This is a genomic window from Achromobacter sp. 413638 (assembly GCF_043119405.1).
GTDB lineage: Bacteria > Pseudomonadota > Gammaproteobacteria > Burkholderiales > Burkholderiaceae_B > Achromobacter.
In genome coordinates this window covers 1-42,166 of sequence record NZ_JBICCO010000058.1, presented here as the reverse complement: position 1 = coordinate 42,166, position 42,166 = coordinate 1, and the positions used below count along the sequence as shown (strand labels likewise).

35 protein-coding genes and 1 other RNA gene are annotated in these 42,166 nt (G+C 66.5%); 7 read left to right on the top strand and 29 right to left on the bottom strand.

What is annotated here, in order from left to right:
- Positions 1 to 84: 84 nt before the first annotated feature.
- From ACEU5R_RS21320 to pagP, 3 genes are all read left to right on the top strand, one after another.
- Positions 85 to 495 (top strand): acyl-CoA thioesterase, encoded by a 411-nt coding sequence (locus ACEU5R_RS21320; RefSeq protein WP_103272510.1) that lies wholly within the window; start codon positions 85 to 87, stop codon positions 493 to 495.
- A 10-nt stretch (positions 496 to 505) separates the two neighbouring features.
- A complete protein-coding gene (gene mgtE, locus ACEU5R_RS21315; RefSeq protein ID WP_103272509.1) occupies positions 506 to 1,978 on the top strand; it encodes a magnesium transporter in 1,473 nt (490 codons plus the stop codon).
- 135 nt (positions 1,979 to 2,113) lie between these two features.
- Positions 2,114 to 2,668, top strand: a complete 555-nt coding sequence (pagP, locus tag ACEU5R_RS21310) for a lipid IV(A) palmitoyltransferase PagP (RefSeq protein WP_103272508.1) — start codon at positions 2,114 to 2,116, stop codon at positions 2,666 to 2,668.
- Between the two features lie 19 nt (positions 2,669 to 2,687).
- Here pagP and ACEU5R_RS21305 read toward each other — a convergent pair whose 3' ends face one another.
- The 4 genes from ACEU5R_RS21305 to ACEU5R_RS21290 all read right to left on the bottom strand — a co-directional run bounded on the left by ACEU5R_RS21305 (position 2,688) and on the right by ACEU5R_RS21290 (position 6,266).
- Positions 2,688 to 3,320 (bottom strand): gamma-glutamylcyclotransferase, encoded by a 633-nt coding sequence (locus tag ACEU5R_RS21305; RefSeq protein WP_103272507.1) that lies wholly within the window; start codon positions 3,318 to 3,320, stop codon positions 2,688 to 2,690.
- A gap of 194 nt (positions 3,321 to 3,514) precedes the next feature.
- Positions 3,515 to 3,973, bottom strand: a complete 459-nt coding sequence (locus ACEU5R_RS21300) for an Lrp/AsnC family transcriptional regulator (protein WP_103272506.1) — start codon at positions 3,971 to 3,973, stop codon at positions 3,515 to 3,517.
- A gap of 38 nt (positions 3,974 to 4,011) precedes the next feature.
- Positions 4,012 to 5,271 carry a D-amino acid dehydrogenase gene (locus ACEU5R_RS21295; protein WP_103272505.1) on the bottom strand — a complete coding sequence of 420 codons (1,260 nt, stop codon included), beginning with the start codon at positions 5,269 to 5,271 and terminating at the stop codon, positions 4,012 to 4,014.
- Positions 5,272 to 5,483: 212 nt separating this feature from the next.
- Positions 5,484 to 6,266 (bottom strand): SDR family oxidoreductase, encoded by a 783-nt coding sequence (locus tag ACEU5R_RS21290; RefSeq protein ID WP_103276317.1) that lies wholly within the window; start codon positions 6,264 to 6,266, stop codon positions 5,484 to 5,486.
- A 212-nt stretch (positions 6,267 to 6,478) separates the two neighbouring features.
- Between ACEU5R_RS21290 and ACEU5R_RS21285 the strand changes: the two genes are divergently transcribed.
- On the top strand, positions 6,479 to 7,027 hold the full coding sequence (locus ACEU5R_RS21285) for a cysteine dioxygenase (protein WP_392411520.1): 549 nt from the start codon (positions 6,479 to 6,481) through the stop codon (positions 7,025 to 7,027).
- 106 nt (positions 7,028 to 7,133) lie between these two features.
- Here the strand turns inward: ACEU5R_RS21285 and ACEU5R_RS21280 are convergent, their stop codons facing one another.
- From ACEU5R_RS21280 to ACEU5R_RS21255, 6 genes are all read right to left on the bottom strand, one after another.
- The gene (locus ACEU5R_RS21280) at positions 7,134 to 8,828 is read right to left on the bottom strand and encodes a thiamine pyrophosphate-binding protein (protein WP_392411519.1); all 1,695 of its coding nucleotides are present in this window, start codon (positions 8,826 to 8,828) and stop codon (positions 7,134 to 7,136) included.
- Between the two features lie 54 nt (positions 8,829 to 8,882).
- Entirely contained in the window at positions 8,883 to 9,872 is a 990-nt protein-coding gene (locus ACEU5R_RS21275; RefSeq protein WP_103272502.1) for a tripartite tricarboxylate transporter substrate binding protein, read from the bottom strand.
- Positions 9,869 to 10,609 carry a GntR family transcriptional regulator gene (locus tag ACEU5R_RS21270; RefSeq protein ID WP_103276316.1) on the bottom strand — a complete coding sequence of 247 codons (741 nt, stop codon included), beginning with the start codon at positions 10,607 to 10,609 and terminating at the stop codon, positions 9,869 to 9,871. Before ACEU5R_RS21270 ends, ACEU5R_RS21275 begins: the two co-directional genes overlap by 4 nt.
- A gap of 218 nt (positions 10,610 to 10,827) precedes the next feature.
- Positions 10,828 to 11,550: a VOC family protein gene (locus ACEU5R_RS21265; RefSeq protein ID WP_392411518.1), complete on the bottom strand. Its 723-nt coding sequence runs from the start codon at positions 11,548 to 11,550 to the stop codon at positions 10,828 to 10,830.
- 15 nt (positions 11,551 to 11,565) lie between these two features.
- A complete protein-coding gene (gene secA / locus ACEU5R_RS21260) occupies positions 11,566 to 14,301 on the bottom strand; it encodes a preprotein translocase subunit SecA (protein WP_103272500.1) in 2,736 nt (911 codons plus the stop codon).
- Positions 14,302 to 14,476: 175 nt separating this feature from the next.
- A complete protein-coding gene (locus tag ACEU5R_RS21255; RefSeq protein WP_103272499.1) occupies positions 14,477 to 15,463 on the bottom strand; it encodes a M23 family metallopeptidase in 987 nt (328 codons plus the stop codon).
- Positions 15,464 to 15,590: 127 nt separating this feature from the next.
- On the opposite strand from ACEU5R_RS21255, the gene ACEU5R_RS21250 reads away from it, so the two are divergent.
- Positions 15,591 to 15,995 carry a flagellar hook-length control protein FliK gene (locus ACEU5R_RS21250; protein ID WP_103272498.1) on the top strand — a complete coding sequence of 135 codons (405 nt, stop codon included), beginning with the start codon at positions 15,591 to 15,593 and terminating at the stop codon, positions 15,993 to 15,995.
- 352 nt (positions 15,996 to 16,347) lie between these two features.
- On the opposite strand, the gene lpxC is transcribed toward ACEU5R_RS21250, so the two are convergent.
- The 16 genes from lpxC to rnpB all read right to left on the bottom strand — a co-directional run bounded on the left by lpxC (position 16,348) and on the right by rnpB (position 35,531).
- The gene (gene lpxC / locus ACEU5R_RS21245; RefSeq protein WP_103272497.1) at positions 16,348 to 17,271 is read right to left on the bottom strand and encodes a UDP-3-O-acyl-N-acetylglucosamine deacetylase; all 924 of its coding nucleotides are present in this window, start codon (positions 17,269 to 17,271) and stop codon (positions 16,348 to 16,350) included.
- A 301-nt stretch (positions 17,272 to 17,572) separates the two neighbouring features.
- Positions 17,573 to 18,757: a cell division protein FtsZ gene (ftsZ, locus tag ACEU5R_RS21240; protein WP_392411517.1), complete on the bottom strand. Its 1,185-nt coding sequence runs from the start codon at positions 18,755 to 18,757 to the stop codon at positions 17,573 to 17,575.
- A 185-nt stretch (positions 18,758 to 18,942) separates the two neighbouring features.
- Positions 18,943 to 20,169: a cell division protein FtsA gene (ftsA, locus tag ACEU5R_RS21235; protein WP_102775405.1), complete on the bottom strand. Its 1,227-nt coding sequence runs from the start codon at positions 20,167 to 20,169 to the stop codon at positions 18,943 to 18,945.
- Positions 20,170 to 20,173: 4 nt separating this feature from the next.
- A complete protein-coding gene (locus ACEU5R_RS21230) occupies positions 20,174 to 20,998 on the bottom strand; it encodes a cell division protein FtsQ/DivIB (protein ID WP_103272495.1) in 825 nt (274 codons plus the stop codon).
- 12 nt (positions 20,999 to 21,010) lie between these two features.
- On the bottom strand, positions 21,011 to 21,961 hold the full coding sequence (locus ACEU5R_RS21225; RefSeq protein WP_103272494.1) for a D-alanine--D-alanine ligase: 951 nt from the start codon (positions 21,959 to 21,961) through the stop codon (positions 21,011 to 21,013).
- A complete protein-coding gene (gene murC, locus ACEU5R_RS21220) occupies positions 21,958 to 23,364 on the bottom strand; it encodes a UDP-N-acetylmuramate--L-alanine ligase (protein WP_103272493.1) in 1,407 nt (468 codons plus the stop codon). Before murC ends, ACEU5R_RS21225 begins: the two co-directional genes overlap by 4 nt.
- Positions 23,361 to 24,437: an undecaprenyldiphospho-muramoylpentapeptide beta-N-acetylglucosaminyltransferase gene (gene murG, locus ACEU5R_RS21215; protein WP_392411516.1), complete on the bottom strand. Its 1,077-nt coding sequence runs from the start codon at positions 24,435 to 24,437 to the stop codon at positions 23,361 to 23,363. Before murG ends, murC begins: the two co-directional genes overlap by 4 nt.
- Positions 24,434 to 25,627 (bottom strand): putative lipid II flippase FtsW, encoded by a 1,194-nt coding sequence (gene ftsW / locus ACEU5R_RS21210; protein ID WP_103272491.1) that lies wholly within the window; start codon positions 25,625 to 25,627, stop codon positions 24,434 to 24,436. Before ftsW ends, murG begins: the two co-directional genes overlap by 4 nt.
- Positions 25,624 to 27,156 carry a UDP-N-acetylmuramoyl-L-alanine--D-glutamate ligase gene (murD, locus tag ACEU5R_RS21205; RefSeq protein WP_392411515.1) on the bottom strand — a complete coding sequence of 511 codons (1,533 nt, stop codon included), beginning with the start codon at positions 27,154 to 27,156 and terminating at the stop codon, positions 25,624 to 25,626. The genes ftsW and murD overlap by 4 nt, the downstream gene beginning before the upstream one ends.
- Complete coding sequence (mraY, locus tag ACEU5R_RS21200) at positions 27,153 to 28,322, bottom strand: phospho-N-acetylmuramoyl-pentapeptide-transferase (protein ID WP_103272489.1); 1,170 nt, start codon at positions 28,320 to 28,322, stop codon at positions 27,153 to 27,155. The genes murD and mraY overlap by 4 nt, the downstream gene beginning before the upstream one ends.
- On the bottom strand, positions 28,312 to 31,167 hold the full coding sequence (gene murF, locus ACEU5R_RS21195; RefSeq protein WP_392411514.1) for a bifunctional UDP-N-acetylmuramoyl-L-alanyl-D-glutamate--2,6-diaminopimelate ligase MurE/UDP-N-acetylmuramoyl-tripeptide--D-alanyl-D-alanine ligase MurF: 2,856 nt from the start codon (positions 31,165 to 31,167) through the stop codon (positions 28,312 to 28,314). The genes mraY and murF overlap by 11 nt, the downstream gene beginning before the upstream one ends.
- Complete coding sequence (locus tag ACEU5R_RS21190) at positions 31,164 to 32,891, bottom strand: penicillin-binding protein 2 (RefSeq protein ID WP_103272487.1); 1,728 nt, start codon at positions 32,889 to 32,891, stop codon at positions 31,164 to 31,166. The genes murF and ACEU5R_RS21190 overlap by 4 nt, the downstream gene beginning before the upstream one ends.
- A complete protein-coding gene (gene ftsL / locus ACEU5R_RS21185; protein WP_103272486.1) occupies positions 32,888 to 33,172 on the bottom strand; it encodes a cell division protein FtsL in 285 nt (94 codons plus the stop codon). The genes ACEU5R_RS21190 and ftsL overlap by 4 nt, the downstream gene beginning before the upstream one ends.
- Positions 33,172 to 34,266: a 16S rRNA (cytosine(1402)-N(4))-methyltransferase RsmH gene (gene rsmH / locus ACEU5R_RS21180; RefSeq protein ID WP_103272485.1), complete on the bottom strand. Its 1,095-nt coding sequence runs from the start codon at positions 34,264 to 34,266 to the stop codon at positions 33,172 to 33,174. The genes ftsL and rsmH overlap by 1 nt, the downstream gene beginning before the upstream one ends.
- A gap of 7 nt (positions 34,267 to 34,273) precedes the next feature.
- Positions 34,274 to 34,702 carry a division/cell wall cluster transcriptional repressor MraZ gene (gene mraZ / locus ACEU5R_RS21175; protein ID WP_043542651.1) on the bottom strand — a complete coding sequence of 143 codons (429 nt, stop codon included), beginning with the start codon at positions 34,700 to 34,702 and terminating at the stop codon, positions 34,274 to 34,276.
- A gap of 424 nt (positions 34,703 to 35,126) precedes the next feature.
- An RNA gene (rnpB, locus tag ACEU5R_RS21170) (RNase P RNA component class A) lies at positions 35,127 to 35,531 on the bottom strand.
- Positions 35,532 to 35,643: 112 nt separating this feature from the next.
- Between rnpB and ACEU5R_RS21165 the strand changes: the two genes are divergently transcribed.
- Positions 35,644 to 37,473: an ATP-binding cassette domain-containing protein gene (locus tag ACEU5R_RS21165; RefSeq protein ID WP_103272484.1), complete on the top strand. Its 1,830-nt coding sequence runs from the start codon at positions 35,644 to 35,646 to the stop codon at positions 37,471 to 37,473.
- A 93-nt stretch (positions 37,474 to 37,566) separates the two neighbouring features.
- Here ACEU5R_RS21165 and pyrC read toward each other — a convergent pair whose 3' ends face one another.
- Together pyrC and ACEU5R_RS21155 are read right to left on the bottom strand one after the other, a co-directional pair.
- Entirely contained in the window at positions 37,567 to 38,631 is a 1,065-nt protein-coding gene (gene pyrC, locus ACEU5R_RS21160; protein WP_392411513.1) for a dihydroorotase, read from the bottom strand.
- A gap of 14 nt (positions 38,632 to 38,645) precedes the next feature.
- Positions 38,646 to 39,839, bottom strand: a complete 1,194-nt coding sequence (locus ACEU5R_RS21155) for a M20 aminoacylase family protein (RefSeq protein WP_103272482.1) — start codon at positions 39,837 to 39,839, stop codon at positions 38,646 to 38,648.
- A gap of 148 nt (positions 39,840 to 39,987) precedes the next feature.
- Between ACEU5R_RS21155 and ACEU5R_RS21150 the strand changes: the two genes are divergently transcribed.
- Positions 39,988 to 40,266 carry an SWIB/MDM2 domain-containing protein gene (locus ACEU5R_RS21150; RefSeq protein ID WP_006217453.1) on the top strand — a complete coding sequence of 93 codons (279 nt, stop codon included), beginning with the start codon at positions 39,988 to 39,990 and terminating at the stop codon, positions 40,264 to 40,266.
- Between the two features lie 528 nt (positions 40,267 to 40,794).
- Here the strand turns inward: ACEU5R_RS21150 and ACEU5R_RS21145 are convergent.
- Positions 40,795 to 41,160 carry a hypothetical protein gene (locus ACEU5R_RS21145; RefSeq protein WP_199770974.1) on the bottom strand — a complete coding sequence of 122 codons (366 nt, stop codon included), beginning with the start codon at positions 41,158 to 41,160 and terminating at the stop codon, positions 40,795 to 40,797.
- Positions 41,161 to 42,166: the final 1,006 nt, after the last annotated feature.

Here is a 42,166-nt window from a genome sequence, read left to right as displayed (position 1 = left end):
CCCCCCCCCCCCCCCCCGCCCCCCCCCCCGCGGTCTTGTTTTTCCTGCATAATCGGCTGGTTTCCAGGCATTGGAGCCAGCCGCATGTCCTCCAGCACCCCCACCCCCTTCACCACCCTGCCCGCCAATCGCGACGCCGTGCTGCGCGTCATGCCGATGCCGGCGGACGCCAATATCCACGGGGACGTGTTCGGCGGCTGGATCATGTCGCAAGTGGACATCGCCGGTTCGATCCCGGCGGCGCGCCGCGCCGCGGGCCGCGTGGCCACGGTGGCGGTCAACGCCTTCCAGTTCAAGGAGCCCGTGTTCGTGGGCGACCTGCTCAGCTTCTACGCCGCCATCGTCAAGACCGGCAACACCTCGATCACGGTGTCCGTCGAAGTCTATGCCGAGCGCCAGCGGCTGGACGCCGAAGTCGTCAAGGTCACCGAGGCCGTCCTGACCTACGTCGCCACCGACGAAGCCCGCCGCAGCCGCCCCCTACCCAAACTTTGAGCCGTAACGCATGACGCCATCCGCCGCCGCGCACAAGCTGCCCGCGACGCCCCGCCGCCTCGACCCGGAAGACGCCCAGCACGCCCTGGCCGAAGTGCAGGAACGCCTGCGTCGCCAGCAACTGGTCGCCGACCTGGTGCATCGCCAGGAAGAAGGCGACGCCAAGGCCAACCTGGTCGAGGACCTGGTTCACCGGCAGCACGAAGCCGAGCTCAAGACGCTGCTGGACGGCCTGCATCCGGCCGACATCGCCTTCATCCTCGAATCGCTGCCCAAGGACGAACGGCAGACGATCTGGAAGCTGGTCAGCCCCGAACACGACGCCGACGTGCTGCTCGAGGTCGAGGACTGGGTCCGCGAATCGCTGATCGAGGCGATGGACCGCCAGGACCTGGTGGCGGCGACCGGCAACATGGACGCCGACGAGCTGGCCGACCTGGCGCCGGACCTGCCGCCCGACGTGGTGGCGGAAGTCCAGAAGGGCCTGACCGAGGAAGAACGGGCGCAGCTGCTGGAAGCCATGGGCTATCCGGAGGACAGCGTGGGCGCCATCATGGACTTCGAGATGGTCCGGGTGCGCGAGGACGTGACGCTGGAGGTCGTGCTGCGCTACCTGCGCCGCCTGCACGAACTGCCCGACCATACCGACCAGATCTTCGTGGTCGATCGCCAGGACAAGCTGCAGGGCATCCTGCCGCTGTCGCGCCTGCTGGTCAGCGAACCGGAAACCGAGGTGCGGGCGGTCATGAATTCCGACTTCCTGACGCTCAATCCGCTGGATTCGGACGCCGACGCGGCCGGCGCCTTCGAACGCTATGACCTGGTTTCGGCTCCCGTGATGGACGACCAGGGCCGTCTGATCGGCCGCGTCACCATCGCCGACGTGGTGGATGTGATGCGCGAAGACTCGCAGGAGCAGGCGCTGTCGCGCGCCGGTCTGCAGGAAGAGGACATCTTCGCCCCCGTGTCCACCGCGTTGCGCAACCGCGCGCCCTGGCTGCTGTTCAATCTCTGTACCGCCGCCACGGCTTCGTTCGTGGCGTCGCAGTTCGAGGGCACGGTCAGCCAGATCGTGATCCTGGCCTTCCTGATGTCCATCGTCGCCGGCATCGGCGGCAACTCGGGCAACCAGACCATGACCCTGATCATCCGGGCGCTGGCGATGGGCCGGATCACCGGACGCAACCTCTGGCAGCTGGTCAAGCGCGAGCTGTTCGTCACGCTGATGGTAGGACTGTGCGGCAGTCTGGTGGCGGCGCTGTTCGCCTGGGCGATTTCGCATTCCTTCGCCATCGCCTTCGTGATGATGGCCGCAATGATCTGCAACATGCTGGTCGGCGCCTCGGTCGGCGTGCTGGTGCCCATGGTGCGCGCGCGTTTCGGCAAGGATCCCGCCATGGGCTCGTCAGTGCTGCTGACCTTCGCCACCGACTCGCTGGGCTTCTTTATTTTCCTGGGGCTGGCCACGCTTTTCCTGCTGTAGCGCCAGCCCAACAGACTTGGCTGAAAACAGCTGCACTGCACACTTATTGACCAATCTTGACAGAAAACCGACAGGGAAAACCCTAGATCATCAAGTACAGTAATAGGCTTGTCATTTTCTTCGCCTATCCCTGCAATGATCGCCAGACTCCGGATTGCCTTGCTTGGCTTGGCGCTCTCGGTTTTCACCGTCAGCGCCCAGGCTTGTGACAACCTGCCCTCCTGGGCGCAATCGGCCTGTGCCCGGCTAGACCAGATCTGGTCCGAAGGCAACAACGACCTCTATATCAGCGGCTATTCCTGGCACAACCGCTCCATGTACAGCGCGGAGAAGATCCGCAGCTTCAACGAGCGCGCCTGGGGCGGTGGCTACGGCCGCAGCATCTACGACGAGGACGGAGACTGGCAGGGCCTGTATGGCATGGCCTTCCTGGACTCACACAGCAAGGTCCAGCCGATCGCCGGCTACGGCTTCCTGAAGATCGGCCGGGTCAGCGAGAATTTCCGCCTGGGCGCCGGCTACACCGTGTTCCTGACCTCGCGCCAGGACATCATGCATTACATCCCCTTCCCCGGCGTGTTGCCGCTGGTCTCGGCCGGCTACAAGGACGCCATGCTCTACGCCACCTACATTCCCGGCGGCAAGGGCAACGGCAACGTGCTGTTCATGTTCGGCCGCTGGTCCTTCTGACGGCCAGAGACAGGGGGTTTCAGCAGGGCTGGCCCAGGCGTCTCACCAGCTCGCCCAGGCGCATATCGTCGATGCCGTGCGCGCGCAATGCGCGCTCGGTTTCGATCACATAGTCCAGGCACGGGCCGGAATGGCCCACCGCGTTGCGCACCGACGCCAGCAGGCGGTCGTCGCTGACGTCGGCCGCGTATTCCTGGCAGGCGCGGTTGAGCAGGAACACCAGCCCGCGCACGGGCGCTTCCTTGGTATGGCAGGTCAGCCAGCGCGGGCAATAGGCGCCCGTCACCATCTCGCGGCGCCAGAGCATCTCGAAGACCGTCCGCACGTCGCTGGCGGCGATCTGGAAGGCCACCCCACGGCAACAGCCGCCTCGATCCAGACCGAACACCAGGCCGGGATTGTCCGGCGAGCCGCGATGATCGTGCGACCACAGGCAAAGGGACCGGTGATAGCCGCGCACCGTCGCCAGCCGCCGCTCGCGCCAGGCAAAGCCGGGATGCCAGATCAGGGAACCGTAGGCAAAGACCCAGAGATCCTCGCTGCCGTTCCAATCGGTCAGGAGATCGTCCACCGACGCCGCGCGCCGGGCCGGGGATTGCTGCGACTGAGCCAGACCGGCGCAATCGCCGGCGGCGGGTACTGCCAAAGCCATGAGGACCCTTTGATATCCCGATTCATTCCCATCCGGGGAATGGGCGATATCCTACGCCGGGCCGTGCGCAAAAGCATTGCGAGATAAGGCTTAAGCAACGCACCGAAAGAAATTTGTGTTTCGCGGACGGGGTCCTGAGAGAAAAAAAATTGCGCGAACGGATTTCAGCCCCTTTCCGGGCGCGAAACCGGCCGTCAGACCGCGTCCAGCGGCAGCTCGGTCGTGCTCTTGATGACTTCCATCGAGAAGCTGGCGCTCACGTCCAGCAGGTCCACCGCGTCGATGAGGCGGCGATAGAAGCGGTCGTAGGCAGCCATGTCCTCGACCACGACCTTGAGCAGGTAATCGATATCGCCCGCCATGCGGTGGAACTCGACCACATTGGGCAGCGCCATCACCGCGTTGATCAGGCTCTGCGTCCACTTGGCGTTGTGCTGGCTGGTCTTGATGGACACGAACACGGTCAGGTTCAGGCCCAGCGCCTTCGGGTCCAGCAGGATCGTGTTGCGCGCGATGACGCCATCGTCCTTGAGCTTCTGGATGCGCCGCCAGCACGGCGTGACGGACAGGTTCACCTGCTCGGCGATCTCGGCCACGGAACAGGTCGCGTCCTTTTGCAGCAGCGCGAGAATCTTGATGTCTGTCTGGTCCATGCCCTTTCCTCGACTTTCCAACGCACCGGCGGACCGGGTCATGACGCGTAGCGCTCCGCCGTCAGGCCTTCCATGTCCACCTCCGGCGGCCGGCCGGCCACGATGTCGGCCACAATCTTGCCCGTTCCGCATGCCTGCGTCCAGCCATTGGAGCCGTGGCCGCAGTCCAGGAACAGGTTGTCGTAGCGCGTCCGGCCCAGGATGGCCGGGCCGTCCGGTGTCATCGGCCGCAACCCGGCCCAGGGCTGGGCCCGGTCCAGCGCGATGCCCTGTGGAAACCACTCGCGCACCACGGACGTCAGGAACGCCACCCGCCCCGCGTCCACCTCCAAGCCATAACCCTTCAATTCGGCCATGCCCGCGGCCCGGATCCGCGAGCCCAGCCGCGAGATCATCACCTTGTTGTGCTCATCCATGATGGCGGCCTGCGGCGCGCGACCCGCATCGGTCACGTCGGCGGTAATGGAATAGCCCTTGAGCGGATAGATGGGCAGCGTCATCCCCAGCGGTCGCAGCAGGAAGGGGCTTTGACCGCCCAGCGCCACCACATAGGCATCGGCCGTCAGCGTGCCCTGATCCGTCTCGACGCCGGCAATGCGCCCGCCCTGCCCGGCCAGGCGCCGGATCTGGACCCCATAGCGGAAGTCCACGCCCTGACCTTGCAGGTAGGCGCTCATCCCGGTGGCGAACTTGTAGCTGTCGCCGGAGCCGTCCGCCGGCAGGAACAGCGCGCCCGCGATGGACGCGCGCGTGTGCGCCAGCGCCGGCTCGACGCTGGCCGCGTCGGCCCCCTCGAGGAAACGCCACGGCACTTCGAATTCATCCAGCGCGCGGGTGATGCCGGGAACCGCCTTCAGGCCGGCCTCGTCGCGGAACAGTTGCAGCGTGCCATCCTGATGGAAATCGAAATCGATGGGCAGTCCCGCGCCGGCGATCTCTTTCAGGCAGGCAAAGCTGTAATGCGCCACCCGCTGCATGCGCAGCTTGTTGACGCGAAATCGCTCGGCATTGCACTGCCCCATCCAGCGCGCCAGCCAGGCCAGCTTGCGCGGCTCGGGCGACAGCGAGAAACGGATGGCGGAATTGCGCTGCAGGGACATCTTCAGCACCTTGCCGATCATGCCCGGTGCGGCCCAGGGCCCGGCGAAGCTGGGGCACAGCCCGCCCGCGTTGCCGAAGCTGGTCTCGCGCGCGGCGGCCGGCTGGCGGTCCGCCACGACGACCTCATGCCCGTCCCGCCACAGATAGTAGGCCGCCGCCACACCCGCGACGCCAGCGCCCAACACCAGCACTTTCATGAATGTCCTTTCCTTGTCCTCAATGTCGCACCATCATCCTCGGCACGGTGTCCGCCCCGATCCTGCCAAGAAAACGGCAATGCTGGCGCCACCGGGCACTGCGCCCCCCCGGCACGGCCGCCCCCAATCGGGGCCGCGCGGATCCGGCTCCGCCGGTCCGCCACCGGCGCCCCCTGGGGGGAAGCGCGCAGCGCTTCGGGGGGGACCTAGACCTAATACACTCCGGGATAGCCACCGCCGTCGAGCAGGATGTTCTGCGCGGTCAGATAGCCGGCCTGGGCGGAACAAACATAGGCGCACAAAGCGCCCAGCTCTTCGGGCTCGCCATAGCGGCCCGCCGGATTGGAACGCCCGCGCTCGTCCCAGACCTGCTCGAAGCTCTTGCCCGGGAACTGGTCCATCATGCCCCGGATGTGGCGGGCCTGCGCGTCGGTGGCGAAAACGCCCGGCAGCAGGTTGTTGATGGTGACGTTGTGCCGCACGGTCTGGCGCGCGACGCCGCCGACGAAACCGATCAAGCCGGAGCGCGCGCCATTGGACAGACCCAGCTCGGCGTGCGGCGCCTTGACGCTGCGCGACACGATGTTGACGATGCGCCCGAAGCGGCGCTCGACCATGCCGTCGACCACGCGCCGGATCATGTCGATGGGACCGAGCATCATGGCGTCCAGGGCGGCGACCCAGTCCTCGTGCGACCAGTCGCGGAAGTCTCCGGGCAGCGGCCCATCGGCGTTGTTGATCAGGATGTCCGGATGCGGGCAGGCGGCGATGGCCGCGTCGCGTCCGGCCGGCTGCGTCAGGTCGGCCGAGACCCAGCCCACGCCAATGCCGGTTTCGCGCGCGATCTCGGCGGCGGCCTGTTCCAGCCGCTCGGGATTGCGCGCCGCGATCGTCACGGACACGCCCTCGCGCGCCAGTTGCTGCGCGCAGGCGCGCCCCATGCCACGGCTGCCGCCGAACACCAGCGCCGTCCTGCCCTTGATTCCCAGATCCATGCTTTCCCCTTGCCGGTCCATGCCGCATCGCCTGTCTGGCGGGCTTGCTGCATGGCCGGCTGTCTGCGGCCGAAGCCAATCAGTATAGGAGCGCGCCCCCGCGGACGGCGTGGAATTTTTTTCTAATCTTCGCCGCCTCATCCGCCGATTTGGCAAAGGCATTCCAGCCCGAATCCCTAAGATGAAGGTCTGTCCACACCGCGACCGATCCCATGTCCGACGTCCAAACTGCCTGCCCCGATCTGCGCACGCTGTGCGAGTCGGTTCAAACCGCGCAGATGAACGCGGCCCGCGCGCTGCTGCGCGACCTGGCCTCCAGCGTCGCCAGCGCCAATGGCATCCTGCAGGGCCTGCCCGACGCGCTGCGCGCCGGCCGTGCCGAATCCTACATGCGGCACATCGCCTACGCGGATCCGCACGGCGCCTTCACCATCGCCTACCTGGTCTGGCGCCAGGGGCAGTTCAGCCCCGTGCATGGCCACAAGACCTGGTGCACCTACCAGGTTTTGCAGGGCGAGCTGTCCGAAACCCACTACCGCTGGGACGCGGATGCATCCGCCGCCATTGCTTGCGGCGGAGCCACGCGCCGGCCGGGCGACATCGTCACGGCCACGCAGGGCCTGCACCAGATCCACAGGCTGGGCAACGCCAGTCCCGAAGTCGCCATCTCGCTGCACATCTACGGCGTCGATCAGGCCGATATCTGCAGCGGCGTGAATCATCTGATCGACAAGGTGCTGGACGCGTCGCCCAGGCGCTGATTCCGCCGAACGCCTTCCTGGCACGCAGGCGGTCTTGCCGCCTGGCCCATGCCCGCAAGGCGCCACGCCCGGGCAGGACGTTTCCGCCCAGCCCGATGTCCGCGCATCACCCCATCCACTGACTGACCGGCGCCGCCGCATCCTGCAGCGGCTGTGCCAGCACGTCGATCAAGGCCGGGCCATCATGCGCCAGCGCGGCCTTGATCGCCGCGTCCAGCTTGGCCGGATCTTCCACCCGCCATGCCTTCACGCCATAGGCTTCGGCAATGCGGGCGTGGTCGGTGCGATCGAAATCCACGCTGTAGTAGCGCTTGTCGTAGCCGGCCTTCTGGCTGGCCTTGATCCAGCCATAGACCGAATTCGAGAACACCACCATCAGCAGCGGCGCCTTGTGTCGCACGATGGTTTCCAGTTCACCGACCGTGAAGCCAAAGCTGCCGTCGCCCATGACCGCGACGCACTTGGACTGCGGCCGCCCCACCCACGCGCCCATGGCGGCCGACATGGAAAAGCCCAGCGCCCCGTGCGCGCGGTTGGTGATGAAGTGACGGCCGGGACGCGACACGTCGTAGTACGCCGAGAAATACGGGCACGGCGTGCCAGGATCGGCGCAGACCACCGCGTCGTCCGGCAGCAGGCGGTTCAGCGACTGCACCACGCGCTCGGGACGGATCGGCGTATCCAGGCTGGCGGCCAGCGTCTCCAGCTGTTCGCGCCGCGCCTGCTTCGCCCGGCCGGCCAGCACCGAGCCGTCGACCGCGTCGGCGGGTCGATGCGCCAGGCGTTCACGCACCTCGACGGCCAGGGCCTCCAGCGCCAGCCGGGCATCACCCACCATGCCGACTTCGGTGCGGTAGTTGGCGCCGATCACCGAGGGATCCACGTCGATGTGCAGGATCGGCACGTCACGACTCGGAAAGCGCCAGTGCTCGGTGGACGTGGAGCCCGCGCGGCAACCCACGAACAGCACGGCGTCGGCGGCGGCCACCACATCGCGCGTGGCCATGACGCCGCCGTTGGAACCGACCACGCCGGCGTTGAGCGGATGCGTGTCGGCCAGGCTGCCCTGCCCGCTGACCGTCAGGCAGACGGCCGCCTTCAGCATCTCCGCCAGATCCTGCAAGGCGGCGCTGGCGCCGGCTATGACCACGCCGCCGCCGCAGATGATGACGGGCGAACGCGCGCCGGCCAGCCGCTGCGCGGCCCGCGCCACGTCGGCGGGGTCCGGCGCGCAACGCATGGCCGGATAGCTGCCGTGCTCGGGCTGCGCCCAGATGTCGGCCGCATCCACCTGCTGCTTCATCACGTCATAGGGAAAGCAAAGGTGGGCCGCGCCCGGCTTGCCGGTGGTCATGTGGCGGAAGGCCGCGCGCACCATGCCCGGGATCTGGTCGGCGCGGTCGATCGTGCGGTTCCATTTGGTCAACGGACGGTACAGCGCCTCCTGGTCCAGCTCGGTCAGCGGATACTTGCCGCGCGAGCCGACCGCCACGTCCGACGTGATGCCCAGCACGGGCACCGACGACTCGTTGGCCTCCACCAGGCCGGGCAGCAGATAGGTCGCGCCGCCGCCGCTGGGGCCTTCGCATACGCCCACCTTGCCGGTCACCCGGGCGTAGGCGTCGGCCATGTAGCCGGCGCTGCGTTCGTCGCGCGTGAGGATGTGGCGCATGCCGTGGTCGAGCCGGTACAAGGCGTCATAGAACGGCAGGCTGGTATCGCCGCACAGGCCAAAAATATGCTGGACGCCGTTGTGCTGCAGCATGCGCACCATCGCTTCCGCGCCGGTCAGGGTATTCATGTCGTCTCCGTGCTTGCTTGACGCTGGGGGGCGGCCCGCCGGGCCGCCGGCGCGTCAGTTTTCGAGGTTGATGTTGCTGGTCTTGATGAAGGCGTTCCAACGTTCGTACTCGGCCTTCACATAGGCATCCAGCGCAGGGCCGTCGGAGGCCACGATCTCGAAGCCCGCCTCGCCCAATTTCCTGCGGACGTCCGGGTCGGCCAGCACGGCCTTGAAATCGCGGGTCAGCTTCTTGATCGTGGCATCGGGCGTGCCCTTGGGCGCGAACATGCCGCTCCATGAGTAGGCGACAAATCCGGGAAAACCGGACTCCGCCACGGTAGGGACGCTGGGCAGGTCGGCCAGCCTTTTTTCGCCGGCGACCGCCAGCGGCTTGATCTTGCCCGCCTGAATCTGGCCACGCAGCGCGGCGAAGCTGAGCCAGGTCATGTTGGCCTGACCGCCCACCACGGCCTGGATCGCTGGTCCGCCGCCGCCATAAGGCACGTGCAACAGTTCCACCTTGGACAGGCGCTTGAGCTCTTCGGGGGCCAGGTGATTGAGCGACCCCACGCCGGTCGACGCGTAGTTGTAGCGATTGGCCGGCTGCCTGGCTGCGGCGGCCAGGAAGTCCTTCAGGTTGTCGCCGGGCACGGACGGATTGGCGCCCAGCACCAGCGGGAAGCGCACGGTCTGTGTGATGGCGACGAAGTCCTTGAAGGTGTCATAGGGCAGCTTGGGTTTCACGGCGGGATTGATGCCGTGATTGTCGAAGCTCACCAGCAGCGTGTTGCCATCGGGTTCGGCCCGGGCCACGAAGGCCGTGGCGATCTGACTGGCGGCGCCCGGTCGATTTTCGACCACGACCGCACGCCCGCCCAGTTCCTGCGACAGGCGCGGCTGCAGGATGCGCGCCAGGATATCGGTGCTGCCGCCCGGCGGATACGGCACCACCAGGATCAACGGCCGCTCTTCGGCCGCCGCGTCGGCCGCCATCCCCAGGCCGCCTATCGCCGCCACCGCGCAGGCCATGGCCAGCGCGCGTCTGTACAACGTATGGATCATCGGTGTTCCCCTGTTGTGGTGTCGGCCTGCGCTGCCTGCGCGGGGTCGGCCTGGTCCCGCATGTAGATGTTGGAAAAACCCGTGCGTATCACGTCGGTGATCTGGTCCAGGCGGCGGCCGATGTGCGCCCCCATCATCGCGGGCAAGGCCTCGATGTCGCGGCGTTCCAGCGCCTGCACGATGCGCATGTGCTCGGCCTGCGTGTGCGCGCGGCGCCCTTGCTGCATGTCGATCCAGCGTACGAAATGGATGCGGGCATTCACGCTTTCCAGCGCGCGCACGAATTCCTCGTTGCGCGAGTAACGCGCCAGCATCAGGTGGAAGGCCTCGTCCAGCTCCAGCAGGCGCGTGGCCTCGCTGTCTTCCGGCACGTCGCGCGAACGCTCGACGAAGGCCCGCAGTTCGGCCAGCTCCGCATCGCTGGCGCGTTCGCAGGCCGCGCGCACGATGCCGGACTCCAGCACGGCGCGGTACTCATACAGCGAATGGATCTGCTTGGCGTCCAGCAGCCGGGCGATGAAGCCCCGGTTGACCGCCCGGGTCAGGAAGCCTTCCACCATCAACTGGTTGAGCACCTCGCGCAAGGGCGTGCGGCTGACGTTCAGGCGCCGGGCCAGTTCAACCTCGTTGATGCGCTCGCCGGGCTTGAAGTCGAAACGCACCGCCATCGCCTTGACGGTGTTGTAAAGCTCTGCCTGGCCTTCGGAGGTGCGGGACGCGAGGCGGGTCTGCGTCATGGTCGGGTCTCCGGCGCCGCGCGCCTTGGGATCAAAGTGCATACTAAAGTGCATACACTTTGACCGACAACCCGGGTTTGCCCGGACGGTAGCGCACAGGAATGCGGCCGGATCACCCGGCGTGCGGTGGCCAGAACGATCCGACGGCCGAAGGCTGGCCGATCAGAGAGAAAACATGCGGGAAGGAAATGCAGTTGGACGCCAACGGCGCCCGGGGATCAGAGCCCGGTATCCAACGCGTAATGCGCGCCGTCCCGGTTCTCCAGGGTCAAGGCCGACAGAGTCGGCTGCGCGGCTTGCGGGTCCTCGCTGACATGGATCCGCAGATTGGCCAGCGGCACGTCCCAGCCGCCGTCCTTGCCAGCTTGCGCGGTCACGCCGGCGACCAGCGCCAGGCGTTGCGCGGCGGCATGGGCGTCGGCCGCGCGGGCATCGATGCGCAGCAGGCTGCGCGCGCCATTGGGGTGGGACATCAACGCCGGCGACCAGACGCATTCGGGCGTCAGGTGACGACAGAAATACATGCGGATGCCGGGCAAGGGCTGCTCGGCGAAGCGCACGGTATGGAAGCGCGCGGTGACTTCACGTCCGTCCAACAGAGCGGGACGGCTGAGTTCCTGCACCGGATTGACGGCAAAGCCGGCGGCGCGCAGCCGCTCGTAGGTGGCTTCGGCGTCGTGTGTGCGGAAGACCAGGGCTTCCAGCCCAAACGGCGAACCGGCGATTTCCTTGCGCGCCGGCGGCGCGCCGGGCGGCCAGCCCAGCAACTCGATGTACGTGCCCTCGAGCACGATCAGGCGGTTGCACGACCCCAGGTTGTGCACCGCCTTGTCGCTCAGGTGAAAGCCCTGGCGCTCGAAATGCGGCGCCAGCGCATCCAGCCGGTCGCGCACCATGACCACGGCGTGGTCGAATTCGGTGCGGCCGACTGCATGCAGCATGGTCTCAGGCTCCGCTCAGACCAGCTTGCCGTGGCACTGCTTGTACTTCTTGCCGCTGCCGCAGGGGCAGGGATCGTTGCGGCCGACCTTCGGCAGCACGTTGCGCACCGGCTGGGCGCCGCTGTCGTCGGCGGAACTGGCCAGCGCCTCGTCGTAGTCGGAGTGGTGGTACTGCACGTTCTGCACGTGCGGCTGCGCCGCTTCGGCCTCGGCCTGCTCAACCTGCTCCTGCGACTGCACCCGCACCGTCATCAGCACCCGCACCACATCGTCGCGGATGCGGTCCAGCATGCCGGAGAACAGCTCGAAGGCTTCGCGCTTGTATTCCTGCTTGGGGTTCTTCTGTGCGTAGCCGCGCAGATGGATGCCCTGGCGCAGGTAATCCAGCGAGGACAGGTGCTCGCGCCAGTGCGTGTCGATGGCCTGCAGCATGATCGAGCGCTCGAACTGCGACCACGATTCCGTGCCCACCTGCTCGACCTTAGCCGTGTAGTTCTGGCGCGCGGCGGCGACCACGCGTTCGCGCAGGTCCTCGTCGGTGATGTTCGGCTCTTTCTCGAGCATCTCGGTCAGCGGCAGCTGGATCTGCCAGTCGGCTTCCAGCGCCTTCTGCAGGGCCGGCACGTCCCACTGCTCTTCCACCGATTCCGGCGGCACGAAGGTGTTGAACATCTCCGTGACGGCGGCGTCGCGCAGGTTCTCGACCATCGCGCCCACGCTGGCGGCTTCGAGCACTTCGTTGCGCTGCGAGTACAGCACCTTGCGCTGGTCGTTGGCGACGTCGTCGTACTCGAGCAGCTGCTTGCGGATGTCGAAGTTGCGGCCTTCGACCTTGCGCTGCGCGGTCTCGATGGAACGCGTCACCATGCCGGCCTCGATGGGCTCGCCCTCGGGCAGCTTCAGGCGTTCCATGATGGCGCGCACGCGATCGCCGGCGAAGATGCGCATCAGCGGATCTTCCAGCGACAGGTAGAAACGCGAAGAACCCGGGTCGCCCTGGCGACCGGCGCGGCCGCGCAGCTGGTTGTCGATGCGGCGCGACTCATGGCGCTCGGTGCCGATGATGCGCAGGCCGCCGGCAGCCTTGACCTGCTCGTTCAGCGGCTTCCACTCGGAACGCACCTTCTCGATGCGCAGCGTCTTCTCGGTTTCCGTCAGCGACTCGTCGGCGCGGATCAGGTCGATCTGCTTGTCCGCGCTGCCGCCCAGCACGATGTCGGTGCCGCGGCCCGCCATGTTGGTGGCGATGGTGATGTGGCCCGGCTTGCCGGCCTCGGCGACGATCTCGGCTTCGCGCGCGTGCTGCTTGGCGTTGAGCACTTCGTGCTTGAGCTTGGCCTTCTGCAGCAGGCCGGCCAGCAGCTCGGAATTCTCGATGCTGGTCGTACCCACCAGCACGGGCTGGCCGCGCTCGTGGCAGTCGCGGATGTCGTTGAGGATGGCGTTGTACTTTTCCTCGTTGGTCTTGAAGACCTGATCGTTCTGGTCCTTGCGGACCATGGGCTTGTTGGTCGGGATGATGACCGTTTCGAGCCCGTAGATTTCCTGGAATTCGTACGCTTCCGTGTCGGCCGTGCCGGTCATGCCGGACAGCTTCTCGTACATGCGGAAGTAGTTCTGGAAGGTGATCGAGGCCAGCGTCTGGTTCTCGTGCTGGATCTTCACGCCTTCCTTGGCTTCGACGGCCTGGTGCAGGCCGTCCGACCAGCGGCGGCCGACCATCAGGCGGCCGGTGAATTCGTCGACGATGACCACTTCGCCGTCCTGGACCACGTACTGCTGGTCGCGGAAGAACAGCGTGTTGGCGCGCAGCGCCACCATCAGGTGATGCATCAGCGCGATATGGCGCGGATCGTACAGCGACTCGCCCTCGGGCAGGATGCCCAGGCGCGCCAGGATGCCCTCGGCATTGACGTGGCCGGCTTCCGACAGGTAGACCTGCTGGCTCTTTTCATCGACCCAGTAGTCGCCTTCGGGTTCCGGCTCCTGCGGCTTGGGCTCGGTGGCCATGCGCTTGAGCAGCGGCGGCACCGCGTTCATGCGGATGTAGAGCTCGGTGTGGTCTTCGGCCTGGCCGGAGATGATCAGCGGCGTGCGCGCCTCGTCGATCAGGATGGAGTCCACTTCGTCGACGATCGCGTAGGCCAGCGCGCGCTGGCGGCGGTCCTCGACGCGGTACTCCATGTTGTCGCGCAGATAGTCGAAGCCGAATTCGTTATTGGTGCCGTAGGTGATATCGGCGGCGTAGGCGGCCTTCTTTTCCTCGTTCGGCTGCTGCGGCACGACCACGCCCGTGGACATGCCCAGGAAGCGGTACAGGCGTCCCATCCAGTCAGCGTCGCGGCGGGCCAGGTAGTCGTTGACCGTGACCACGTGCACGCCCTTGCCGGCGATCGCGTTCAGGTAGACCGGCAGCGTGGCCATCAGCGTCTTGCCTTCGCCCGTGCGCATTTCGGCGATCTTGCCGCTGTGCAGGACGATGCCGCCCAGCATCTGCACGTCGAAATGACGCATGCCGAACACCCGCTTGCCGGCTTCGCGCACCACGGCGAAGGCTTCGGGCAGCAGGTCGTCCAGCGACGTGCCCTGGGCATGGCGGGAACGGAATTCGTCGGTCTTGGCCGCCAGTTCCGCGTCGGAAAGCGCGGCGATCTTGGACTCCAGTCCATTGATCTGGGTTACCAGCTTGCGATACTGCTTAAGCAGCCGATCGTTGCGGCTACCTATGAGTTTTTTGAGCAGAGAAACCATGCGTGTGTCGGCCGCACAGGCCACGCCGCGGCCATGCAGGCCTGGGCAGCGTCACCCGTGACTTTATGTTATTGGTTGAGCGGGGGTCCGCCGGGAAACGAACCAGTTTAACGCACCTGCGGCGTAATAGCCTGGAACTATGATCAGGCCATCACGCTTGCAGCCAGCGGCGGGATCAGCGCGTGGCGCTGTCCGTGCCGGCCGCGCGGGCCATGGCCGGCGGAGCGTTCTGCTGCGGCCCCAGGAACAGGCGCGGATCCAGCGGCTGGCCGGCCAGCCGCACCTCGAAGTGCAGGTGCGGACCGGTGGAACGTCCGGTGCTGCCGACGCGGGCGATCTGCTGGCCGCGATCGACCAGCTGCCCCTGCTTGACCAGCAGCGACGAGGCGTGCGCGTAGCGGGTGATCAGGCCGTCGCCATGGTCGATCTCGACCATGTTGCCGTAGCCCGGATGGAACTTGGACTCCAGCACCACGCCACCCGACGCGGCAAGAATGGGCGTGCCCGGCGGCGCGGAGAAGTCCAGCCCTTCGTGCAGCGCCGAGCGGCCCGTGACCGGGTTGCGGCGCCAACCGTAGGACGAACTCAAATAAGGATAGTCGGTGATGGGCATGGCGGTCGGCATGCGCGCCTGGTCCGCCGAACGCTGCGTCAACGCGGCGTCCAGCAGCTTCAGGTTGTCGGACTGCTGCGCCAGCCTGACCTGGATGTCGTCCAGCTGCCGGCCCAGTTCCTCGGCCGAGGCGGCCGTGGGCGGCGTCTGGTCGGTGAACAGCTCGTCCATGACGCCCGAGGCTTCGGGCTGGGTCGACACGCTCGGCTGCGCCGAGGCAAGCTGCTTGGCCAGCTCGGGATCGGTATAGGCCACGCCCGCCACCTTGGCCACGCGCTGGCCCAATCCGTCGATGCTGACCAGCTTGGCCTGGAGCGTGCCGATCTTCGCCGCCAGCAGATTCATGTTGCCGCGCAGGAAATCGGCATCGCGCCCGGTGTCCTCGGCCAGCGGCCAGCCCACGGCGCGCACGGCCGGCATGTCGGAAGTGAAGTATCGTTGGATGGCGGCGCCGAAAATGGCCGCCGTGACCAGCGCGCCCCCAAGAAACAAGGCCAGGTGCGCCCCGCCGAGGGTGAAATGCCCGTCCCGCCCGTCGCGGGCGTGCATAATCACGATTTTCAAGGTTGTGCTTCCTAATTCTAGAGACGGCATGAATAGACCCACTTCATTCCGCCAACGTTCCAATTCCAGCCGGCGAGGGGAAAATACCGCCCTGGGATGGCTGGGTCATGACATGCGGGGCGCCGGCGTCCTGGCGACTGCCCGCAAGCACTTGCAAATTCAGTACGCGGTGGCGGCGCTGTTGCCGGCCCCGCTGGGCTCCGTCTGCCAGGTAGGCAAGCTGGAAAACCAGCGCCTGCTGCTGGTTGTGCCCGGTCCCGCCCATGCCGCGAAGCTGCGTCAATTGGCTCCGCGCATCGCGCAAAGCCTGGCGGACCAAGGCTGGAACCTTAACGAAATTGCCGTGAAGGTACAAGCCGGCCTGCCCAAGCCCGGCGCCCGTCAACCGAAGCCGCCGAAAGAAGCGCAACCCCTGGGCGATACCGCCCTGGGCGCGTTCGAGACCTTGCACCACAATTTGCGGCCCGGCCCGCTGGCCGATGCCGTGGCGAAGCTGCTGAAGCACCACAAAGAGTAGCCGAAACCCGCGGGCTTTGCCCGCCCCGTCCCCGCACCATGGAACCCGGCGGTCCTGATAATCGGGGACAGCCTTCTCGCGTTGATGCCGGGCAAACGATGCAGGGACCCGTCGCGCCAGCGCCGCGCAAGTCTGCGCGTCACTCGCCCAGGCGCGCGGCGCCTTTCATAAGTGCGTCCAGCCACGGAAAGGTTCCCGGTTGGGATGCACGCAATGCAGCGGCTGGCCAGACCTCAGGGAATGATCAGCGCCGGCCAGGCCATGCGAGTAGGGGCGGCTCGAATGCGGACGGCCTAAATGACAAGGCCGTCCCTGGGACGGCCCGCATCGGATTGGTCCGAGAAAACCAGCCTCAGGCCAGCTTCCACTCGTGACGGAAGGCCTGCGGCGCCTCCGCCTGGGATTCGTAGGTGATCAATTCCCACGCGTCCTGCTGCGCCAGCAACGCGCGCGCCAGCTGGTTGTTCAGTCCGTGTCCGGACTTGCAAGCCACGTAGCGGGCCACCAGCGGCTTGCCCAGCAGATACAGGTCGCCGATGGCGTCCAGGATCTTGTGCTTCACGAATTCGTCGTCGTAACGCAGCCCGTCGCTGTTGAGCACGCGGTACTCGTCCATGACGATGGCATTGTCCAGGCTGCCGCCGCGGGCCAGGCCCATCGAGCGCAGCGCCTCGACTTCGTTGACGAAGCCGAAGGTGCGTGCGCGAGCGATCTCGCGCACGTAGGAATGGGTGGCGAAGTCGATCTCGGCGAAATTGGCCGTGGAGTCGATCGCGGGATGGCGAAAATCGATCGAGAACGCCAGCGCGAAGCCGTCATGCGGTTCGAGGCGGGCCCATTTCTCGTTGCGGCCTTCACCCTCGCGGACTTCGACGGGCTTGAGCACGCGGATGAATTGCTTGGGCGCGTTCTGTTCGACGATGCCGGCCGAGCGCAGCAGGTAGACGAACGTGGCCGCGCTGCCGTCCATGATGGGGACTTCTTCGGCGGTCAGGTCGACATGCAGGTTGTCGATGCCCAGGCCGGCCAGCGCCGACATGAGATGCTCCACCGTGGAAACGCGGACATTGCCTTGTTGCAGCACCGACGCCATGCGAGTGTCGCCCACGCCGGCGGCTTGCGCGGGCAGGTCCACGACCTCGGGCAGGTCGACGCGGTGAAATACGATCCCGGTGTTGGGTTGTGCCGGGCGCAGGGTGAGCTCTACCCGCCGTCCGGAGTGGACGCCGACGCCTGTCGTGCGGACGAGATTCTGAATGCTGCGCTGTCGGAACATGACAATAAGGGATATTTAAGCCAGGAAGCTAGCAAGATGACACGCATATTGCCGGCATAACCGACGTATTGTAACTCTGTCCGATCCTCGACGCCAACAGCGGCGTCCGAATCGACCGGTAAAACCGTCCCTTTTTGATGCCGCGCAAAGGAAACGCGGACCGCTCCGCCTCCGGCCCACCCGCGGGGACAGGCGGGCCGGAGATGAGGGAGTGCGGATGAGCTGCCAGGCCGCTCTTCAGACTGATGCCGCGGCGCCAGGCGCCGGGTTCAGTCTATGGAGCATCCAGGCGGCTCCAGGTTCAATCCGCTTGCTTGCGCAGGAAGGCCGGGATGTCGAAGTGATCCATGCCCGAGCTTTCCAGCGCACGCACCTGGGCCGACGCCTGGCTGCGCGGGTTGCGCATGACAGACGGCATGTCCAGGTTGCGGTAATCGCCCTGGCCGGCGACCGGCATCCCGCCCAGGGGCAGGTTGTCGGTGCCGGTGCGCAGCGCCTCGGCGGTGGTCTGCACCAGTTGCGGACGAGCCTGCGCACGGCCCAGGCCGGTCGCAACCACGGTCACGCGCAGGTTCTCGCCCATCGACTCGTCATAGGCCGTGCCGAAGATCACGGTCGCGTCTTCCGAAGCGTAGCTCCGGATCGTTTCCATGATTTCGCGCGTTTCGCGCATCTTCAGCGTGCGGCTGGCGGTGATGTTGACCAGCACGCCGCGAGCGCCGTTCAGGTCCACGCCTTCCAGCAGCGGGCAGGCGATGGCCTGCTCGGCGGCGACGCGGGCGCGGTCAGCGCCCGATGCCGAAGCCGTGCCCATCATGGCCTGGCCCTGCTCGCCCATGATCGTCTTGACGTCTTCGAAGTCGACGTTCACGTTGCCTTCGACGTTGATGATCTCGGCGATGCCCGCGCAAGCGTTGTGCAGGATGTCGTCGGCCGAGCGGAAGCAGTCTTCCTGGGTGGCGTCCTCGTCCATCAGCTCATACAGGTTCTCGTTGAGCACCACGATAAGCGAATGCACGTGCTTGGCCAGCTCGGAGATGCCATCCTCGGCCATCTTCATGCGCTTGTTGCCTTCGAAGGAGAAAGGCTTCGTGACCACCCCAACGGTCAGGATGCCCAGCTCCTTCGCCACTTCGGCCACGACCGGGCCCGCGCCCGTGCCGGTGCCGCCGCCCATGCCGGCGGTGATGAAGACCATGTGCGCGCCGTTCAGGGCGGCACGGATCTCCTCGCGCGCGGTTTCGGCCGAAGCGCGGCCCTGCTCCGGCTTGGCGCCGGCGCCCAGGCCGGTGCGGCCCAGGCGAATCTGCACCGGGGCGTTGGTCGCCGCCAGCGCTTGCGCATCGGTGTTGGCGCAGATGAAATCCACGCCGTTCACGCCGTTGCGAATCATGTGCGACACGGCATTGCCGCCCGCACCGCCCACACCAACGACCTTGATTACGGTCCCTTTGGTGTTGTTCTCAAGCATCTCAAAGTTCATCATGATGACTCCCTCACAAGTCCGTATTTGCAAATCACAAAAATTCCCCAACAACCTATTTTTTGTGAATCGCCTCAAAGCCGAAGCCGATCTCAGGATCCGCAACGGGTTTGAAGCGCCTCCCCTTCTGGCCCGCCCCGCCCGACTGCTGCGGCGCGCGCCAAGGAACAGGCCCCTGCCCTGCCCCCTCAATTCATGAACCACTCCTTCATGCGCGCCAGCAGGCTCTTGAAGTTGCCGGTCTGCGCGGCAACCTTGCGGCCGCGCACGCGCTGCATGCGCGCCTCTTGCAGCAGCCCCATCACAGTCGAGAAGCGCGGATTGCGCATCACGTCGGCCAGGCTGCCTTCGTATTCGGGCACCGCCACGCGCACCGGCTTCAGGAACACATCCTCGGCCAGTTCGACCATGCCGGGCAGCTGCGCGGAACCGCCGGTCAGCACCACGCCGGACGCCAGCAGGTCTTCGTAGCCGGAATCGCGCACCACCTGCTGCACCAGCGTGAACAGCTCTTCGACGCGCGGCTCGATCACGGCGCCCAGCGCCTGACGCTTAACCTGGCGCGGACCGCGATCGCCCAGGCCCGGCACTTCCACGGACTCGTCCGGGCTCGCCAGCACCTGCTTGGCCACGCCGTAGCGCAGCTTGATTTCCTCGGCATCGGGCGTGGGCGTGCGCAGCATGGCCGCGATGTCGTTGGTGATCTGGTCGCCAGCGATCGGCAGCACGGCGGTGTGGCGGATCGCGCCGCCGGTGAAGATCGCCACGTCGGTGGTGCCGCCACCGATGTCGACCAGCACCACGCCCAGTTCCTTTTCGTCGGCAGTCAGCACGGCCAGGCTGGAAGCCAGCGGCTGCAGGATCAGGTCCTGCACTTCCAGCCCGCAACGGCGCACGCACTTGACGATGTTCTGCGCGGCGCTGACGGCGCCGGTCACGATGTGCACGCGCACTTCCAGGCGCAAGCCGCTCATGCCGATGGGCTCGCGGATGTCTTCCTGGCCGTCGACGATGAACTCCTGCGTCAGCACATGCAGCACCTGCTGGTCGGTCGGGATGTTCACCGCCTTGGCGGTCTCGATGACGCGGGCGACGTCGGTGGCGGTGACTTCCTTGTCCTTGACGGCGACCATGCCGCTGGAATTGAAGCTGCGGATATGGCTGCCGGCGATGCCGGTATAGACGTCGCGGATCTTGCAATCGGCCATCAGCTCGGCTTCTTCAAGCGCGCGCTGGATGGAGTTCACGGTGGTCTCGATATTGACGACCACGCCCTTGCGCATGCCGCGCGATTCATGCTGGCCTAGGCCCAGCACTTCGAACCGCCCTTCAGGCAGGATTTCAGCCACCACAGCCACCACCTTGCTGGTGCCGATATCGAGGGCGACGATAAGGTCCTTGATGTCACGGGTCATGGCGTTAGCGTTTCTTGGGAGGTTTCGGTATGGATTTGGACTTGGTTTCCGACGGCGGCAACGGGGCCAGCGCCAGTGCGAAACCATTGGGATAGCGCAGGTCGGCCTGGGTGATGGTGCGCCCTTCCAGGCGTCCGGCCACGGCGGGCCACGCCTGCACAAAACGTTGAATGCGCGCCGCGAACGGCAACGCGCCCGGCAGGCCGTGCGGATCCGGCGCGTCGGCGCCCGGATCCCGGCCCAGGTCCAGCAACATGCCGTTGGACAGCACGACGCGCCAGGCGTAGCGGGGACTCAGTTCGAGTTGCTTGACGTGCATGTCCAGCGGCGCGAACCAGCGCGCCAGCTCGGCATAGCGCTGCACCACCAGCGACTCGGTGCCTTCGGGTCCGGAGAACTGCGGCAACACGGTTTCGTCGTCCACCTCGCCCGTATTGGCCGTGAACGCCTCGCCCCAGGTGTTGATCATCTGGTTCTCGTTCCACAGCGCCAGCGGCTGCTGTTCCTCGATGCGCACGCGCAGCACGTTCGGCCAGATGCGCCGCACGGTGGCATGCCGCACCCAGGGCACCGACTCGAAGACCGAGCGGGCGTCGTCCAGGTCCACGGTGAAGAAGTTGCCCTTGAAGCGACCCGCGATCGCCGCGCGCACCGCGCCCGGCGAGACATAGTGCAGCTCGCTGTCCGGCATCGGCTCCAGTTCGATGGCTGACAGCGTGAAGTACGGACGCTGCGCCACCCACGCCACGCCCGCCAGGAGCATGGCGCCGACCGCCAGCACGGCAAGCGTGTTGGCGATCAGGTTGGTAGTTCGGGCGTCGTTCCACACGGAAAATCCAGGTCAGGCGTTACGGGCGGGGCTGCGCATCTTGCACGCAGCGCCAGCGAGAATCGACACGCAGAGATCGGCATAGCTCATCCCCACGGCCTTGGCCGCCATCGGCACGAGCGAATGGCTCGTCATGCCGGGCGAAGTGTTCATTTCCAGCAACCAGGGCTGATTGGCGCGGTCCAGCATGAAATCGGCGCGCCCCCAGCCCTCGCAGCCCAGCGCGCGATAGGCGCGCACGGCGATGTCCGCGACCTGCGCCGCCACGTCCGCCGGCAGGTCGGCCGGGCAGAAGTACTGCGTGTCGTCGGAGAAATACTTGTGTTCGTAGTCGTAATTGCCGCCGGGCGCGGCGATCTCGATCACTGGCAGCGCGCGCGCGGTCTTGCCTGCGCCCAGCAGGGCCACCGTCAACTCGCGGCCGGTGATGAACTGTTCAGCCAGCACCTCGGCGTCGAACTTCGCCGCCGCCTCGTAGGCGCCCTTCATGTCGGAGTAGCCGGCAACCTTGGTGATGCCCACGGTCGAGCCCTCATGCGGCGGCTTGATGATCAGCGGCAGGCTCAGGCGGTCGGGCACCAGACGCAGCTCGGTGTCGGCGTCCAGCACCTCGAAGGCCGGCGTGGGCAGGCCGTGCTGCAGCCATACGCGCTTGGTCATGGTCTTGTCCATGGCCAGCGCCGAGGCCAGAGGGCCGCTGCCCGTATAGGGAATGCCCAGCAGTTCCAGGGCGCCCTGGATCGAGCCGTCCTCGCCATAGCGACCGTGCAGCGCGATGAACACGCGGTCAAAGCCCTGCGCGGCCAGGTCGGCCAGGCTGCGCTCTCCGGTGTCGAACAGGTGCGCGTCAACGCCGGCCGAGCTCAGCGCCTGCTGCACGCCCGCGCCCGACATCAGCGACACGTCCCGCTCTGCGGAACGGCCGCCATACAGCACACCCACCTTGCCGAATTGCGCGCTCATGCCAGTTCTCCCACTTGGGCCGGGACCTTGCTGATCGACCCCGCGCCCATCACGATCACCACGTCGCCGTCCCGCACGAAATCCAGGACCGCCTGCGGCAGTTCCGCCACGTCTTCCACGAACACCGGTTCGACCTTGCCCGCCACCCGCAGCGCGCGCGACAGGGCTCGGCCGTCGGCGGCCACCAGCGGCGGCTCGCCCGCGGCGTACACCTCGGTGAGCAGCACGGCGTCGGCCGTTCCCAGCACGCGCACGAAATCCTCGAAGCAGTCGCGGGTGCGCGTGTAGCGATGCGGCTGGAACGCCAGCACGATGCGGCGGTCGGGCCAGGCGCCGCGCGCGGCGGCCAGCGTGGCGGCCATTTCCACCGGATGGTGGCCGTAGTCGTCGATGACAGTGAAGGTGCCGCCGCCATGCGCGGCCGGCACGGCGAATTCGCCTGTCTGGGTGAAGCGACGGCCCACGCCCTTGAAGGCGGCCAGCGCTTCGCAGATGGCCTCATCGGTCACGCCCAATTCGGTGGCTACGGCGATCGCGGCCAGCGCGTTGCGCACGTTGTGCAGGCCAGGCAGGTTCAGTTCCACCTGCAGCGGCGGCAGCAGCGTGTCCATATACGTGCGCTGCACGTTGAAGCGCATGCGCGTGCCGTCGGCCTGGACCTCGTAGCCGCGCACCAGGGCTTCCGGGTTCAGGCCGTAGGTGGTGATGGGACGCGACACGAAGGGCATGATCTCGCGCACGTTGGCGTCATCCACGCACAGCACGGCGCTGCCGTAGAACGGCAGGCGTTGCGTGAACTCGATGAAGGCGCTCTTCAGGCGCGCCACATCGTGCCCGTAGGTGTCCATGTGATCCGCGTCGATGTTGGTCACGATGGCCATCACCGGCAGCAGGTTCAGGAAGGACGCGTCGGATTCATCGGCCTCGACCACGATGTAGTCGCCCTGCCCCAGGCGCGCATTGGCGCCGGCGGAATTCAGGCGGCCGCCGATCACGAAGGTCGGGTCCAGCCCGCCGGCGGCCAGCACGCTGGCCACCAGGCTGGTGGTGGTGGTCTTGCCGTGCGTTCCGGCCACGGCGATGCCGCGCTTCAGGCGCATCAGCTCGGCCAGCATGATGGCGCGCGGCACCACCGGAATGCGGGCGGCGCGTGCCGCGATCACTTCGGGGTTGTCGCCGGCCACCGCGGTGGACGTGACGATGGCGCCGGCGCCGGCCACGTTGCTGGCCGCGTGGCCAATCGCGATCTTCACGCCCAGGCCCGCAAGGCGACGCGTGACGGCCGACTCATTGAGATCGGAACCGCTGATGGCGTAGCCCAGGTTGAGCAGCACCTCGGCGATGCCGCTCATGCCCGAACCGCCGATGCCTACGAAATGGATGTGTCGAATTCTGTGTTTCATGATGAACGCCCCGCTGCTTGTTCACAGACGTCGGCGATATGAGCCGCGGCTTCGGGGCGCGCATGCGCGCGGGCCCGTTCGGCGACGGCTTGCAGTTCTTGTCGGGTGCGCACGGCCAGCCAGTCCGCCAGCCACTCGGGCGTCAAGGCGGGCTGCGGCTGCAGCCAGGCGGCCTGCGCGTCGCTCAGGAAGCGCGCGTTGGCGGTTTGATGATCATCGATGGCATGCGGGAACGGCACGAACAGCGCAGCCACGCCCGCCGCCGCCACCTCGGACACCGTCATGGCGCCCGCGCGGCAGATGAGCAGGTCGGCATCGCCCAGCGCGCCGGCCATGTCCTCGATGAACGCGCGGCAGTCGGCCTGCACGCCCGCCTGGGCGTAGGCCTGCTGCAACGCGGGCAGATGCTGTTCGCCGGCCTGATGGATGACCGTCGGACGGCGATCCGCCGGCATGCGGGCCAGCGCCTGCGGCACGGTGGTGTTCAGCGCCTGCGCGCCCAGGCTGCCGCCCACGACCAGCAGGCGCAATGCGCCGGCGCGCGCGCCATAGCGTTGCGCCGGATCGGGCAGCGCGCACAGGTCGGCGCGCACCGGATTGCCCAGCGCTTCGCCCTTGGGCAACACGCCAGGGAAACCGCTGAGCACTCGGCGCGACATCCGGGCCAACCATTTGTTGGCCGTGCCGGCCACGGCGTTCTGCTCGTGCACGACCAGCGGCGTGCCCCGCAGCGCGGCGATCACGCCGCCGGGAAAGGCCACGTAGCCGCCCATGCCCAGCACCACGTCCGGCTTGACGGCGGACAGCCGTCCCCAGGCCTGGGCGAAGGCGCGCAGCAGCAGGAACGGCAGCTTGAGCAAGGCCGCCGCGCCCTTGCCGCGCACGCCGGCAAAACGCAGCGGCACCAGCTCGATGCCGCGAGGCGGCACCAGCCGGCCTTCCATCTTGTCGGGATTGCCCAGCCACAGCACGCGCCAGCCGCGTTGGCGCAGCACATCAGCCACGGCCAGGCCGGGCATGATGTGGCCGCCGGTGCCACCGGCCATGATGAGGATGGTCCGGGCGTTCGTCATACCCGTCCCCCGCGCATCATGACGCGGTTTTCCACGTCCACGCGTATCAGCATGGCGAGCGCGCACAGGTTCATGACCACGCCCGAGCCGCCATAGCTCATCAGCGGCAGCGTCAGGCCCTTGGTGGGCAGCAGGCCCAGGCACACGCCCATGTTGATGAAGGCCTGCACGCCGAACCACATGGCCACGCCATGCGCGACCAGGCCGGCGAACGTGCGTTCCATGGCGATGGCCTGGCGGCCGATGTCGAAGCCGCGATAGACGATGATGGCGAACAGCGAGATCACCAGCATGACGCCAGCGAAGCCGAGTTCTTCGCCCACCACCGCCATCAGGAAGTCGGTGTGGGCTTCGGGCAGGTAGTGCAGCTTCTCGACGCTGGCGCCCAGGCCCACGCCGAGCCACTCGCCGCGACCCAGCGCGATCAGCGAATGCGACAGCTGATAGGCGCTGCCGTAGGCGTTATCTTCGTTCCAGGGGTCCAGATAGGCGAACAGGCGCGCGCGGCGCCAAGGCGACAGCCAGATCAGCATCAGGAAGGTGCTGACCAGCACGCCCAGCAGGCTGCTGAAATACTTGCCGTTGATGCCACCCAGGAACAGGATGCCGATGGCGATGGCCACGATCACCATGAATGCGCCCAGGTCGGGCTCGAGCAGCAGCAGCATGCCCACGCCAGCCAGCGCGAAGGCCATGGGCAGGAAGCCTCGGGCGAAGGCCTGCATGTGCTCCTGCTTGCGCACGGTGTAATCGGCGGCGTAGAGCAGCGCGGCCAGCTTCATCAGCTCGGACGGCTGGAAGTTCAGCGGACCCAGCGGAATCCAGCGGTGGGCGCCGTTGACCTCGCGGCCGATGCCTGGGATCAGCACCGCCACCAACAGAATCATGGCCAGCACGAACAGCGGCACCGCCAGGCGCTGCCAGACGCGGATGGGAATGGTCAGCGTCACCGCGGCGGCCAGCAAGCCGGCGCTGATGAACGCGCCGTGGCGGATGACGAAGTAATAGCGGCCGTAGGACGCATAGCGCGGGCCGTCGGCCAGCGCGATCGACGCCGAATACACCATCAACAGGCCAAGCAGCAGCAAGGTCGACGCCGCGATCACCAACGGCAGGTCGAAGTTGCGCATGCGCGTACGGCCGGGCCGTACGGCGTTGACGCTGGCGGTGAGTTCGGCGAACAGGCTCATGCGACCTCTCCGTTGTCACGGGCGAGCTCGTCGACCTCTTCCACGAAGACCTGGCCGCGATGCGGATAGTTGCGAAACATGTCCAGGCTGGCGCAGGCCGGCGACAGCAGCACGGCGTCGCCGGGCTTGGCCAGTCCGGCGGCATGGCGCACGGCTTCGCGCATCGAGGTGGCGGACACGAGTTCGACGCCGGTCTCGGCCAGCACGCGACCGATCTCCGGGCCGTCCTGTCCGATCAACACCACGGCGCGCGCATGGCGCGACACCACCGGGATCAAGGGCGAGAAGTCCTGGCCCTTGCCTTGTCCGCCCGCGATCAGCACGACCTGCTGGCCCATGCCTTCCAGCGCGGCCACGGTCGCGCCGACGTTGGTGCCCTTGCTGTCGTTGATGTAGTCGACATCGCCGACGGTGCGCACGAAGGCCGCGCGATGCGGCTCGCCAGCATAGTCGCGCAAGGCGCGCAGCATGGCGCCCCAGCCCAGGTCCAGGCAGCGCGCCAGCTGCATGGCGGCCAGCGCGTTCAGTGCATTGTGCGTGCCGCGGATGCGCAGGGCGTCCACCGGCATCAGGCGGCTCATGCGGCCGTTCGGGCGCACGGGTTCCGGCGCATCCTTCTTGCGGCGCACGGGCGGCGCCGGTTCATCGAAATCGTTGGGCTCGGCGGCCACCAGCCAGGCCATGCCCTGGCCCGGTTCCAGGCCCATGTCGCCGACCCGCTCCGGCAGTTCACGACCGAAGCTGCGCACATCCAGCGCCTCCAGCTTGGCAACCATGGCCACGGTCAGCGGATCATCGCGGTTGACGATCTTGACGCGCGCCATCTTCAAGAGGCGCGCCTTGGCATCGGCGTAGGCCTGCATTCCGCCATGCCAGTCCAGGTGATCCTGGGTCACGTTAAGCACCACGGCGGCGTCGGCCTGCAGGCTGTGCGTGGTTTCGAGCTGGAAGCTGGACAGCTCCAGCACCCACACCTGCGGCAGCGCATCGGCATCGAGCGCGCCCATCAGCGCGGTCAGCGCGGCAGGGCTGATATTGCCGGCGGCCAGCACCGACATGCCGCTGGCATCGATCAGTTCGCGCGTCAGCGCGGTCACGGTGGTCTTGCCATTGGTGCCGGTCACGGCCAGCAGGCGCGGGCGGTAATCGCGCGATTCGGCCAGCTCGGCCAGCGCGCGGGCGAACAATTCGATTTCGCCCACGACCTCGATGCCGCGCGTGGCGGCCTCGTCCAGCAGCGCCTTGGCCGGTTGCTGTCCGGGCGCCAGGCCCGGGCTGATCACGACCTGCGACACGCCGTCGAGCATCGCCACATCGAAGGACGTGTCGCAACCCAGTCGGAACTCCACCTCGCTTTGCGCCAGCGCGTCGCGCAGGGCGGCGAGTCCGCCCGGCTCGGCGCGCGTGTCGGCCACGCGCAAGCGGGCGCCCTGACGGGCGCACCAGCGTGCGGCGGCGACACCCGACTCGCCCAATCCGAGGATCAGGACGAGCGGCGCGTCAGCGCGGGAGGATTCCATCGTATTCATCGCAACTTCAATGTCGAAAGGCCAATCAGCACCAGCATCATGCTGATGATCCAGAAGCGCACCACCACCTGGGTTTCCTTCCAGCCGCCCACTTCGAAGTGATGATGCAGCGGAGCCATGCGGAATATGCGTCTACCTGTTCCATAACGTCGCTTGGTGTACTTGAACCAGGTCACCTGGATCATCACCGACAGCGTTTCGACGACGAAGACGCCGCCCATGATGAACAGCACGATCTCCTGGCGCACGATGACCGCGATGGTGCCCAGCGCGCCGCCCAGCGCCAGCGCGCCCACGTCGCCCATGAACACCTGCGCCGGATACGCGTTGAACCACAAAAATGCGAGTCCCGCGCCCCCGATCGCCGCGCACAGCACCATCAGTTCGGAAGCGCCGGGGATATACGGAAACAGCAGGTACTTCGAATAGTCGACGCGGCCGACCACGTAGGCGAAGATGCCCAGCGCGCTGCCCACCATCACGGTGGGCATGATCGCCAGGCCGTCCAGGCCGTCGGTCAGGTTGACGGCGTTGCTGGTGCCCACGATCACGGCCCAGGTCAGCGCCACGAAGCCCAGCACGCCCAGCGGGTAGCTGACCGTCTTGAAGAACGGCACGATCAGGTCGGCGCGGGTTGGCAGGGACATGGTGAAACCGCTGCCCACCCAGGCCTTGAACAAGGGCCACAGATCGGCGTTGGCCGGCGCGGACACCGCGAAAGCCAGGTACACGGCGGCCACCAGTCCGATGGTGGCCTGCCAGAAGAACTTCTGCCGCGCGGGCATGCCTTCGGGATCGCGGTAGACGACCTTGCGGTAATCATCCATCCAGCCGATCCAGCCGAAGCCGAACGTCACCAGCAGCACCACCCAGACGAAGCGGTTGGTCCAGTCCGCCCACAGCAGAGTGCTGATGGCGATGGAAATCAGGATCAGCACGCCACCCATGGTGGGGGTGCCGGTCTTGACCAGGTGGGACTCGGGACCGTACGAACGGACGGCCTGGCCGATCTTCATCTCGGTCAGCTTGCGGATCACGCGCGGGCCGGCGACCAACCCGATCAGCAGGGCGGTGGCGCACGCCAGCACGGCGCGCAGCGTGATGTATTCGAACACGCCCAGGGCGCGCACATCATCGGAAAGCAGACGGGCCAGCTCAAGCAGCATGGTTGTCTCCCGGCGCCTGGGCCGTCTGTCCGTCGTTGGTGGAAAAAGCCGTCACTACCCGCTCCATGCGCATAAAGCGCGAACCTTTGATCAATACGCAGGACGGCCGCAAACCGCGCAAGGCGGCAACCACTTCGTCTACCGATGCGCAGGCGTGCGCGCCTTCGCCGAAAGCGGCGGCTGCCGCACGGCTGGCTTCGCCCAGCGTAATGAGCGCGTCGAGCCCCTGCTCGCGCGCGTAATTGCCCACCTCGACATGCATGGCGGGACCGTTGTCTCCGACTTCGCCCATGTCGCCCAGCACCAGCACACGAGCGCCCGCGATGCGCGCCAACACGTCGATGGCCACACGCACCGAGTCAGGATTGGCGTTGTAGGAATCGTCGATGAGCAGCGTTCCGTCGCTCATGACCTTGTGCTGCATGCGGCCCGCAACGGGGCTGAAGCCGGCCAGCGCGCGGATCGCCGCTTCCAGCGGCGCGCCCGCGGCGACGGAAGCGGCGATCGCCGCCAGCGCGTTGCGCAGGTTATGCAGGCCGGCCACTGGCAACACCAGGTCGGCCGTGCCCACCGGCGTCACTACCTTGCAGCGGGTGGAGGACACTTCCGCCAGAATCTGCTCTGCGTAGACGTCCAGGCCCGGCTGCAGGCCGAAGCGCAGCGTGCGGCGCGAGCCCGCCAGCGCATCCCAGATGGGGGAATAGGGCTCGTCGCCCGGATAGACGGCCACGCCGTTGTCCGGCAAGGCGGCGATCGCCGCGCCGTTCTCATGGGCCACCGCCTCGACGGTGTGCATGAATTCCTGGTGCTCGCGCTGCGCATTGGTCACCAGAGCGACCGAAGGCGCGGCGATGGCGGCCAGCTGGGCGATCTCGCCCGGATGATTCATGCCCAGCTCGAACACCGCGGCGCGATGCGTGGCGCGCAGGCGCAGCAGCGTCAGCGGAACGCCGATGTCGTTGTTCAGGTTGCCGGCGGTCGCCAGCCGGTTGGCCTCGCCCTTCCATGCGGCCAGCACGGACGAGATCATTTCCTTGGTCGTGGTCTTGCCATTGCTGCCCGTCACCGCCACCACCGGCAGCGAGTAGCGGGCGCGCCAGGCGGCGCCGATGCGCATCAGGGCCACGCGCGTGTCGCCCAGCACCAGCTGCGGCAGCTTCACGCCCGCGACCGGATGCGCCACCACCGCGGCGCAGGCGCCGCGCGCCTCGGCCTGGTCCAGATAATCGTGGGCGTCGAACCTCTCGCCGGCCAGGGCCACGAAGAGTTCGCCGGCGCCGATGCGGCGGGTATCGGTGGAGACCGTAGCGACCTGCGGCAGCAGCAGCGCCAGGCGCGCCCACTCGCGGTCGTCGAACGGCAGTTTCTCCCCGCCACTGTCCTGATAGGTTTCATGACCCTTGCCTGCCAGCAGCAGCACGTCTTCCGGCGCGCAGGCCCAGACGGTCTGCATGATGGCGCGGGCGCGGTCGACCTGCTCCACGGCATCCGCCGAAGCGGGCACACCGGCCATGATCTGCCGGACGATGTCCTCGGGCACTTCGTGGCGCGGATTGTCGCTGGACACCACCACGCTGTCAGCCAGTTCCGCCGCGATGCCGCCCATGACGGGACGCTTGCCCGGATCGCGATCGCCGCCGCAGCCGAACAGGCAGACCAGCCGGCCCGAGCGGGCGTTCGCCACTGGCCGCAGCGCGGCGAGCGCGCGCGCCAGCGCGTCAGGCGTGTGGGCATAGTCCACCACCACCAGCGGGCCGCGAGCGCCCGCGGCCTGAACGGCAAGGGGTTCCACGGTCTGCAGCCGGCCATCGACCGGATCGGTGGCGGCCAGTTCGCGCGCGATCTGCGCGAACGGCAGGCCCAGGCGATAGAGCACGCCGGCAACCAGCAGAAGGTTGGAAACGTTGTGCGCGCCCAGCAGGCGCGTGACGATCTGCGCCTCGCCGTGCGGCGAGACCAGCGTGAAGATCTGCCCCTGCGCCGTCGCCTGCAGGTCGCGCGCGCGCATCGTCGCGGGCACGGTGGCGTCATCGCTCAGGCTGTAGCCGGTGGCGGCCAGGGCCTGCGGCAAGGCGGCCAACAGGCGTCGGCCGGCCTCGTCATCGGCGTTGATCACGGCGCCGCCCAGTTCAGGCCAATGGAACAGGCGGGCCTTGGCGGCCTCGTAGCGCTCCATGGTGCCGTGGTAGTCGAGGTGATCGCGGGTCAGATTGGTGAACGCGGCCAATGCAACGCGCACGCCGTCCATGCGGCCTTGCTCGATGCCGATGGAGGAGGCCTCCATGGCCACTGCCTTGGCGCCGGCGTCGCGCATGGCGGCCAGCAGGCGATGCACCGTCAGCACGTCGGGCGTGGTCAGGCTGCCACCCAGTGTCTGACCGTCGGGCAACACCGCCCCCAGCGTGCCGATGGTGCCGCAGGCCTTGTCATTGCGACTCAGCGCGTGCGCGATCCATTGGACCGAAGAGGTCTTGCCGTTGGTGCCGGTGACGGCGACCACGGCAAGCTCGGCCGACGGACGGTCGTACCAGGTATCGCCCAGCCCGCCCAACAGGCCGCGCAAGCCAGTGACCTGCAGCAACGGGACCTGGCCGGCCTGCGCCAGCATGGCGTCGTCCACGGGCGCTTCGCACAGCACCGCGCGGGCGCCCTGCGCCACGGCCCTTTCTATATAGAGACGTCCGTCGCTGGACAGGCCGGCGCAGGCGACGAACACATCGCCCGGCTCGATCTCGCGCGAGTCCAGCTTGAGATGCGCGGTCAGCGACACGCGCTCATGCAACCACGCCACGGTCTGTTCAACCGTGGCGGCTTGGGAATTTGACTGGAAGCCTTTGGCGTTCATCTGCCTGGCTCCTTCAAACCAGCAACAATCGTGGATTCGAAGGGCGCGTCGGGACGCACCCCCATAAGCTGCAGACTCCCGCCGACAATGCGGGAGAACACAGGCGCGGCGATAGCGCCGCCGTAATAGCCGCCGACCGTCGGCTCATCGATGGACACGGCCACGACGATCTTGGGATCGGACACCGGCGCGAAACCGACATAGGAACTGCGGTAGCGCTGCATGCTGTACTTGCCGTCGACGATCTTGCGCGCCGTGCCGCTCTTGCCCGCCACGCGGTAGCCGCGCACTTGCGCGGCCTTGGTGCCCTCGGGGCCGGCGGCGGCTTCCAGCATGCCGCGCACCAGCGCGGTGGTCTTGGGCGTGTAGATGCGCACGCTGGTGGGATCGCTGTCGCGCTTGACCAGCGTCATCGACACCATGTCACCGTTGCGGGCGAACACCGTATAGGCGCGCGCCACCTGCAGCAGCGACACGGACAGGCCGTAGCCATAGGCCATGGTGGCCTTCTCGATCAGGCGCCAGCGCTCCCAGGGACGCAGGCGTCCGGGCGCCGCGCCGGGAAAGCCGACCTGCGGGGCCTGCCCCAGGCCCAGTTCCGTGAAGCGGTTCCACATCTCGCGGGATTCCAACTTCTCGGAGATCAGGGTCATGCCGATGTTGCTGGACTTGCGCAACACGCCGGCCACGTCCAGCGTGCCGTTGCGGCTGACGTCGCTGATGGTGCTGCCCTGATAGACGAAACGGCCGTTGCCGGTCTCGAACAGCGTATTGGGCGTGATCCGGCCCAGGTCCAACGCCAGCGCGGCGGTGAACGGCTTCATGATGGAGCCGGGCTCGAACGTGTCGGTAATCGCCTGGTTGCGCAGCTTTGCGCCCTGGAAGGTCTCGCGCTTGTTCGGATCGAAGGTCGGCACATTGGCCAGCGCCAGGATTTCCCCGGTATGCACGTCCAGGACCACGGCGGTCGCGCCCTTGGCCTGGTGCTTGTCCATGGCGTCCTTCAGTTCCTTGAACACCAGGTATTGCAGACGGGTGTCGATGGACAGGCGCAGGTCGCGGCCATCCACCGGCAAGGTGACGGCCTGCACGTCTTCGATGACGCGACCCAGGCGGTCCTTGATGACGCGGCGGCTGCCGGGCCGACCCGACAGCTGCTGGTTGAATGTCAGCTCGACGCCTTCCTGGCCCTGGTCCTCGACGCTGTTGAACCCGACCACGTGCGCCATCACGTCGCCGTCCGGATAATAGCGGCGGGTTTCCGGCTGTTGATGCACGCCAGGCAAGCCGAGCTGCTTGATCTTGTCGGCCGCCTCCATCGAGACCTGGCGCTTGAGATAGACGAAGTTCTTGTCCTCGTCGACCCGGTGCCGCAGATCGGCCGCGGGCATTTCGAGCAGCTTGGCCAGCGCGTCGAGCTGCGCCGGCGTGGACTGCTTCACGTCTTCCGGAATGGCCCAGATGGCGCGCGCCGGCACGCTCGAAGCCAGCACCGCGCCATTGCGGTCCATGATCTTGCCGCGCGTTGCGGACAGCGTCAGCGTGCGCTCATAGCGGCGCTCGCCCTGCTGCTGCAGGAATTCGGTCGACAGCCCCTGCAGGAACAGCGCGCGGCCGGCCAGCACGGTGAAACCGCCGAACAGCAGGATCAGCACCAGCCGGGCGCGCCAAGTCGGCAACTGGCCGCGCAGCACGGGATTGTCGAAGAATGGGACGCGCTTCATTGGGCGCCTCCGGTGGCCGGCGCCTGATTCAGGTACAGCGTGCGGTCCGGCACGATGGAAATCATCTTGAGGCTATCGCGCGCAATGGCATCCACGCGCGCGTTACGCGCCAGCTCGGCGCGCTCCAGCTGCAGCCGCCGCCAGCCGACCTCCAGGTCGCGCTCCTGCGCCTGATCCCTGCCCAGCTCGACGAAGAGCTGGCGCGACTGATACCGACTGGTGACCAGTGAAATGGCCGACAGCATCAGCAACGCGGCAATGATCAGGTTGACGCGGCCCATCAGCGGCGCCCTCCCTTTCCGCCCTTGCGCGGAACGGCGAGGTCGCTGCCGGGCAAGGAACCCGTATGCACGAAGGCGGCTCCGCCTTCGGCCGGCAGCGGCGTGGCGCTGCGTTCGGCCGCGCGCAGCACGGCGGAACGGGCGCGGGCATTGACCGCCACTTCATCGTCCTCGGCCTGGACGCGGCCAAGGGAATACAGCACGGGCTGGGGCATTTCGCTTTCGCGCAGGGGCAGGCGTGCATACGCGGCGGCCGGCCTGGCCGCCGCCGCGATGCATTGCTTGACCATGCGGTCTTCGAGCGAATGAAAGCTGATCACCGCCAACCTCCCCCCCGGGGCGAGCAGATCTAGAGCTGACGCGAGGGTGCGAGCGAGCTCTTCGAGTTCCCGATTGATGTAAATCCGTAGAGCCTGAAAGGTGCGTGTGGCCGGATGCTGCCCCTTTTCGCGCGTGCGGACGGCGCTGGCGACGCACTCGGCAAGTTCGAGCGTGGTGCGCAGCGGCCTTGTTGCGCGGCGAGCAGCAATCGCCTTTGCAACCTGAAAAGCAAACCGTTCTTCGCCATAATCCGCTATGACCTCCCGCATCTCATCCACACTGGCTTGCGCCAGCCAATCCGCCACCGTGGGACCACGGGTGGTGTCCATCCGCATGTCGAGCGGGCCGTCCCTCATGAAAGAGAAACCACGCTCGGCATCGTCGATCTGAGGCGAGGAAACGCCCAGATCCAACATCACGCCATCGACCTTGTCGATGCCGCGTTGCCGCAATTCTTCGGCCATGGTGGCAAAGCCGCCATGCACCACTTCCACCCTGGAATCCTCCGCGGCCAGCGCGGTGGCCACGGCGATCGCCTGGGGATCCTTGTCGAACACCACCAGCCGCGCCTGCGGGCCCAGGCGGCTCAGCAGTTCGCGGCTGTGACCGCCGCGGCCGAACGTGCCGTCCACGAAGACGCCGCGCTCCGCCCGCAAGGCGGCATCCGGCCCGGACTGCGGATGCGACCGAGACGCGCCCTTGCCGCCAAAATCGGCCAGCAAAAGCGCGTCCACCGTCGGCTCCAGCAGGACGGGCCGATGTTCGAATTCCATAGCTGTTTCAGAACGAAAACTGGTTCAACACATCCGGCATACCCTTGGCCAGGTCCTCGGCCTCGCGGCTGGCCAGGGTAGCGGCGTCCCACAGCTCGAAGTGCGCGCCCAGACCGAGCAGCATCACATCGCGCGTCATACCGGAAGCGTTGCGCAGTTCAGGAGCGATCAGGACCCGGCCGGAGCCGTCCAATTCCACATCCTGTGCGTTGCCCAGCAACAGCCGCTGCAGCGCGCGGGCCGACATGGGAAAGGCGGCAATCTGCTCGCGCTTCTTTTCCCACTCGGGACGCGGATACACCAGCAGGCAGCCGTCGGGATGGCGAGTCAGGGTCAGCCGGCCATCGGCCTGCGACATGAGCGCGTCACGGTGCCGGGTCGGAATCGAGATCCGCCCCTTGGCATCCAGCGTGAGCGCGCTGCTTCCCTGAAACACCACTTTTACCCCACTTAATTGCACAATTTCCTACTATTTCCCACTCTACGGTATGGGGCAAACCGGGTCAAGCGCACGGTTGCAATTTTTTCAATCACAACAAGGACTTAGAGCAACTTGTAAAACATAAAAAAAGAAAACCTCCCAATAAATCAGGAGGTTGCGTCACTATCTAAAAGTCCTTCTTGAAAAGTGGCGGCTAACAATGGCTTTGCATTGTTTTGCAGAGCGCTCCCGCCCCCGGCGGCGCGGGCTTCGAACGCCGCGCAGGGCTTGCGGCCTTCAAAAATTTGCCGCGCCAGGTTCGCCGACGCCGTTACCCACCAACAGCATCGGCAGCCCACCCCAAGGTCCCGCGGCACTGCACGGCGCCCAGACCCGCAATCGGCGCCCATGCCCGCGAGGCCGCGCCGCGAAGATATCAATGCAAGACGGGCCTGTAGGCCGGATTCTGTACACCGGGTTGCCCCGGCGGACGATCATTCCTCTGCGCGGATCATTGCTGAGCCGCTGTAGCCATCTACCCGCATGCTTGGACGGAGCCGCCCTTCGCGGCCCGAAGACCGCACGCATGCCTATTTGATGTTGCTCCGGGTAGAGGTTGCCGCGTTTCACCCTGCGATGCCGCCGCCCGTTACCGGACGGCGCGATACGGAGATGGCCGTACCTGTGCGCGTCGCCGCGCCCGCCCCGCAGACTCGTCTCTGTGGCCCTATTCCTCGACATCGCCCTAAGACGACGCCGGACGGCCGTTAGCCGCTACCCTGCCCTGTGGAGTCCGGACCTTCCTCGATGGATTCGCATCCACCGCGATCGTCCAGCCCGCCTTGCGCTGCGTATTCTAGTACACCCCGCGACTCCGTCCCCGTGAGGCAAGGGCCGAGGCTTCCTGCGACAATACGCGCTGATTCCCGCATCGACGCCGCAGACACGATTCCTACATGGCCCTCGCAACCCTCATTACCCTGACAGACATCCAGCTGGCCTACGGCCATCACCCGCTGCTGGACCATGCCGACTTCTCCATCCAGGCCGGCGAACGCATCGGCCTGATCGGCCGCAACGGCGCCGGCAAGTCCTCGCTGCTCAGGCTGCTCGATGGCCGGACCCTGCCCGACGATGGCGACATCGCTCGCAGCTCGGGCCTGCGCGTGACCACCGTCGAACAGGAACCCGAGTTGGACGAGAACGCCACCGTGTTCGACGTGGTCTGCAACACGGAAGGCGAACATGAAGACTGGCAGCGCCCTTCGCGCGTGCGTGCCGTACTGGAAAAACTCGGCCTGCCCGCGGACGCGCAGATCGCCGGCCTGTCGGGCGGCACGCGCAAGCGCGTGGCCCTGGCCCGCGCGCTGGTCGACGAACCAGATCTGCTGCTGCTGGACGAACCCACCAACCATCTGGACTTTGACGGCATCGCCTGGCTGGAAGACATGCTGCGCAACTGGAAAGGCGCCGCCGTCATCATTACCCACGACCGACGCTTCCTCGACGCCGTGGCGACCCGCATCGTCGAACTGGACCGCGGGCGCCTGCTCAGCTTTCCCGGCAATTTCTCGCAATGGCAGGAGCGCAAGGCCCAATGGCTGGAATCCGAGCGCCTCGAACAGGCGCGCTTCGACAAGCTGCTGGCCCAGGAGGAAGTGTGGATCCGCAAGGGCGTGGAGGCCCGCCGCACCCGCAACGAAGGCCGCGTGCGTCGGCTCGAGCGCCTGCGAGTCGAACGCGCCGAGCGCCGCGAGCGCGTGGGCAACGTCTCGCTCGCGCTGGCCGAAGGCCAGCGCTCCGGCAAGCTCGTCGCCGAACTCGAACACGTCGGCAAGCGCTTCGGCGACAAGACCGTGGTGGACGACTACTCGACCACCATCCTGCGTGGCGACCGCATCGGCATCATCGGCCCCAACGGCGCCGGCAAGACCACGCTGCTGAAGCTGATCCTGGGCGAGATGACGCCAGACAGCGGCAACACGCGCATGGGCACCAACGTCGAGGTCGCCTATTTCGACCAGATGCGCGCCCAGCTCGACGAGAACGCGACGCTGGTGGACATCATCAGCCCGGGCAGCGAGTGGGTGGAGATCGGCGGCACGCGCAAGCACGTCATGAGCTATCTGGGCGACTTCCTGTTCTCGCCTGCGCGCGCCGGGTCGCCGGTGCGCAGCCTGTCGGGCGGCGAACGCGCGCGCCTGCTGCTGGCGCGGCTGTTCGCACGCCCGGCCAACGTGCTGGTGCTGGACGAGCCCACCAACGACCTGGATATCGAAACGCTGGAACTATTGGAAGAGCTGTTGCAGGAATACTCGGGCACCGTGCTGCTGGTCAGCCACGACCGCGCCTTCCTGAACAACGTCGTCACGCAGACCATTGCTTCGGAAGGCGACGGCCGCTGGCGTGACTATGTGGGCGGCTACGATGAATGGCTGGTCCAACGCCCTGCGCCCGCCGCGCCGGCCGCCGACACGGACAAGGCTTCCAAGCCGGCGCTCGACGAAGCCGCCGCGCGCGCCAAGGCCGCCAAACCGAAGCCGGCGCGCGCCGCGAAGATGAACTCCTGGGAACTGCGCGAACTGGAAGGCCTGCCCGACGCCATCGCCGCGCTCGAGGCGCAGCAGGCCGAGCTGGCCGGCAAGCTGGCCGACGGCAGCCTCTACCGGGACGCGCCGGCGGAGGTGGAGCGGATCAACGGCGAACTGGCCAAGCTGGAGAGCGAACTGGAAGAGAAATTCGCCCGCTGGGAGCTACTGGAGGCGCGGCGAGAAAGCGCGCTCTGACCACCGCGCGGTGCATGAAAAAGCCCTGCTTATATATATAGGCAGGGCTTTTTTCTACGCGGATCATTTCGGCCGGCCATCCCGGCCCGACGCTCAGACCTGAGCGCGCCAGGCCAATGCCTCGCCGGCGGCCAGCGGCACCAGGGAAGTATTGCCGAAAGGCACTTCGTCCGGCACCTGATAGGTTTCGCGGACCAGCGTCAGCTTGCCGGTATTGCGCGGCAGCCCGTAGAAATCCGGGCCATGGAAGCTGGCGAAGCCTTCCAGCTTGTCCAGCGCGCCCGCCGCGTCGAAGGCAGTCGCGTAGAGTTCCATCGCATGCAGGGCGGTGTAGCACCCAGCGCAACCGCAGGCATGCTCCTTCAGGCCGCGCGCATGCGGCGCGCTGTCCGTGCCCAGGAAGAAGCGCGGACTGCCGCTGGTGGCGGCCGCGACCAGGGCCTGGCGATGCGTCTCGCGCTTGAGGATGGGCAGACAGTACCAATGCGGCCGCACGCCACCCTGGAAGATCGCGTTGCGGTTGTACAGCAGATGCTGCGGCGTGATGGTGGCGGCGATCGGCCCTTCGGCGTCGCGCACGTACTCGGCGCCTTCCTTGGTCGTGATGTGTTCGAACACGACCTTCAAGGCGGGGAAGGCGCGGCGCAACGGCTTCATCACGCGCTCGACGAACACCGCCTCGCGATCGAACACATCGATGGCCGGGTCCGTGACTTCGCCATGCACCAGCAAGGGCATGCCGCATTTTTCCAGCGCTTCCAGCGCCTTCGCGCATTTACCCAGCAGATCGGTGACGCCCGCGTCGGAGTTGGTGGTCGCACCGGCGGGATACAGCTTCACCGCATAGACCTGGCCGGATTCATGCGCGCGGAAAATCTCCTCACCCGACGTGTTGTCGGTCAGATACAGCGTCATCAGCGGCGTGAAGGCGTCGGCGTTGCCGCCCGCCTTGGCCAGGGCCTGCAGGATACGGCCGTGATAGGCGATCGCCTGCTCGGTCGTGGTCACCGGCGGCTTGAGGTTCGGCATGATGATGGCGCGCGCGAACTGTCGCGCCGTATCGGCGACCACGGCTTCCAGTGCCGCGCCGTCGCGCAAGTGCAGATGCCAGTCGTCGGGGCGGGTGATGGTAAGTTGCTTGATTTGCGCAGTAGACATGGGTCGCTTCTTGCTTAATCCGCCAGGGGCATCCCCCGCTCGGCCAGCGCGCAGAACATCGCACTGCCCAAGGGAATGACGGCATCGTTGAAATCAAAATGGGAATTGTGCAGCACGCAGCCGGAATCCGCTCCGCCCTGCCCCAGCCGGAAATACGCGCCGGGCTTGGTCTGCAGCATGAAGGAGAAGTCTTCCGAGCCCATGGAAGGCGTCAGGTCTCGAACCACGTTTTCCTTGCCGATCATCTCGGTCGCGATGTCGGCGACGAGGTTGGCGTGCTGCGGGGTGTTCAGGGTCGCCGGATAGATACGTTCGTAGATGAGCTCGGCGCTGCCGCCGAAGGCGCCCGCGATCGCCGTCACCAATTCGCGCATGCGCGTCTCGACCATTTCCTGCACTGATTTGCGGAAGGTGCGGACCGTGCCAACCAGCTTCGCCTCGCGCGGAATCACGCTCATGGCGCCGGGATGGCCGGCCTGCATGGAACCGATGGAAACGACAGCCGAATCCAACGGATTCACATTGCGCGACACGATCGTCTGCAAGGCGGTGATGATCTGCCCGGCGATGGTGACGGGATCGATGGTCTGATAGGGATGGGCGCCGTGTCCGCCACGACCCGTGATCTGGATCTCGAAGCGATCTGCGGCCGCCATCATCGGGCCTGGATTGATACCCACCGTGCCCGGTTTCAGGCCAGGCCAGTTGTGCAGGGCATAGATCGCATCGCACGGAAAGGTGTCGAACAAGCCGTCTTCCAGCATGGCGCGCGCGCCGCCGCGGCCTTCCTCCGCGGGCTGGAAGATCAGCACGGCGGTGCCATCGAAGTTGCGCGTCTGCGCCAGGTACTTTGCCGCGCCGATCAGGATCGCCGTGTGTCCGTCATGGCCGCAACCGTGCATCAGGCCAGGCTTGGTGGACTTGTGCCCGAACTCGTTGTCTTCAGTCATTGGCAAGGCATCCATGTCGGCGCGCAAGCCGATCATGCGTCCACTGTCGCAGCGCTTGCCGCGAATCACGCCGACCACGCCGGTCTTGCCGATGCCACGATGCACTTCGATGCCCAACGCTTCCAGCGCGCCAGCCACGATGCCCGAGGTGCGCACCTCCTCGAATCCCAGCTCGGGATGGGCGTGCAAATCGCGCCGCAGCGCTGTCAATTCGTCATGAAAAAGCCGAATTGATTCCAGGGGAGACCTTGCGTACATAGGAGGTTACACAATGATGTGGTAGGTGGGACCAGTCTGTATATTTTAGTTGCTACAGAGGATAAATGCCTTTGTCTTTACGGGAGAGACACGTTATGCTCCGGCCGCAGGACAATTTTTCCAACAGCCAGAGAAGGAGCGCCGCATTATGGCCACAACCTCCAAACCCGCGACCGCGCGCAAGCCGAACGCTGCATTCATGAAGCCCCTGACCCCGAGCGCCGAACTGGCTGCTGTCATCGGTTCGGAAGCCGTGCCGCGTACCGAGGTCACCAAGAAGATCTGGGAATACATCAAGAAGCACAACCTGCAAGATGCCAGCAACAAGCGCAACATCAACGCCGATGCCAAGCTGCGCCCGATCTTCGGCAAGGATCAGGTCACGATGTTCGAACTGACCAAGCTGGTCAACGCACATCTGAAGTAAGCAGGCTAAGGGCGTACGGCGTACGTCCCTGCCTCTTGCCATTGCGACGCCCAGGCTTTGGTCCGGGCGCATCGCTCACACAGCGCCGGCGGTTCATCGCCAGGCAGCATCCCAGCCCTACGGGCAATCAAGCAAGCCAGCACCTTTCGCGTTTAACACGGATGAAATCCGTGGCATTGCCGATCGCGTGATACACCCCCACTAGCTCGAAACCCGCGTCGATATTGACTCTCCGCGTGGCTCTCAAGATTTGCGATGTCGATGCCGAGCAGGCGGCGCCGTGCTTGAATCAGCGATGCTACGACGGTCGCGTGATGCCAGCATCCGCGATGCTGAACTCGTGATGGATGCAGACTTTCATGTGCGGGCATGCTGCCCGCACAGCGTCGTAGGTGCCAGGCCTCGCCATGTGATGGAACGCCGTGACAGGCGACGCAGCGCTCGTGCTGCCCCACAGCGCTCCACAGGTGCGGCGCCAATGACAAGGCCGGCAATAGCCGGCCTTGATTTGATGGACTCAAATCCGCATCAGGCGTAATGCGTCGGCGCGTTGCCCTCCAGCAGCGCCAGCAGGCCCTTGATCAGGCGGTACAAGACCCAGACCACCGTCGCGGCCAGGCCTATCCAGCCGATGAAGATATACACGGCCAGCGCACTGATCGCCATCCACAGCAGCGCCCACCAGAACGTGCGCAGCAACCAGTCGAAGTGTGCGGCGTAGAACGTGCCAGCCACGTCGGCGCGTTTCAGATACATCAGCACGACGGACGCCAGCGTGGCAATGCCCAGAAAACCGCTGCTGAGAAAGCCGAGCGCATACAGGCCATAGGCCACGTAGGTCAGCGTGCGCAGGTCCAGTTTCGTACCGGGCACGGGGGTCTGGGTATCACTCACGATAACGCTCCAACGAATAGATTCCGATCAATCTTACCGCACAAACACCCCCCATCCACGGGCGTTGTTATTTATGCACAATGAGTATTGGCGCGGGTTTCCGGGCCATTGCGTATCGATCTCAGGCGTTTGCACTAGGCACTCGGCACTTCTGGCCAACGTACCTTGCCATGCAAGCTCGGCACCGGGAATCGAGTTGGCCTGCCTGTTGTTGTCCCGGAAAGCATGACTGCTGCATGTCGTGTCACGATGACAGCCAGCTTGACGAGCACAAGTAGCGGCGCCTCTGAACCTGGAACGCGATTCTTTTGCGCGTTTCCGAGCTGCCCCCCTCAAGAGCGTACATGCTGGCGCGAGAGCTCGCGCAATCGGCGGGGCGACCGCTTGCGGGCAAAAGCGACTATTCGAGCGCTGTGGTCGAAGCGGCTTTTCGAGCTGCTGTGACGGCCGCAGAGCTAGAAGCGCATCGGTCTCTACGTACTCCTGGCTCATTTTGGCTGGCATTGGCATGAAGAGTAGCGGCACGATGCACGGCAGCATGCGGCCGATCGCGTGCCGATGCGTCGGCTGAGCGAGGACTTCCTGCCATCTTGCGGCAGGCCGTGGAACGGATCAGCGCGTTTCTGGCTGCCAGCCCGGGCATGCCGTGCCGTAGTCAGAAGCAGGCCTTGCCCCGCTCAAGGGCAGCAATCCTGCGGAAGTAGCTGGCGTTAAAGCCTCTCTGCAAATCCGTGGCGCTTGTAGCGTCCGCATCCCGGATAGACCGGTGCGGCCCGCATTCCCGCCAGAGAGCCTCGCGGACGGGGCGTGTGGTCACCAGCAGGCGACCAGCATGCGGCCGCGATGGCAGGCGCCCGGCTCGCGCGCAGCGATGCAACGTAAAAGGCCCCGCGGCGCGAGCCGCGGGGCCTTTCTTGTGTTCATGTCTTGCGCGAGCCATGGCTGGAGCGGGCCTGTGCCCGGCGCTGGTCTGTCCGCTCTCAAGGAGCCACAGCATTTGCGTGCG

What these genes read in the sequence shown, in the direction of transcription:
- ACEU5R_RS21255 (WP_103272499.1), bottom strand. Translation starts at nt 15,463, where the DNA reads ATGCACGCCCGCGACGGGCGGGACGGGCATTTCACCCTCGGCGGGGCG.
- ACEU5R_RS21250 (WP_103272498.1), top strand. Translation starts at nt 15,591, where the DNA reads ATGCGGGGCGCCGGCGTCCTGGCGACTGCCCGCAAGCACTTGCAAATT.
- secA (WP_103272500.1), bottom strand. Translation starts at nt 14,301, where the DNA reads ATGGTTTCTCTGCTCAAAAAACTCATAGGTAGCCGCAACGATCGGCTG.
- ftsW (WP_103272491.1), bottom strand. Translation starts at nt 25,627, where the DNA reads ATGAGCCTGTTCGCCGAACTCACCGCCAGCGTCAACGCCGTACGGCCC.
- ACEU5R_RS21300 (WP_103272506.1), bottom strand. Translation starts at nt 3,973, where the DNA reads ATGGACCAGACAGACATCAAGATTCTCGCGCTGCTGCAAAAGGACGCG.
- mgtE (WP_103272509.1), top strand. Translation starts at nt 506, where the DNA reads ATGACGCCATCCGCCGCCGCGCACAAGCTGCCCGCGACGCCCCGCCGC.
- mraY (WP_103272489.1), bottom strand. Translation starts at nt 28,322, where the DNA reads ATGCTGCTTGAGCTGGCCCGTCTGCTTTCCGATGATGTGCGCGCCCTG.
- murC (WP_103272493.1), bottom strand. Translation starts at nt 23,364, where the DNA reads ATGAAACACAGAATTCGACACATCCATTTCGTAGGCATCGGCGGTTCG.
- murG (WP_392411516.1), bottom strand. Translation starts at nt 24,437, where the DNA reads ATGACGAACGCCCGGACCATCCTCATCATGGCCGGTGGCACCGGCGGC.
- lpxC (WP_103272497.1), bottom strand. Translation starts at nt 17,271, where the DNA reads ATGTTCCGACAGCGCAGCATTCAGAATCTCGTCCGCACGACAGGCGTC.
- ACEU5R_RS21265 (WP_392411518.1), bottom strand. Translation starts at nt 11,550, where the DNA reads ATGCTGCATGCAGTCGGCCGCACCGAATTCGACCACGCCGTGGTCATG.
- ACEU5R_RS21190 (WP_103272487.1), bottom strand. Translation starts at nt 32,891, where the DNA reads ATGAAGCGCGTCCCATTCTTCGACAATCCCGTGCTGCGCGGCCAGTTG.
- ACEU5R_RS21275 (WP_103272502.1), bottom strand. Translation starts at nt 9,872, where the DNA reads ATGATCCATACGTTGTACAGACGCGCGCTGGCCATGGCCTGCGCGGTG.
- ftsA (WP_102775405.1), bottom strand. Translation starts at nt 20,169, where the DNA reads ATGACCCGTGACATCAAGGACCTTATCGTCGCCCTCGATATCGGCACC.
- ACEU5R_RS21150 (WP_006217453.1), top strand. Translation starts at nt 39,988, where the DNA reads ATGGCCACAACCTCCAAACCCGCGACCGCGCGCAAGCCGAACGCTGCA.
- rsmH (WP_103272485.1), bottom strand. Translation starts at nt 34,266, where the DNA reads ATGGAATTCGAACATCGGCCCGTCCTGCTGGAGCCGACGGTGGACGCG.
- murF (WP_392411514.1), bottom strand. Translation starts at nt 31,167, where the DNA reads ATGAACGCCAAAGGCTTCCAGTCAAATTCCCAAGCCGCCACGGTTGAA.
- ACEU5R_RS21165 (WP_103272484.1), top strand. Translation starts at nt 35,644, where the DNA reads ATGGCCCTCGCAACCCTCATTACCCTGACAGACATCCAGCTGGCCTAC.
- ACEU5R_RS21155 (WP_103272482.1), bottom strand. Translation starts at nt 39,839, where the DNA reads ATGTACGCAAGGTCTCCCCTGGAATCAATTCGGCTTTTTCATGACGAA.
- ACEU5R_RS21290 (WP_103276317.1), bottom strand. Translation starts at nt 6,266, where the DNA reads ATGGATCTGGGAATCAAGGGCAGGACGGCGCTGGTGTTCGGCGGCAGC.
- pyrC (WP_392411513.1), bottom strand. Translation starts at nt 38,631, where the DNA reads ATGTCTACTGCGCAAATCAAGCAACTTACCATCACCCGCCCCGACGAC.
- ACEU5R_RS21280 (WP_392411519.1), bottom strand. Translation starts at nt 8,828, where the DNA reads ATGAATACCCTGACCGGCGCGGAAGCGATGGTGCGCATGCTGCAGCAC.
- ftsZ (WP_392411517.1), bottom strand. Translation starts at nt 18,757, where the DNA reads ATGATGAACTTTGAGATGCTTGAGAACAACACCAAAGGGACCGTAATC.
- murD (WP_392411515.1), bottom strand. Translation starts at nt 27,156, where the DNA reads ATGAATACGATGGAATCCTCCCGCGCTGACGCGCCGCTCGTCCTGATC.
- ftsL (WP_103272486.1), bottom strand. Translation starts at nt 33,172, where the DNA reads ATGGGCCGCGTCAACCTGATCATTGCCGCGTTGCTGATGCTGTCGGCC.
- ACEU5R_RS21295 (WP_103272505.1), bottom strand. Translation starts at nt 5,271, where the DNA reads ATGAAAGTGCTGGTGTTGGGCGCTGGCGTCGCGGGTGTGGCGGCGGCC.
- ACEU5R_RS21225 (WP_103272494.1), bottom strand. Translation starts at nt 21,961, where the DNA reads ATGAGCGCGCAATTCGGCAAGGTGGGTGTGCTGTATGGCGGCCGTTCC.
- ACEU5R_RS21320 (WP_103272510.1), top strand. Translation starts at nt 85, where the DNA reads ATGTCCTCCAGCACCCCCACCCCCTTCACCACCCTGCCCGCCAATCGC.
- ACEU5R_RS21285 (WP_392411520.1), top strand. Translation starts at nt 6,479, where the DNA reads ATGTCCGACGTCCAAACTGCCTGCCCCGATCTGCGCACGCTGTGCGAG.
- ACEU5R_RS21305 (WP_103272507.1), bottom strand. Translation starts at nt 3,320, where the DNA reads ATGGCTTTGGCAGTACCCGCCGCCGGCGATTGCGCCGGTCTGGCTCAG.
- ACEU5R_RS21270 (WP_103276316.1), bottom strand. Translation starts at nt 10,609, where the DNA reads ATGACGCAGACCCGCCTCGCGTCCCGCACCTCCGAAGGCCAGGCAGAG.
- pagP (WP_103272508.1), top strand. Translation starts at nt 2,114, where the DNA reads ATGATCGCCAGACTCCGGATTGCCTTGCTTGGCTTGGCGCTCTCGGTT.